Below are 57,671 nucleotides of genomic sequence, written 5' to 3' on the forward strand. Positions count from 1 at the left end.
TGCGTAGCAAAGCATTTAAAGTAATAAGGGTACTGATCAATGTCGAGTTGAATGCTGTCCACCACAACCTGCTGGCTGATGTTGCCCGAAATCAGGTTGTTGTAATAGCTTTTTTCCTTAAGGTCGTTGTATTGATTTCTGGCGCTTTCATCGGCCAGGTACAATGCCTTTCCGATGTTGGCGTTGATCACTTTCTCATCAGGGTCAAGCGTGAAAAAGTAGTGATGAAACATTTTGATGTGATCCCGTGCTTCTACGGGGATATTATCTTTGCGGTCTGCCGCAAAGGCCTCTAAAGCTTTACCATTCGCTAATATGTAGATGTGCCTGCTGGCGAGGTCTGCTGCCTGGTAACTTTTATAAAGGGCAAAGCAGGATATGATCGTGCAGGCGGCTATCAGGAGATAACTGAACAGCTTCACATGCCTGAAGGCCGTTTCAATATTTTTGAGGTGTGTAAACATGGCTACGAATTTTATGGTGAACTACTTAATTTCCGTTGATGCGAGCCGCCTGATGGTTAGCGGGCTGTGACTTAGTTTCCTGACCCGCATTGTTCCAGCCGTTCATAAAGTCGCCTGGTGCATTGCTTAAATTAATTGCGCCGTTGACCATTCGTTCTCCCACTTGAGAACCAGCCGCCACGGTGGTATTGGAACTGGTGATGACCAGTGCATTTACTTTTTGTAAAAGCCCATGGCCGCTGCCTGCATTGACAATGTAATTGGCTACGCTCGGAACCGTGAAGTAGCCTATGATCCCAATGATCAGGAAAATGAGGTAAGCCGTATCAGTCGAACTAAAAAAGGTATCACCCGCTGATTGTACTTGTGAAATATCCAGTTTGAGCATATTTTCCTGCACTTTACCGATAATGGCACCGAATATATTCGCGACTGGTAACCATAGGAATACATTGATGTATTTAGCCAGCCACACCGTTAATGTGCTTTGAAAACCGTCAAATACCGCAAGCCCAAAAACGATCGGCCCGAGGATAGCCAGAATGATCAGGTAAAACGTACGAATAGTGTTGATACATAGTGCTGCGGCTTCATACAATACCTGTAGTACCTCTGACATCCATTGCTTCACGGTATTACGAAAGTTATAGGACGCTTTAGCCATAGCGAATTTCATATCATTTCCGACGCTTGCTAATACACCTTCACCACTGCCATCTTTGTCTTCAGGATGGGTATACTTGTACCATTTATCCCGGTCACCATCACCGTCAGGCCCAACGTACATTTGCCACGTATCTGTCTTCTCAACGGCTTCCTGTTTGGCTTTTAATAAGGCGGCAATCGCTGCATCTGAGTTTTGCACCATTCCGCCCGTCGCATTTACGGTCGGCTGCATGATGCCGTTGATAATTGCGATGACCGTGGGAAATAACAGGATCGCCAGGCCGAGAGCGAAGGGACGCATCAGCGGGTAAAAGTCTATAGGTTCTGCCGCCGCAATTTGCCGCCATACGCGGCTGCCGATGTACCACAGTGCGCCGAATCCTGCGATGGCCCTGCCTACGCCGATCAAGCCGCTGCACATCGGCAGCATATCATTGTAAACACTATTGAGCGTTCCCTGCAATCCCTGGATGTTATCTGCAAGCCCTGCTGCATTTGAAAATAAAGGGAAAAGAATCCCCGTTACCGCAATGATTGCGGTTAAAAAAGCTGTCTTTTTCATAATGTCTGAATTAGTGGTTTATACCGTAGAGCTTCTTTAATGAGAGGGCATCGCCGGTTTCCTTCGTTCGCTGCAAACTGACCATCACACCGTTGCGGTTGAAGTATCGCAAAAACTGAAGTTTATCAGTAGAGTTCACATAAATCCGATCTATCGCCCTGATCCTTTCATCATCAGTCATCCTCAATTTAGAAGCTGTCAATACATTGGTTAGCTCATTGATATTGTCAAGGCTTTGCTTTACCAGCCCGCTATATACCTTACCCATATAGTCAAGTTCGCCTGCCGAAAACGATCCGCTTTGTTTAAAGCGGGAAAAAGCCTTTTTGTACTCACTTAGCAAACTGGCCTGCTGGGAGATGATCTCGGCAACCCTGCCGTAGTTTTTGACAGCCGGACTGATCTGAAGCAAGCTGTTTACGTACACGTCATGCAAATTGAAGTTTCCTTGGGATAGCGACGAGATCGTACTATAGCCCCTTTGATAGATCTGGTAACCTGTCTTCATATCGGAAAGGATGCTCTTCAACTGAGTTAGCTTTTCTATATTCAATAACAACTGCTGTAGTTCCTGGCTCTGAGCCTTACATACCTGAGTATGCGAGAGAGTCGCTACTGTAAATCCTGTCAGCAAAAATGCTTTGATGTGCTTTTTCATAATCCTTGATATTATCGAATACCGAATATGTATTTGCTGGTTTCGAGGTTGGTATTTTCTTGCTGTTTGTGAAGGCCATAAACCTTTATCTTGCCCGCGAAGTCTGCGATAAACCGGTAATTGCTCTGCATCGCCAGGTGAATGCTGTTCAACCGCTTTAAACGTTCATCGTCAGTCATGGTCAGTTTGCCGTTTGTAAGGAGAATTTGCAGCGCTGTGATCTGTTCATCGCAGTTTGAAAACAGTGCTTGTTTGACTTTTCCAACGTAAAGTTTTTCCTTCGTTGATAGGTAAGTTGCCTGATCAAGACCTTTAACTGCTCCCAAAATATCCCTTTGCCATGTCAGGATATTACCCACCTGCGGGTTATTCTTGACTACCATATTGATGGATCTCAACTTATCATAGTAGGTCGTATGCAAACTGAACTCGTCCTTTAATGAGCCGGTGATATAACCCAAGCCGCCGTTGGCGATTTGGTAACCTTGCTTCAGATAACTGGAGTAAACCTGTAAAGCTGCTATTTGCTGAAGCAGGTATTTCTTTTGGGTTTTCTTTTGAGAGAACCATTCGGCAAAAGTCTGCGCATGTGCTTGCGACAACCATAACGAAGCAGCGGCGGTCACCAGCGCATAGGTTAATAGTGCCTTGCTTTTCCGGCCGATATCATCAGCGCGGCGCTTTAACTGGCTAATTGATTCCATACAATTCCTTAATTGATTTCGTATCTGCAAGGTCACGGCTTCGTTGTAAGCAGATCCGAATGTTTTGATTGTTAAACTGCTGCAAGTCGTTGTAATTGATGTCCAACTGGTCACTTGCATGATTAATCAGTTCGAGTCGATTAGCATCGGACATTTGCGTTTTGAAGCTATTGATGACCATTAATATCTGATCGAGGTTCTGAACGCTGGCATCTAAGATGCCGCTGTAAACCTTCTGCATGTAATTGATCTCTTCCGGACGAAAGTGGTTGTCTTTTTGAAACAGCCCCCAGGCCCGCTTGTACTGACCAACCAAAGCAGCCTGTTTCAAGGTGACATCTTTGATCCGCTGGTAATAAGCAATGGTGGATTTGATCTTCCATAGCTCTGTATAGTAGCCGCTGTACAATTGTTTTTGTTCTTCTGTCCAGCCGGATATCTCCGTAAGTTTAACTTTAGATAGCTCGTTTTCTAACACTTTCTGTGCATTCTGTAACCAGATGGTCTTGTTCTGCATCCGCTGCACTTTAAGGTCAATGGCCTTGATGACTTTCTTGACGGTGAGTTTAATTACTTCTGCTACTACGAACTGCGCATTAGCTTTCGGCACTGTGAACAATAACATTATCAAGGCGATTAATATCGCTGGTCGTACCTTAAATTTTTTCATAAGAAGTCCCTTTCCGATTATTTATCAGATTAAAAAAGGCAAGAAATGAATTGCTATTTTATTTTCTTGTATTCGGAATCGCCGAGTTTAACGCCGTTATGGTCTGTAATATAAACCTGATTTCCAAGGTCAGTTTGCTGTAGTACCTTTGAATCTTTGTTGTAAGTGGCATCCCATTTGGCAGACTTAAATTCCTTGCTCTTTAAAACGCCATTTCTGATTTTTTGAAAACCAGATTTTCGTTCAATGTTATATGCCTGGTTAGAAGAATTGATATTTCTGATAATAAGAGTATCGTCTGTAAGCGAATATTCATTCTTGAAATGGGTTACATAAGTCCCGGATGGGTCTGACTCTTTAGCGGTCTCTGAGCATCCGTAGATGATAAATAATATAAATGATAGAATGATTAATGCTTTCATAATGATATAATTTAATTAAGCTGCTTTTTCTAATTCTTCCTGAACAATAGCCGCAATGCCTCGCTGAATACTTCCATATTTCTTAGCGTATTCTTGAACACGAGCTTTTTCCGCTGATTCCGTTGTATAAGTCCAGTATTCCTCACGGCTCACCTCTGTCCGGTAAACTTTTGACAACTGACCATTGAGGCTGATAAACACCTCTTTGTATTTTAGCTTTTCATCATTGTTCCGGTTCATGCTCATGATCAGTGCCGTTTCTTTATCCGTGATGCCCAATAACTGCTGAATTTTCGGAAAGTCATTCTGGTACTTGCGTTGGTCAAGCAGAATTTTGCAGTCGCTGTTATTGATAATAGCTTGCTTGACCACCGGCGAACTTATGATATCTTCAATATCCTGAGTAACTACCAAAGCTTCACCAAAATATTTTCGAACCGTTTTAAATAAGTATTTGATGTATTCGGCCATGCCTTCACGCGCAATAGCTTTCCATGCTTCCTCGATTAAGATCATTTTGCGGGTGGCCTTACTGAGTTTGCGCATTTTGGATACAAAGGTCTCCATAATGATCAGTGTCACTACCGGGAAAAGAATGGGGTGATCTTTGATGTTATCCAACTCAAAGACAATAAAGCGGCGATGCAATAAGTCGAGGTTTTCTCTTGCATTCAACAGGTAAGCGTACTCACCACCTTTGTAATATGGTTTTAATACGAACAGCATGTTATCAATATCAAAACGCTCATCCTTTACTTTTGATTGTTTCATGGTCTCATAAAACTCTCCTGCAAGGAAATCATAGAAGCTATTAAAGCAAGGAAAAATATCAGGATTCACTTTAAGCTTTTCATAATAGTGGTACAAAGCATCGGAAATCGCAATGTATTCTGAACGTTGTACGCCTTCATCTTCCTTCTTCCACAATGCAAGGATCATGGCTTTAATGCTTTCCTTCTTTTCCGTATCCAAGTAATCGCCATGAGCGATATAAAAGGGATTGAAGCTGATGGGGTTGTCTTCTGAATAAGTGAAATAATAGCCGCCAACGAACTCACATAGCCCCTGATAACTGTGCCCTACATCGACCAATACAATGTGAGCGCCCTGTTCAAAATAGCTTCGCAAAAGGTGGTTGGTAAAAAAAGACTTTCCACTGCCCGACGGACCCAAAATAAACTTATTCCGGTTAGTCGTTATGCCTTTCTCCATCGGTTCATCACTGATGTCTACATGGACTGGTTTGCCTGACAAGCGATCGCCTAGCCTAAGCCCGCAGGCACTGATACTGGATTGGTAGTTTGTTTCAAGATTTAAAAAGCAGGTTGCCTGTTCAACAAATGTATCAAAGGTATCATTCATTGGAAAGGTAGCTTCGTTGCCAGGCAATCCCGACCACCATATCTGCGGAGCTCCGTCCGTTTCCTGTTTAGGTTGCGCATCCATTTGAGCTAAAGCTGAACTTACTTTATTTTTGAGGTCTTTAAGTTCGGCTCGGTCGTTTGTCCAGGCCATCACATTAAAGTGTGCTTTAACCGGCAGCTGCTGCTGACTGATTGCTTCATTTAAAAATTCGTGAGTCGCATCCCGGCTGATCGCATTTTCACGGGAATAAGCGGATAACGATTGTAAGCGCAGCTTCTTTGCCTCTAGCTTCTTTAAGGTTTGCTGGCTGTCTTCGATAAATATGTACTGGTTATACACATGGTTGCATCTCAACAAAGTGCCGATCGGTGAGGCAAATCCAGTACTAAACTTTGTTTTGTCCGTGCTGTACTTGTCAAAGGTTATTCTCGGGCCACAAAGCGGCGGCAAGTCTTCCGCATCGCTTAAAGTAAAAAGCTGACAATGATCATTGCCAATGCGGATCTCGTCCTGAATATGAATATCCTTTAAAACCGTATTGCTGTTCTTGTTGAGCAGAAAGCAGTACTGTTCCAGTATTCCGGGTGTCTTAGGCGTACCGGACAGTCCGTCGTCATTGATGCCCCGCAATGCAATTAGGCCGCTATCTTCCAGCACCTTTACAAACTGTCCGGCATTATCTAAAAAGTCACGAAACAGCTCTTCTGATGTGGTTTGAGATGGGACTATGCGTTTTCGCATCAATGTGCTTACCGCGCTCGTATAGTGTTTGAATTTTTCCGGCTTCTTAGTCAGGAAAATATGGCAATGATGATGCAGGTATGGACGCTCATGGAAATGCTTTTCGCTGGAATGGGACAGAAACGTTTTTACCTGCGTTTCGCCGTTATCCTGAAATTTGGCCTTATATTGCTCGCTTATAAACCAGTCCTGTTTATGGAAGATGGTATTTTTGGGTAAAAGCTTTATTGCTTTGATCCAGGCCTCGTGAAAGCTGTGGTACTCGTCATTTGACATGGTAAAAATTTCCGGAAGGTTAACTTCATAACCAATGGTCAGGTCGCCTTGCGCTGAAAGCATACAATCGTGCTCCACCTTATAAACAGGAAATACCTGTTCCGCTTTGCTGTGTGATTTCATGATCTTCTTTTTAATTGCAGAAATACGTTTCGTGTTGTGAATTGCAGGTAACGCGGCAGGTATCGCTTAGCTGATCTCTTCATCAGCCCATATTGCCCGTACTTGTGACTGAGCTTAAAAACTTGATAAAAAAGCAGGCTTCCCAATGCACCTGTGATGAGCAGGCACATGGTCACCGGTACGCTAAACAGGTACATAACCGCAAAGCCGATGAGCAAAATAACAAGACCGGCTGCCAAGTAGCCTATGTACTGGGCCTTTAGCCCTTTAAATTCAATGGGTTTATTGATGCCCTTATTGATCTGATACAATGCCATATTGATGCAGTTAAACGCCAAAAAAAGATTTGAGTACCGTAGCGACAACTACCAGAAAAATGCAGCTACCAAACCAGCTGGATGCAACTTTTCCAGTATCATGCTCGCCGTCGTTCCACTTTTTGTAAACCTTAATAGCACCTACCAGTCCTACCAAAGCACCAATAGCATACATCAAGGTTGTACCGGTAGTAAAATAGCTTTTGACCTGCGTGGTTGCCTCCTGAATGCCGGCATTACCGTCCTGTGCATACAAGGTGAAGGCGAAAAGGATAAATGTCAATGTGCCGAAGCCTTTCTTCAACAGATGCCTCAGATCGTTATTTCTTTTTACTTGCTGTGTTTTCATGTTTATTTATTTTAAAGGGTTTAAAAAATGTTACTCATTCAAGGCAGGCAGGTCATTGCTTGTCAAGTCGAAAGGCAACTTTCCGTGCGATTCGTTCAAGATATGCTCAGTTACCTGTAGATAGTTTATTTGCGACTCGTATGGTTTATAAGAGGTAAGCAGAATGTTCAGCAATGAAATAAATTCTGATTTACTGTCAACGTCTGCAAAAGCATCAATGAGTTTGTCCGTCTCATTAAGCAGTTGTGTTTGTGGCAAAAACTCAACGGGCTTTGCTGCTGTTGATTCAGCAACTGGTCCGTTTAAGTCTTCGTCGATGTCGGCTTCCGCGAATTGTAACTCTTCGTCGGCTACGACGGTGATGCTTTGATCTTGCTTAGCTTGACCCATCACCGCAAAAGATGAAAGGGTGCTGCTTGGGGCAAGTAGCTGACCTGATTGCTTAGCTATAAAAAGATTGGTAACCTCGCGTTGATAGTAGCGAAGGATCACATACAGGTAGTAAGATGCGCTTATGATAGCGATGGCTGCAAAATACTGCTGCCAGGAGATGGATGACAACATAACGCTTTGATTTAAAGACCATCTGCACCATGCAGCGATCTCGAAAGCAAAGGTTGGCCTATCCAAAAAACTTTTATCACACCTCATGTACAAGGTAGGATAAATTTTTTATAACATATTGAAAAACAAATAGTTAAAAATGACTATAATTTTAGCTTTTGCTGAATAGCGCCATCTTCATCCAGTTTTTGGTCCATTTTACGGAGTAAGGCAAGCTTTAACTTATCAAGTAATATCGTACGATCCTTTTTTCGCCGCGTCATATCAGTGTACTTGTGATAGTACTGGCCAAGTTCGATATGAAAAACCGTTTGAAAAAAGCTAACAACAGTTTTGATCTCCGCATTGCCATTATTAAATACGCCAGCAGCAACCAGCGCGTAAATCAGTTCGATCAGATCGGTCTTTGAAAATGTCCAGGTGAGCGGAAGTTCGAGGCTCATCTCTGGCGGGCGCTCATCATGATTATTGAGCTTTTGAAGTTCTATATTCAGAAAGTCCTGATATTTTTCGTTCGCGATAATATTGGAAAGCTTGTAGTCGTGACTGGTTGAATACACCTCGTCCTCTTCAAATTTTTCCAGTTCCACATGTACGTCAAACCCACCACGCGTAAAATACACTTCATCCATCTGGGTGGAACCGGAACGGTAGTACTGATAAAAAGCGGCGTTATGATCGAAATAACGTTTAAGATCGGCCAGCTCAGAGTTGATATATTCTTTTAAATGATCTTCGGCTCCTGTCGGCCTTTTCATTAAGTAATTATAAACGCTAATGAAGTAAATGTATTTACTGTAGAATTGGGGTTTTACTTCTTTGAAGAAATGGATCTCGTCTTCGACACTTTCAAAAGAATAGCTGGAGATGTAGCTTTTCAGCTTGGCCATTGCTTTTTTGCAAAGGATGATAGAAGCTTTGTATTGTTCGGCTAAAGGTTCGCCGTTCGTAGAAATTTCGTTTAATTGATTTTCTAAAGCGCTGTAGTAACGCTCGGTGATGGTGCGCATATGTATGTGGATTAGGCAATTAGGATTATTGCTTAATACGCAAATTAAGAATAACGTGTTACGACACGTTATTCGTTTGACTTCACCTTAAATCAATATTACGTTAATATGACGATTGGCATTATTACTTAAGAGTTAATTCACGACGTCTTGCACGATAGCCTTTATGTCATCTTTGATTTGTTGGTAATTACGCAGGACCTCCGCCTGATCGATATCTCGAACGGTGGGGATAGGTTGATAATTCAACTCTTCATTGCGAATACTGTCATGGTCATTTTGAATTTCGTTATGAAACACTTTTAAGCTGATCTTATTGGTCGGGTCATCGGCTACCATGCCAACAAATTCACCGGAGGACAGCCCAGCAATTTTAGAGGCAGGTATCGCGAAGTCCAGCTGAGTAGAACGGCTCACCGAGGTATCCTGACTGTTGATGGATACACTTTCTTTTTGTTGGTTAATTTTTCCGAAGCGTTCTGACAACTGTTTGGCTGTATCGCCTGTTACCTGCCCGCAAATAATATTACCTACGATATTCATAATAACCTCTGCCTGATCACGACCATAATCCTTTTTAAGCTGGCTGTAATCCTGAACCGCCAGTGTCACCGCTACCTTATTAGACCTTGCCGTAGCAATGAGGTTGTCAATGCCGTTGAAGTAGATGGTTGGGAACTCATCGAAGATCATACTGCATTTCTGGCGGTTCTTTTGGTTGACCAGCTTGTTAATGCGGTTGATATACAAGGACAGCACAGCACCGTTCACCTGTGATTTTTGCGGATTATTGGCGAGGCAGACAATCTTCGGTTCATCAGGATTATTGATGTCTAAAGAGAAATCATTGCCACTTAGTACATAATAAAGTTGAGGTGAAGACAGACGCGCCAAACTGATCTTAGCGCTTGCCACCTGACCTTCCAACTGCTCATAGGCCTCATTCTGCCAGGCAGAAATAAAAGGATTGATCAATACTTCAATTTCAGGTTCCTGTAATAGTACCTCAAACAGATCTTTGTAATCTACCTGTGCCAATTCAATAACATGCGGCAACGTACAAAAGCGACCGTCTTGATACTTTCGCAGAAACCACATGATGGCCGTGATGAAATTGATCGGTGATTCTACAAAGAAGTCGCCTTGCTTTTTGATCCACTCACGGTTTAAGCCAAGCATGATCGTTCGACTGGCGTCAATTGCATCTGTTATGTCCAGCATGGTTTCCGGCTCCAGTGGATTGGCGCGGTGCATGATATGTTCGAGGTTGATCACATACTGAGTTGGTTTGACCTTGTACAAGTGACCGTGTTGAAGCAAAGCGTTATAGGCAATCCTGGTTAGGTCGTCATATTTAAAATCATAGATCAGCATGGAAAATCCTTTTTGAATATGTTGGGTAATAATGTGGCGGATAACGAAGTAGGACTTACCAGAGCCGGGACTGCCACCGATCAATGTGCCACGAAAAGGGTTGATGATATTGATCCAGCTTTTACGCGCTTTGCCTTTCAGGTGGTAGATAGCAGGCAAATTGATTGAATACTCATTGTTGAGATATCGCTCTTCCTGTGGAAATGATTCGTTTGCTCTGTTAAAGATGTCATCAGTTAGCTTCAATTTGAGCATTCTAAAAAGGGCACTTAGTCCTGACAAAATCAGTAAATATCCTAAAGAGGTCATTCCGATATAGAGAAATGCCCTCGCTGACATAGAATAGTGGACGTTAAGGAATGCTGCACTGACAAAGTATAACAGCAAGCCAATCAAAGCATAAATAGTAATTGTTTTAAGTTTGATCTTCTCATCTTTCTTCCCCTTGCTGCCTAACAAGGAAATCATTAAAGCGAATAGTGCTGCAAGTTTTGCATAAAGTACACTTTTGAAGACTGTCATTTTCGAGACAGGCAGTAGGATACTGTTAATGACCGGCTTGGTCAAACCCCAATGCTGAAATGCGGCATAGCAGGAAATATAAAAATGAAGGATAAGAATGGCCAGGCTGATAAACCGGGTAAAATCAATGATCCTTCTTAATGCTTGTTCGTTTTCACCTGTTTGCATAACTGTAAAATTTAAAGTGAATGTCCTCTGCGTTTTTTCTTGCGCTTTCTTTGCTGTAGCCTGCCCATGGCTGCCATATCTTGTTTTTCCTCCTGGTATAAGGCTTCTAGCAATGCACTGCCACCGTTGAAGTTGTTATTACCGTTTATTCCTGTGTTATCAGGCAAATGTTTATTGCCGGATAGTTCAACGTTATGGCTTGGTTTAATGCTTCCATCTGATCGTGCAAAGAATTGTGAAAGGCTGTTTGCGCTATAGTTTTTGCCTAAATCACTGCCGTTGAACACAGCTTTAGTTTTATGATCGACAAACGTCACCCCATACAACCGGCCATCCTCACTGTGCCTGAAAATGGCTTCAATATTCTGTTCCTTAAGCTTTAACTGAAACTCGGTTTTACCAATCGGTTTGCTCAGCAGATCATCAATCGTATACTTTACCTGCTCTCTTAATGATTTGCGTAGCACCTCATTTAAAGCAAAGCGTCCTTCCAACGTTTTTAACGTTGGTTTACCGTAGATACTGCTGGCCTTGATGGGAACGCCGATCTTGCCGCCTTTACCATCCAGTGCCCAGTATACCAACCCGTTTTTCTCATACATCCTGGATTCTTTTGAACCCCGGTCAGCCGTCACGTTAAAGCCGTTCAGCACCGCGTTAAATTCCGGGATACTGGTAAACTTGTATGTTCGCAATACCTCACTTACGACATTAGTGATGGCCCGCTTGGTTTCTGATTTCCCGTAAGCTACTTGTTCCACGGATAGAGATTTTATGTTATGTTGTGCTTTGCCCTGATCTTCTGCCTTGACTAATCCATAATTCAGCTCCACCTGCTTCCGCGACTGCTCGGAGGCTTTATTTGCCAGCAAGTGAAAACTGATCCGTTCACCATCCGGCTTGATGTTGGTAGAAACCAGATGCAGGTGCGGATGTCCGGCATCGTAATGCTGGTAGACAAGGTAGGGTTGCTTACCAAACCCAAGGCCTTCCATATACTCATCGGCAATTTGCTGAAGTGTCCATTTATCCAAATTTTCGCCAACCGCAAAATTCAGTGACACGTGCAAAGTATTGACCTGCGTGCGCTCATTCCGTTTGGTCAGATCAGTCAATCGGTTAAGCTTGTCGCTGAACGAAAGGTTAGACGGCTCTTTTAAATAACCCTGTGCAAGGATCAATTCAGCCTTGCCTGAACGCACCTTATGCTCATTGTAATTTATTGCCCCGAGGATGCTTCGTCCGGTTTTAATTTTTGCGACCATAGTTCTGAAAAGTTTTGCATGCGGTCCTTGATCTGCGCGATAGCCGGGTCGACTTTGGTGCCGATGATAGACATGAGCGATAACCATAAACGGTTATCTGCGGAGCCGTGTGCAGCGTTGATCTGACGGACTGCCTGATTCAAATTGTTACCAATGGCATTGAGTTCCCGGCGCAGCAAAGACAACTCTTCAAGCATCTCATCCATGGACTTGTCCCGGTAATTTACGGTGATTGGTTTTTCCAGTAAAACGCACCGGATGTACTCGCTCATCTTGCGGAAGCGTGTCTTTTTAAACCGCTTATCGATCAATAAAAACTCACACGGTTTAAACCTCGTGGTGATTTTTCGCAACCTGTTCCCTTCATCATTTTCCATAACTCACATCATCTAAAAATCCGACTTCGGAGGATTTTTATTGCACCCCCGGACTGACTTCGGAAGGGAGGGTAAGATTCCGTTGTCCGACAACGGTTTATCTTGCTGATTGCTCAAAAATGCAATCTCGTCCTTTGCAAAGTCCTCGATTTGGATTTGTTCAACGTTATCAACTTAAAACGATTCACTGTTAAATGGAGACTGCCTAAACCTGCGTTTTACTTCCTGCCGATGGTTGTAAATCCACTCGGCTGCACATACCTTCCAATTGTAGATCGTGCCGCCGGTTGGCGTCTTCCATCCGCGGGCATCATGCTCGTTGAAGAAGTCATCAGCTAATCCGCCTTCGCCTTTTTGGTCAAAGTAGATCAGCAAAACTTCCTTGTCGGGTGGCATGGTAGTTCCCAAGCCGTCGTGAATATGCATGGTATTTTTGCTGCTCTTTCTAATCTCATACGGCAGTCTCTGTACGATGCGTTTGGCCTTGCGTTTCATGCCATCTTCATCTGATCGTTCAACTTTCCGGAAGCCATCAGCTTTTCAATTTCCTCCGAATTGTAGTAGGTGATACCACCTAATTTTTTGAAGGGGATCAAGCCTTTGTCCCGAAGGTATTGCAGTTTGCTTTCGGACAGCCGGAGCATTTTTTTGATTTCGAAGGCTTTCAGCCATTGGTGGCCGGGCTGGCCAGATTGTTCTTTCAGTAGCTTTTTAATGTCGACAATAAGCTGCTGCTTAAAGTCGAGCAAGTCCTGAACTGTAATGAGCTGATCACGGTTTACTTTAGGAAAGTCATGTTGGATTTCATTATAATTTGCCATAGCTTAAAATTTAGCAACAGCAAAAGTGGAGAAGAGCAAAATAAATTTATCACACCTCATGTACGAGGTAGGGTATTTTATAGCTAAAATTGGGGATGGATTGTCAATTGTGAAAGGTAGATAATGTTCAGTTATTCTTTATTGTCACAAAATTCTTAATGGCTTTTAATGCTTCTCTTATCGTGAAATTGAAGAAATGTTTATGCCACCATTAAATCGATTGATGAGGTCTCTGTTCGGACAATCTACAACTACAGATCTCTGGTGCAGATTGAAGTAGCCGGGGACACTGTAAAACAACACCAAATATCATTGGAAACCTGTAGAATCGATGCCAAATTTCGACTACAGATAAGTTCAAATATGCGAAACTCTTAAGCATAAAATACAATTTCAGGAATGAAATTGAGCTATTACACGCTTATGTGGTTTTTTCTTTCAATTTAGTATGCTGTCTGGTAGCAAGATCTTAATCATTGCTTTTCATGTGGACTCCAGTTATGAATAAAATCGCAATGGGAAGTAATTGATTTAGTCATGACGTCTGTAATCAAACCTAATATGATTTTTCCCAATTGTAAGAGCTAAACTAATCTGTATGGACGCTTGAAAAGAGTAAAATACGTTCAAGTTGATAACTATTATCGATTAATATTTTTTTATTTTATAATTTTGAAGGTAGGGCCTATATTATTAAACCTTATCATATCGTAAGCCAATGATCAAAAAAAGTAACCGATTCTCTTTTTCGGGGCATGATTCATTTCAATGCCGGCTCATGTGGTTGAAAAAAGGTTATGATTTCTTACAAGAAAATAATGATTTCAACACAGAGGCGGCCGGCATCGTTCTTGGCGTCGGCAATAATATGGTTCGCTCGATCCGGTTTTGGCTTCGGGCGTTCGGTGTGACCAATGAACAAGACCAGCTAACCGATTTTGCACATCTAATGTTCGGCAAAGAAGAAGGCCAGGGATTGGACCCTTTTCTGGAGGATGAAGCAACGCTTTGGATATTACATTTCAGGCTCGTTGCCATCGGTTATGCCTCAAGCTACAACCTGATCTTCAATGAATTCCGGAAAAACAAGATCGAATTCACAAGGGCTGACTACCTCAACTTTGTAAAGTTAAGATTGGAAGAACGCTCGTTAAGCATAAGCGAAAATAGCATTAATGAAGACTTTGTCGTATTCATTAAAATGTATCTGAACCAAGATGGTCAGCGAGATAAAGAAGATAGCTTTTCAGGGATACTTACTGAACTCGGCCTACTTGACTTTTTTGTTAAGCAAAGGGAAGATTCAAAAAAGGAATCTGAAAACGTGTTTTTTATCGCACCCGACGAACGGGAGGATATTCCCGAGGTAGCTATTTTGTATGCTATTCTTGAAAATGAAACCTACCAGGACTCCGTTAGCCTTAGCCAATTGGAAACGGATGAAAACTCGCCGGGGAGCGTATTTGCGTTGACACGTTCCGGCCTTAGTCAAAAGCTTCGGTCGATCGCTAAAAATTATCCTGCTGTTGTATTGAGTGAACAAGCAGGCATCCGTGAGCTGCAATTTAAAGACAAACCCCAGTCAGACCTTATATTAAAAAATTATTATGCGAATCAAGCCAGATACGAGTCAGTTTAACCCTTCAACAAATATTGTCAGGGATGCCGAACGTGATATGGTCTACTATCCGACAGAAAATTCGAGACGGATATTTTATCAACTGATCAACGAGTTCAAGCTGGGTACTCACGTATTTAATATTATCGGCTCCTATGGCACCGGTAAAAGTTCGTTCCTTTGGGCTCTGGAACAAAATCTGTGCAAAGGCAAACCTTATTTCAGCGCGGGTTCGGTTACTACCGGGCCGGTAGAGGTTCTTCGTCTGATAGGTCAATACAACTCCCTTATGCAAACCTTCGCCGACTTTTTTCAGGTCGAGGTTTCCGCGTCTGCCAATGAATTATTCGCGCGGTTATTTTATCAGTATCAAAAGCCGATAAAAGAAGGCTTGTTGATTCTGGTTATTGATGAATTCGGCAAGTTCCTGGAATACGCCTCTGCCCACTCCCCTGAAAAAGAATTATATTTCTTGCAACAACTGGCCGAATTTGCAAATGATCCGAAACATAACATTATGTTTATTTCGACCGTGCATCAAAACTTTGATGCCTACGCGTTCGAACTGAAAACCAGCCAGCGTCAGGAATGGGCTAAAGTCAAAGGGCGCTTCAAAGAAATCACCTTTAACGAACCTGTTTGGCAATTGCTACGCCTGGCGGCAGATCACCTGCAAGTCATTACCGGCCCCAAAAATGCCGATGAGGAAATGCTTGCTTTACAGGTAGCAGACCTATTTAGAAAATCCAAAGCGTTTGAACTATCCGATGATTTGCTGTCGGAACTTACACTCGATCTGTTGCCGCTTGACCTGTTCGCCGCGAATGTCCTGACAATGACCTTGCAGCGTTATGGACAGAATGAGCGCAGTTTGTTTTCTTTTTTAAGATCGTCTGACCACACTAGTGTTCAGAAAGTAGCCCGGGGAAACCGGCTCTTCCAATTGGCTAATGTATATGACTATTTGCTGTTCAATTTTTACAGCTTCATACAGTCCAAATACAACCCTGATTTTGCGGCCTGGAAAGCAATAAGGAACGGATTGGATGAAGTTGAAAGAACCTTTTTGGCAGACTTAGAAGACTTAAGCAAACTAGTTAAAACGATCGGCTTGCTGGATCTCACTGCTCCGCAAGGCAGTAAACTCGATAAAGCTTTTCTGCTACAATATGCGTGCATCTGTCTGGGTATTTCGCAGGCTGAAGTACTGATCGATAAATTAAAAGCCAGGAACATTATTATTTTCAGGGACCATCTGCAGCGCTACACCCTTAATGAGGGTACATTACTTGATGTACAGGCTGCGCTGATCGAGGCTGCGGCAAAAGTTGACCAGGTGAATGACGTGGCGACCTTATTGAAAAGATACTATTCCTTACCGCCAGTATTAGCCAAAAGCTATTCCTATGAAAGCGGGACACCACGTATATTTGAATTTGTGATCACCGACAAACTCAGGAACGACCAAGCCAGCGGTGAGCTTGACGGTTATATCTACCTGTTATTCAATGAGAACATACAGGCTGAAGAAGTGCGCGCATTTTCGCAGCAATTGAATAATGAACCCGCCATCTATGTATTCTACGAAAACTCGCGCTCAATCAAGGACCTGCTGTTCGAGTTGGAAAAGCTGCGTAAGGTCATGGAAGATAACAGCGAAGATAAAGTTGCGGTCCGTTTGCTGAAGGAAAACTTTGAAGCAGCCCGCAGGGCGCTGAATTATTTTATCCTCGGTATGTTAAATACCAATACACCGGACCTTAGGTGGATCTGGAACGGCCGTATATTACCGATCATCAATAAACGGAGTTTTAACCAGCTTTTGTCTGCAGCTTGCAAAGTGGCTTATCCTGCGACTCCTGTCTTTAATAATGAGCTGGTCAATAAGCATAAAATATCCCCTTCCATCAACACTGCGCGCAAGAGCTATTTCAAAATGCTCGTACAAAATTGGAATAAGGCAGATCTTGGATTTCCTAAAGAAAAATTCCCGCCGGAAAAGACCATTTATCTTTCGTTGCTTAAAGAAAATCGAATTTCTGTTGAGACCGGTACCATTAACCTCGATAAAGAGCGGAACAATATCGCACCGTTGTGGGAAGCTTCCTGCCAGTTTTTGGAAGGTTCCAAGGAACGGCGCCGGTATATTTCAGAATTCGTTGAGTTGCTGGCCACCAAACCGTTTAAATTAAAACAAGGATTGATCTCGTTTTGGGTTCCTAGCTTTCTGTTTATCAAAAGAGACGAGTTCGCACTTTTTGGCGAAAACGGTTATGTTCCGTTTATCAGCGAAGAAATATTAGACCTGATCATAAGATATCCTGAAAAATACGAGGTCAAAACATTCGATGTTGAAGGCCCTAAACTAGGTCTCTTTAATCAATACCGTTCATTTTTACAACAGAGTGAAACCGCATCATTTGACAACCAGGCATTTATCGAGACGATCCGGCCTTTCCTTTCTTTTTACAGGCAGCTGCCCGATTTCACGAAATTCACTAAAAATAATCTTAGCCCAACGGCCCAGAACCTAAGGGCAGTGATTGCCAATACGGAGGACCTTGAAAAAACTTTTTTTGAGGACTTTCCGGCCGCCCTTGGTTACTCAACGAAACAATTAACGGAAGATCCTGCTAAAATTGAATTTTACGTTTCGGCACTTGAACGTGCGGTCGACGAGATCCGGGACTGTTTTCCGGCACTTATCAATCGGTTTGAGGGCACCATATATGATAGGATCATTGGCCAAAAAGCGGAGTTCAAAGAATATAAAGAGCGCTTAGTCAGCCGGTACGCAGAACTTCAGCTGCACGTAGCCGGGGCTGAACAAAAAGCATTTGTCCAGCGTGTGTTATCTAAAATTGATGACCGCAAGGCATGGCTTAATTCACTGGCCCAGACGTTGGTCGGCAAGCCGCTGGAAACTTTTAGAGACCAGGACGAACAAGTGCTACGGGAAAAATTTATTACTATGGTTGCCGGGCTGGACAAGCTCACCGATCTCGCCAAAAGTAACTTTGACCTCAACGTCGAAGACGTTCTGGGGTTTGAGATCAATACTTTTTTGGATGGTGTTAACAAGACTGTGATCAGAATGCCAAAAAGCAAACGTGATGAAATCGCAAAAATTGAGGATGATTTAAGGCATACGATTATGGCTGCGGGTATGAACCAGCAGCTGAGCATTGTTGCGCTGGCCAATTTATTAAAAGAAATGATAAAGTTATGAAGGTAAGACACGTTTTAGGAATTTCGGGGGGAAAGGATAGTGCCGCGCTGGCCATCTATTTAAAAATGCAATACCCTGAACTGAATATTGAATATTATACGACAGATACTGGCAAAGAGCTGGACGAAACCTATGAGCTGATCAGGAATCTGGAAATATTTTTAGGCAAGAAGATTACGCGGCTTACCGCAAGCACTGACGGTGACAACCATGGCTATGATTCGTTTGATTACCTGTTGAACCTTAAATTCCAGTTCCTCCCATCCTCACAAGCACGGTGGTGTACACAGACCCTCAAACTCGCTCCTTTCGAAAAATTTGTGGGGAACGACCCAGTCATTTCCTACGTCGGCATTCGGGGTGACGAAAACCGGGATGGCTACATCTCGAAAAAACCCAATATCCAGTCGATTTTTCCCTTTCGTAAAAATATATGGAGCGAAGACGTCATTAATAAGGCGTTTACAAATAAACAGATCGGCTTTATGCTCGACAGTTTATTGACGATCCCCCGTGAACCCGCGCCCGATTATGTTGAACTGCTTAGTCAGCCGGTAACTATTAAATTCCCGGTCAAAAAAAAGGCGGATTTACTTTTTGAACGCGATACGACCATAACGAATGCGCTTATATATGCTTTTATCAAAACAACGGACTATCCGCTTGCTCAAAGCGAAAGTTTTCCATTGCTTGACAACGAAGATGTATTGGTAAAGGAAGACATTTTCAGGATTCTTAGAGATAGTGGTGTAGGGGTTCCGAAATATTACGAGAAAGTAAGCTTCGAAGTTAATGGCAAGACCGGGGAATATGCGCGAAGCCGCTCTGGGTGCTATTTCTGCTTTTTCCAGCAAAAAATCGAGTGGGTGTGGCTTTACGAACAGCACCCGGACCTTTTTCAAAAAGCGCTGGACTATGAAAAAAAAGGTTATTCCTGGAATGACAACGAAACGCTCGCAGAACTAATTATGCCAGCCCGAATCATGCAGATCAAAGAAGATTATATCAAAAAAGAACAGGATAAAAAAAATCAGGGCAGAGTATCGAGCAAACTGATTGACATACTTACAGACTACGAAGATGGTGAGATCGGTTGCGCCGCTTGCTTTATATAGATTATGCAATACCTCAAGGAATACCAAGGATTTTCTATTGACCTCAGAGATTTGGCAAAGGTTATAAACCTGATTGGCAGCGGCGCTATTGCTACTAAATCAGAGCTCTTGGAAGAATCAGGTTTTGGTGCCAACAAGGTTAGGGGCTACAAAGAATACCTCTCTGATTTCGAACTTTTAGCAGCAAAAAATCAATTAACTGTATTAGGTCAAATCATTTATAAAAATGATCCACGATTTCGCGACCCTTTTACAAAATGGCTACTGCTTTATCACTGGTCATTTAAAGCTAATAATCCGTTTTTATATTTTTTAGTAAATGACTTTTCATCATCTGATGACTCCTCCTTATTAAGAAAATTCAAACAATGGGCAGATCGTAATCAGGTAAAAACTGATTATGAGAGCTCTAAATTGAATGGTTTGATTAATCGAACAAAATCGGCCTTACTGGAACCCGAAGGATTTCAATCATTGAACCTATTCAGTGTCTTCGATAATGTCCTTCAACGTTCAGAACCTTATAATGTGCACAAGTATTTGACAGCTTACATTTTGTATCACATGCGTAAAGGCAGGGTATCAATCAGTTTTGCCGAACTACTAGATGAAAGAAATAACGTTGCAAAGTTTTTTGACTGGAATTCAAAAAACTTGGAAAGTAAAATGGCGGAATTGATGGATTTAAAACTCGTTAAACTAGTGCATTTTGCAGATTTGCACATGGTGGAATTTTCCTATAATGGAACGCCGGAAAGCTTAATAGAAAGATATTATGAGGAATATTAAGCAATTTATTCAGGAGGTCGCCCATTCCAGAAAACGAACAGGAGTCGTTTGGTTAAACCGGGCGGAACTATTACAGGAAATTCAGGAATGCGGAGTAAAAGTGATAAATATAGCAGATAGCGCCGTTGAAAATGTAATTATCTCCGATGATCAATTAATCGAAATACTTACAAAAAATGAACCTGCTACCAGCGTTGCTTTTTTAAACTTGGAGATATTTCTTGCGCCTCGCTTTAAAGATTTAAAGTATCTTTCTTATTTACTGTCAAAAGTGACCGTTCAAGAACCGTATCAACCTGTTTTTCTACTTTTTTATTCTAAGATATTATTTAAAAAATTCCGGGATCATTATATCAACCAAAAGCAAACGGAAAATCACTTTTACGAAGAAACTTAAACTTATCTCACTATAATTTAACAAATGAAGATTAACGAAATCATTGAGCTCTCTCCGGCTTTTTCAGCTGAAGTAAACGTGCAAAGGGACTTCAGATATCAGTTATCAGAATCCAACAAGTACGTTGATGGATATCTGCCTAATTCGAGTTCGCGTTATATCATGAGTCAAATTATCGATTCCCTATCTATTCGTGACTCAAAAAAGATTCATTTGATCACAGCTTCTTATGGAACCGGTAAATCTTATTTACTACTTATACTGGCGTATCTGCTAGCCAACAACGAGGTTACTTATTTCACGGAGCTAAAACGAAAGATTGAGGACAAAGAAGATAGTTATGGTGATGGGCTTAGCAAAATCTTAGCTAATTATTGGAGTGCGGGTTCAAAGTATCTGGTGGTCATTCCCGGCTATGGAACGGACAATTTCGATCAGGCACTATTATCCGCGTTAAATGATGCCCTGAAAAAAAGTGATTTAAATTATCTGCCAAAAACCTATTATCTCCGAGCGGCAGAGACGCTGGAAAATTGGGAAAAAGATGGAAATATTTTATTCGCTCAATTTGAGGAAAGAATAATCGGCAAATCGGGGCTTGATTGCATACGTTTGTTAAAAGCGTGTGACAGTTCTACTTACGAATCATTTAAATCTATCTTCAAAGAGATTGTAAGTTCCGATTTTTCAGAAACTCATGGAGATATCTATCAAGCTTTTTCTGATACAGCGCAGCATATTACACAGTTTGGCTATCAAGGTATTGTGATCCTGCATGACGAGTTTGGCGGTGTACTTGATAAAATCATCAATAAGACATCTCAGTCGTCGTCTTTGATGATCCAGGAATTTCTGGAAAATATCAAACGGAAAACGGGCAATACAAATATCATATTTATTGCAGCAAGTCACCAAGACCCAGCCACCATCCAGATTGACAAGAAGCAGGATATCGAGAAAATCATCGGGCGATTCGAAAAACATCCATTGGAAATAGGTGACGCTGAAAGCGAAGAATTAATGGGTAAAGTATTTTGGAGTCGCGACCAAGCTGCAAAGTCAGCACTTCTCCAGGAAGAAGTGCTGGAAGAATTGCTCGATGAGATTTTAGAATTAGAACTCTATCCGGCTAAACCGGACAAGTGGGTGCAGGAAGTGATTATAAAAGCACTCTATCCGCTTCACCCGCTTACTTCTTTTGTCTTACCCAGACTTTCAAATCAATTTGCGCAAAATACCAGGTCAATGTTCAATTTCTTAAGTCCTAAAGAAATCAGAACTGGCAGTTTGAAGCATTTCCTTGAAAACACAGACGATCTCGATAGCAACGGAAAGCTAAACTTTTTTACGCCTGATATGCTTTTAGGTTTTTTTGAACAGAATCTTATTGATGCCCGTTCAGAAAATGTATCCTCTTTAGTAGATGCTTTTCAAACTTCGTTGGGAAAAGTAGCTGACCCGGTAGTCAAAAAATTAATGGAAAACATTCTTGTTCTGACCGCGACAAGAAAAAAACAAGTACGCCCTACTATCGATGTGTTAGCCTGGGCGATGAGCGATCTTCATTTGAACGATCTTCGTGAATTGTTAAATCATCTGGTGCAAACAGAAATACTTGAACTCAACCCCAATGATCAAACCTATGAATTTCCAGCCTTCGGGTCAAAGAGCTTGAGCAAAATCATTCAGGATGAAAAAAATAACATCGGTGTTATCAGTTTATCACAATACCGGACTATGTGGACTGAGATCCGCGGTCCGGAAGCCTATTTATTTGATGAGCACAATGACACCTTTGGCTCCAATAGATCTTTTAGAATCCTATGGACTGTGAGTCCTAATGAATTGGAAGAGCAACTGGAGACACTATCAAAGAGTTATTCATGGGAGTCGAAAGATGGGCAGATTCAAGGTTACATCGTTTATTTGTTAACCAATGATGAGAACGATCTGGAGGCTTATCAATCTAAAATCAGCAAATTTAGCGCTGTTTCGAAATATTTGGTATTCGCGCAGGCGAGCGAGACCACTATTTTTGACGGGATAAAAAAAGTCAGCTTTGATTACACAGCATTTTTAAGAGCCTCTAAAAACATAGAAGTTACTGCCAATGCGAATCACATGCAGCGAGTTAGAGGTGAATTAATCAAACTACATTCTGAACTTACCTCACAGATTAAAAATTTATTTGAACCCATTAATTGGCTTTGGAGCTTTAGTAAACTTGACGAAGGTGTGGAAATTAAAAGTCCAAGGGCGTTTGACAACAGAATGGACAGCTACATCAATGAAATTTTCACCATTGTTCCAAAGGTAAAAGATTACGTGCTTTGGTTTTCGAATAAATCAAAAACAGATATTAAAAGCGCTTTGTCAGAAATACTGACAGCAAAAAAAGACAGTATCCCACTAGTTAATCATAATACATCAGGCCCTGTCCCGCGAATTATAAACAATTTCTTTGTAAGCCTTAAGCTCACCAAGGAAACCAGCACCTCCAATAAAATTCATTATGGGGAAATCAAGATTCCTGAAATTGGTTCACCGGCCGAAGCTATTTTTAAGCTTTTAGATCGAACACTTAAAGTGGGTGAACTCGTTCCTCCTTCCGCTTTTGTGAAGCCTTTATTGCAAGCACCGTATGGACTTTCAGAAACGCTCATCAAGTTAATATTCACTTGTTATCTACGGGCAAATAGAGAAAATTTACTGATAGTTGATCCGAAACGTCCAGCTTATTCTTTTGAAAAAGATCCGAGAACCATCGAAGATATGTTCAAAGGGGGGGCAAATTATGCGATCCGAAAAATTGAGATGTCTACCTTTGAAATAAAGTATCTCCGGCAACTCAACTCGCTTTTTAATAAAGACACCTATGCAAACGACTTTGGTGAGTTATCCAAGCGATTTGAAGGCATTATCAGTTTTTTAAGCCCCTTACAATGGGAATTGATCAAGCAAAAGGAAGAATATAATAAATTCTATGGCGATTTGCTTAAGCCGTTTTTAGAAAATGCCGCCGAAGCCAGCGTAGACCGTGAAAAAGTATCCAGGGAATTTTTCATGGTCACACTCCCTGGATTCTTTTTGCAAAAATCGACAAAAGAAGAATTTGAAAATGATCCTGATCACATACCTACGATAATTAGCCGTTTGCGAGTTATTAAAGATTATCCATCAATTAGAGAACTGGCTTTCAAACAAGAAGTTATCCTCAACTTGTCCAATAATGTATTCAAGAGTTCCATCAGCACTATTGATGATTTTAGGAATGTTGTTAAAGAGTGGTTTAATTCTTTGAGTTATGCAGCCAAAAATCTATCCGTTTTTGAAGACCCTCAGATCACCGCTTGGATAAGGAAAATGAGGAGTTCGGAATCAATTGATGTTGCAAAATTTTATCTAGACGAACTAGCAGCACCAGCTATAAAAGACTGGACCAATCTTCCGTATCAACAGGTTGCTTTCCTTAATACGATTGATAAATTTAAAACAGAAATTGAATCGTATACTGGTAGTCCGTTAATCGTGTACAAACGAATCGCATTAACTTGTTTTTCGATGTCTGCGAACGAATGTGCAACGGAACTAATCTTTACGGATACTTTTAAAAGTTGGTGGGAGAATTTGCCAGAGTTGAGTAAGGCCCCACACTACGAAGATCAACTCACCAACATTTTTGTTGAGGAATTCAATAGAAGTTTTTCTGTAAAAGACAAGTTTCTCAACTATATCCCCGCAAGATGGCTTGAAGCTGGTTATAGCGGAATAATCAATCCGAATTGGGAACACTGGAGTGAAATGGAGATTCGGAGTATTGCCGATACTTATGGCACTTGCACTAAGGAAATTATGGCCTGGCAGCCACCGATTGCTGAAGATACTTTTGCGGTCGAAATTAGTTCCTTATTTGATCTTGTCAGCGTAAATACGTTTGATGATTTACACCAAAAGTTATTAAAAGACTGGTTCGATAAGCTGCCAGCCAATACACGTATCGCACATTGGACCCCTGATGGCATTAACGAAAAATTTGTTTTAGCCGTGAAGTCATCGCAATGCCGTGACTTTTTCATTAACGTTTTTCCTGCGTTATGCGGATTGAAAGAGTTTAAATATTGGAATAAAGACATACTTGGAAACTCAATAATTACCTTAACGCAAGTCAAATCCGAAATTGAAGGTTATAAACGGCCACTGATGGATTTAGTGCGCGAATTGGAAAATCGAATTAAGAAAAAATCTTCTTCTGTTACTGAATTTCGTGTGCAATTCAAGGAAAATTTACAGTCTACTGAAGCATACCGTGCTTCTGCAGAACTTGAACCGGATTTACTTTCAGATAGCAGGGCGATTCCGTTGTTGAAACAGGTAAGGAAACTCACTTCTGATGAAGAGTTACTTAAATTTGTTGAAATCATGGCCAAGGAATTTGGCATAATTGAGGACTATTATCTTTGGTCTGCTGATGATCAAAAAAAGTTCTGTAAAGACTTACAAGAGGTTTATGCCTATGTTCAGAAGTGGAAATACCCGCAGGATACTGGCATGCACGATGCTAAATCAAAAATTTCGGATGCAGTAGTAGAAATTCAGAAATCTTTTGATTTGTCAACCAGTCAACTATTAAAAATTTTGCGGGACCTTATCGAAGAAAAATCCGAGACTAGCATATGAAAGTGATTATTGATCGTCACCATTTATATAAAACGACCCGGACTGATTTCGTGGTAGCGGATCAACAGACTTATCAGAAAGCACGCGGATTACTGCTTGAATTTTTATTGAGCGGCAATGCGGGATATGATGATATTCACGTTTTTAAAGAGCCTTTCGTTGACTGGTTTGATGATATACCGGAATTAGTTGCTCCAGTTACACCAAGCAGCTTGATAACTACAAAATATCCAGGGCAATCAATTGCTAATCGGTTAAGTGATAATGATATCTACAGCTTAGGATTATTAGAGCTTCCATTCGTTCCGACAGAAAAGAATATATTCAGACATTTCTTAGGTATTGAATTACCGCAGGATAATATCACGTTCCATCAGATTTATGCCTTATCACAATGCATGCTGAGTAACAAGGAACTTTGGGATCAAAATTATCTGAAAACGCTTTGGCAATTTACGCTCACTTCCTTGTTTAATCCTGAAACTCCATTTCTTAATGAATTATTAGCACCCCTGGTAAACTTTAATACCGAGCATGCCGAGATCCTTTCCGAGGGAATTTATTGCAGTAAAAACTCTCTTTATCTTGAACGCTGGCTGCACGAACACAACAGGTATTTTCATGATCTTGGAATATCTCTTACTACCCTTGAACAAAACCTAAAAACAAACTATTCAATCGAACAACCAAATACCCGATTAGAGAAAAACATATACCGGTTCGTTGTTCAGGAAGCCACAGACCATGATTTTAATACTGTGCTCACTTCAGGTTATTACTCCGCAGAAGCAGATGCTTTAATTTTCTTAAAACAGCCTCTTTTATTGGAAGATTATCAGCTCTTAATTGAAAAATTCGCGGGCCGTTTAACTTATGCACAGCAACAAGGTCTTTTTCAACTTTGCAGACCGTTCTATGTGGCCCCTCCTGTGAATGATACTCAAAACGTTCGGGAACAAACAGAAGCATGGCAAAAATGGGCGATAGAAAGTTTTATTCCCTATAAATTTTATTACGACGAGATTAATGATCCGGCTGATAACATATTAGAAAATATCCAAAGAGGTTCCCTTGCCTATTCAGATTGGTTATTTACGAACTACCGATCAGTTATCACAAACAATCAGATCTTAACCAACTTTGATGTGCCCACAATGATCCGTGCGCAACTTGAAGATGCAAATACAAGGGTTGTATGGCTGATTTTAGATGGTTTTCCAGCTTACTATACACCTGCTTTGCGAGGCATTTTACAAAAAACTGGTTTAAACAAGATCGATTTGGAATGGAGTATGGCAACCTTGCCTACTGTCACATCTTTAGGCATTCCGCTTATGTTAAGCGGGGGATATGAAACCGGCTTATCTGCTGAACTTTTGCAAAATAGACAAGCCATACTTCAAAATATATTCAGTGGAAAAACATCGAGCTATACAAGTAAGCTAAGCGACTTTAAAAGGGTATTATCACTTGAAAATGATCTTTGTTGTCTTCATACCCACGAAGTAGATGATTTATTGCATCAACACGATTCTATGTTCGATATTTCAAGGGCTGCTAAAGTTGAGGAAATATTAGAGAGAAGAATCAGCATGATCAGTGACATGATTAAAGAAACCGCCGATAAAAAAGTCAAACTAATTATCTCAACTGATCATGGGGCTACCAAATGTCTTAAGAAAGGCCAAAATATTATCAATAAGCGTTTGGAAGACGTAATGAAAGACACTCTTCGGGAACGTTGCGTTCCACTAACAGGGTCGCTAAAAACTGAACAATTCGATGCCGAAGATATGTATCTTCTGAAAAAAGAAGTTTCGCAAAATCGCGAGGATTGGGCTATTGCTAAGGGTTATAAATATTTCGGACGCTATGACAGCGGTTACCGCCATGGTGGGCTTAGTCCAGAAGAAACTATAGTTCCTATTCTATGTTGCGAAATCCAACCAGTTGCTCAGGCTCAATTACAGATTAGATATACCGGTATCAGAGATTTGAAATTCGGAAAAACGGAAAGGGAGTTTAAATTAAAAGTGCGGAACGTGGGAACGACGGCTGTGGAATTACAGGAATTTACCATTCTTGAAGACAAAAATTGCATCTTTACAATGCCGGTAACGATCGGCCCGGGAGCCGATAAACCTCTTCATAGTGCGATCAAACTACCACAGAAATTGCAGAGCAACGCTAAAGGTGGTAAATTAGATTTGAATTTGGAAGTAACTTGCCTGATACTAGGTGTTCGGGTTGTGCAAAGTTTAAAATGTACCGTGACGACCGAAAAGGATGATTTTGAAGACGATTTTGACTTTTAAAAATGGATAAGGACTTAAGAAACAAGATTATTGATATATACGAATCCTCAGCGATTGATAAAAGCTTGTACAGCAGCTCGGGACTGAATGAACAGAGTATTCCTGTATTTGTGGGTGAATGGCTTATTGACAGGCAATTAAAAGGCGGTGACTGGACCGAAGACGTTAAACAGCAGGTAATTGGCTTCATTCACAAGTTCATGCCTTCTAAAGATGAGATTGAGGACTTAAAGCAAAAACTTCGCAATGGAGACAGTGTTTCGGTTTTAGAATATATATCCCCAAAAGTAAATCTCAATCGGGACCAAACGTACATGGAATCTGGAAGTCTCGGAAATCAAAAAGTATTTGTAGAAGAGTTCCTGCTCAATAAATTTCCGAGGTTATTGAAAGGTGGGATGTGGGGTCTGGCAATATATGGATACAGGCGAAACAACGATGGTGGTGAAGTTTGGCTTAATGATTTTAAACCGCTTCAAGCATCAGCCATCGATTTTGAGGAGTATGTTGAAAATCGCAGCCAATTTTCACTTGAGGAATGGCAACAGCTGCTGATCAATTCTCTTGGCTACAGCGCAGAAGATAAAGGTTATGGTACTAGGCAAAGGCGACAGGCCTTGCTGACGAGGCTGTTACCCTTCGTGCAGCGCCGTGTAAATCTATTTGAACTGGCCCCAAAAGGTACGGGTAAATCTTTTCTATTCGGGCAGTTTTCGCGTTACTCTAGGCTTATCGAAGGCGGCGCAGTTACACCAGCCGTATTATTTTATAATGAAAACACCAAGGTACCAGGCCTGTTTACTCAGTTCGATGTGGTTGTTTTTGACGAAGCGCAAACATTGTCCTTTTCTAATCCGGGAGAAACGGTTGCAAAATTGAAGGGCTATCTCGAGCAAGGCAAATATTCCAAAGGTAAATATACTGTCGCAGCAGATGCAGGTGCCGTGTTTATCGCCAATGTTCAAATTGATGCCAAAGGCTTGCCTACTAATCGAAATAATTTATTTGGGGAACTTCCCGAAATCTTACAGGAGTCCGCTTTGCTTGATCGTATACATGGGATTTTGCCGGGGTGGAATCTTCCGCGAATGACCACGGGAGCCTTGTCTGATGGCGTGGGTTTTAAGGCAGATTTTTTAGGCGAGATATTTCACTTCATGCGTTCACGATTAGAATTCGATCGTTTTGTTGAGGAAAGAAGTTATATGATCGGCTCAAAGGATTTTAGGGACGTTCGGGCAATTATGCGTATGGCCGCTGGTTATCTCAAATTATTATTCCCTAATCTGACGGATGTTACGGATGATATTTATATAGAAAACTGTTTGAAGCCAGCGATTGAATTGCGACAGCGCTTACGTGAGCAGCTTTATTATATTGATCCCGAATTTAAAAACTATGAAATTACAATAGAACATACTAAATCAGGAATCGTAATACCCATGGAGGAACCGGAATCAGAGCAAGCGGATCTTAAAGATTTTAAGTAATACGGCTGAGGTAATGTGTAAGTAAGCTCAGCACAGCCTCAACTTCTTCCACGGTATTGAATTTGCTCAATGAAAACCTGATCGAAGCGTAGGCTTCTTCTTTTGAAATCCCCATCGCGGTCAAAACGTGAGATGGTTCAAAAACAGCTGCCGTACATGCCGAGCCGTTGGAAACGGCTAACTCTGGCAGAGCGGCGATCAGGACATTAGCATCTATGCCGGTAAAACTGATATTAACCACGTTATTGCTGCGTAATAAGGGATGCCCGTTCAACCTGGTGCCGGGAATGCGCAAGAGTTCACGCTCCAGGAGATCGCGCAGATTTCTGACATAGGTAGAATTGGCATCCAATTCACTTACCGCCAACTCACAAGCGCGGGCCATGCCGATGATCTGCGGGACATTTAATGTTCCGCTCCTCAGGCCGCTTTCTTGTCCGCCACCATGAGAAGTTGGCGACAACACTACTCCATTTTTTAAATATAAAACGCCGGCACCCTTTGGGCCATGAAATTTATGTGCTGACAAAACCAGCATATCTACGTCCAGCTCTTTTACATCGACCGGCAATTTTCCAAAGGCCTGTGAGGCATCACAAATAATCAATGCCCCTTTCGCCCTGCTTTGCCTTACAATTTCTGCAAGCGGCTGGACCGTTCCGGTCTCGTTGTTGACCAACATCACGCAAACCGCGATGGTTTGTTCATCAAGGGCCTTTTGCAATTCCCGGATGGATACCACGCCGTATTGGTCGACTGGCAGATAAACTATTTCAAAACCTACCTGCTCAAGATAGGCGCAAGTATCCAATACCGCCTTATGCTCGGTCGCGACCGTAATGATTTTGTTTCGACCATCCACTGCACCGAAAGCCGCACCCTTTATGGCTATATTTAAAGCCTCTGTAGCTCCGGAACAAAAGACCAGTTCACCGGGCCGGCAAGCGATCGACCTTGCGATCGTTTCCCGCGCATCTGTTATAGCTGCAGAAACCGACCGTCCCAAAGCATGAGTGCTGGCAGCATTCGCATAGTTATCCGATAGGAAAGGCCACATATCTTTCAAAACCCGCTCGTCTATCTTAGTGGTCGCGTTATTATCAAAGTAGATCATTGCAGTAAAACTAACAAAAACGTCACGTTAAAAAGATTGTGTACAAAAAGGAAGATTAAACCGCATCCTGCATTGGAATGTATCTTTCCTTGCAGTATTTTTCGATCTCGGTGTCATTTGAAAAATACCCATCACAAAATTCGGCGAGCTCCTTTTCTGTAGATATGAGATACCTGTCCTCCGCCGTCATTAATTTTTCCACTTGTTCAATGAATTTCTCGAATTCCTTATTGATCTTACAGAGCTTATCAATAGTAGTAAAATCCAGTTCCCTAAGCTCCGCCTGAAATAGTATCTTACTTTGATAAGGATTCGCGCCCAATTTCATAATGCCAATCCCGAACGACTGATTTAAGCGGGCCATTTCTTCTTCGAGTGCGCTGTTAAATTCAAAGGCTACCAGATAACCGTAATTTGCCCAGGTTGAGTTGGATACTGCCTGAAAAAAAGCTTTTTTCAGCTCGGTATCACTAGTAATCTCCCGTTTGATTTCATAAGATGTTAATTCGAACGTGTCCATCCGGCTGACGGTTTTTAAAAAATTCCGGCTAACCTTGTTTTTCAAATTAAGGAACTTGATCCCTACCATGTCCGGATGTGTCCAGATTTGATTCGTCTCTTTGTTACTGGACTGCTCGTGGAAGATGGTCTTTGAATATATTTCTGTGTTCTTCAAATAACTACTAAGTAATTTATGCAAGGAGCGCTCGTCATAGGTTTTTGTTTTTGGAGCTAACGAACTTTTGTTGATGACCTTAGCCTGCTTAACATCCGCCGCGCCGGTTAAGACTTCAATCCCTATGCTCGACTCGTTTTTGGTTAAGTAATACAAGTAGGTTTCTCCAGGCTCCCGTATTCGTTTTATTCTGGTATCGCCGTCCCGAATCATCTCGGCAAGTATGGCCGAAACTGTTGATACAGGTGTTTTAGAGCCGAAATCGTAATATTTTTTTTCTATAATGTGATTATAAATCTCAAGATAATTGGCCAATGCTTGACGGTCGTCCAGGCTTTTTAAGATAGCTTCTTTTATAGTCATGATAATTGCGATTGTCGGTTTAACGTATTGGTATTTACCAGGTAAAATCGAAATTACAATTTCCTTAACAAACTAAGCTTTTACTATTTGATAATATTTCTTTCATAGTTATTTTTATAAAAACTACTTGTCCTTAGACTATCGTAATCAATTAAAAATAAAAGGCGAACCTACTTCGGTTTGGTCTCCACGTTTCGTGTGTTATGCGGTTCCGCACGATGGCGCTCTTCGGAATAACTTGAGCAGTAGATTCCATAAATCTATTCTCGATTCGCATTGAGCTTTCATCTAATTATTTAATGAGTATTTGGCGTGCCGCCATTGGGTTCGTTTACTCTATCTCCATTGTACAGGAACTATCCTCAAATGTTTCCTAGTAATAGCCGCATGTTCGCCATTAGTATTTGAAGAGTTCAGGATACGGGCAAGGTCTATTTGCAAAAACCGGGATGCCAATCGCGCAATTCTCCAAATTCTCCACAAATAAAAATAGATGTATTCTAGCCTTCACAATAGCTTCTTTTCTCATGTTGTTAAGTATTTAGCATTTCCTATATTAGCATTCCTGAACGTTAAACATGATTAATACCCGAGACCATTACGGTTGGCTCAATCACCGAGTAGAACGATATTTAAAAGTCCATCACGCAGACCTGATTGCCGATACGTCAACCGGACAATTTCGCAGTAAAATGGAAAAGATCTGTGCGCGAAAAGGCTGGTGGAAAATTATGCTGATAGTATTGATTGCCTTTAGCTTTTGTATGTTATTCCCACTAGAGGAAATCCTGCATCTTGTATTCAAGTCTGAAAATAAGTCTATCGCGACACTTATTGATCAACGCACTTCCAACCTCGCAACTATTGTTGGAATGATCTTAACTGTAACAGGTCTGGTTATCAGCAATATGGCTGTGAAAGAATCGTATGCTTATGAGGTTTTGTTTGCAAAATCACGATTATATGGCATCATTTATTTCGTATTATCAACTATCGGGCTACTAATTGTTATATCCTGTCTTCGTGATACGGTTGGCGAAAAACTATTTAATCGTATGGTACTTGTCGGAACTTTATTTGTGCTGTTTATACTTGTGCTTATTGCCTTACTTTTCAGGTCGATAATAAACTTTACCAACGTTAAGGCAATTGACAAAATCTACCGTGATTACCTCTTGATACAGGAGAAAAAAAATCTGCTAGCCGCTTTAAGAGTTAAATATAGTGCCGAGCAATTCAAAAATCTATTAGCGAAATATAAGGCCATAGAATATACTTTTTCACATGCTTTCGAAGATTCGCCACATTCATTTTCCATGTCGGTTATTGATGACGGTACTGAACCATCTGAGGAACCACATTTGCAAGTTATTGATATCAACATGACCCAACTAGCTCATTTCATGGATCAGAAAAAGAAGGAAGGGCAAATATATTTTCAGCGTCTTCAACTTGATGCACTAACAAATCAAAGTGACAATTACATTTGGGTAAAGGGACGATCCAATGCTAAAGAAGATAAAAAAGTACTAAAAAGCAGCCTTGTGCTCAAACAAGTAAAAGAAACGCCGACAGAGATACAACTTAATGCCCGCAAATATTTTGATGAAAAATTGGAGGAACGGACAGAAGATGGTAAGATGAGAGGAATTGAACAGATTTTAGATTCCTACCTTGATATGTATATGCTAGAAATGAAAAATTCAGACAAATGAGTAAAGAATTAAAGATTACCGATGGCATTGATGCCAATGTCTGGAGCGCATTTGTGAAGGTCTGTGAATCATCAAATGTCAAAGGCTACACCGCGCTAAACGAATTCATGTTAAAGGTCATCTATGCTAGTATTGACCACCTCCATCTGGATCACTTCAAAACATATATAGATTTTATACCCAATCTTTATTTTCAAACTTTCAATAATGAAGTTGGAAAAAGCACCTACACCAAGATTCAGCAACACTCAGTCGCTATCAGTTCGCTGTATTTAAAAGAGATCATCCAATTAGTTACTTTTCGAGCCAGAAGTAAAAAAAACAAGCCTGACATCAACCGGATCAACCAATTTTATTATTCTGGCTTCGGGGCCTATGGTAGATTATTATTTTACATGATCCATCACGGCGATGCCAAACACTTTCTAGAAGCAATCGACCACCTGGAATCACTGGACGACCGAAACACGGGAAAGCTCTTTGCTCTAAAAGATGACATCCGAGAATATAAACGGAAGCCTGTAGCCGATCAGGATAAAGGGATACTTGTTAAACTTCAGAAAGATTATTCGGCTTTATACCAGTTTCAAACTTATAAACGGCACGTTATAAGCGGGACGAAATATTGGCTTTACTATTCTTATCGGTTGGGTAAGATCAACAGCCCGACGCTAATTACACTGCTCGATAGGATTAGTATACCATTTAGAGATTGGACAGAGTTATTACGAGACCTCCTGTTCTTTAGGGAATACCGAATGCAGGGATACCTAAATTGGAACAGTTGGACAATGTTCCAGGATAAATCCGGCGAAACCCACATGATCAGTTCATCGGAGTGGTTGACTTTTGGTTTCCTGGCTGAAATGATCCGAGAAAATAATTCGTTTATCAATACCGCTGGATTAACAACTGAACAATTACAACAATTGGCCGCAGCATATCAGTCCTTAACAGATGAAGGCGTATATTTTCGAAATTATTGGGAGAAATGGACAGATGTTTTGAACACAGACTCTCAAAATAATTTAGTAGAGCGCGTCAATAACATCATTGCAATTTTTAAAGAGGGTAAACGAAAAAATTCGATCAACACCTATCAGGAAATCGCTAATGCGGATTTAGATGATTTGCGCTTGACAACATTTAAAACCCACGTTGGCAATTCCTGGAAAAATGCTGCACACATTACCAAATTGTTCAAGAGCCGCAACAATACGGTTGATCGTACCGGAGATGACGATGATCTTTACAAGATCGGAAGTAAAATAATCCTGGAGGGTGGTAAATCGGCCTTTATTCAGGGTGCGCATCACAGGGAAATATTTAATATGTCGGATATGGGTGGAAAACTTGGCCGTTGGGAAGACGATTATTTCTTCAGAGAAATAATAAAATCCGATCCTGAGCAAATTAAAGGGAGATCACTCGTCAAAGTACTGGTGCGTGCCATTGAAACGTTGAAGTCGGTAGATGTGCAACCAGATCTAATTTTGCTCTCCCCGCAATATTCCTACAAGGATGAAGTTTTTTTGAAAGACGAGCGGTTCATTTCGAAATTGAAAGAACTGGGAGTTCCCGAAGATGAATCAAACTTTTACTTAGGCAAGTTTGATAATATTCCTATTTATACCTCTTTTAGCGAGCAATTGCGCGGCAAGGTCGTGGTTTGTGATTTTTCGCAGGCGTTCAATATGGAGTTTAAAACCAATCAAAATTGGTATGAAGGTCTGTTAGAAATTTCCGTTGCGCCAATTACTTTGGCTGACGCACAATTAAGGCTGGATGTCGAACCTGTCAGATGGAAAAAGACCGCCGATGGGAGTACATTAACCGATGAGGAAGCCTTAGCCTACATTAGAACATCAATTCTTATCGATATTTGGACGATTCTTAAGTTCAACGTATTAAATGAGAACGCCTATATAGTGGGAGAGATCAATTTAAATGCAGGAGAAGATTTAAGGTGAAACGCTTTCTAAGGAATTGGAAGCAGCAGGTAATAACTAAATTAGTAAGCTTCGCAATTGCAGTTAGCGGGACTATCTAAAATTCTACTAAATTGGTATTAGATTTAACCTAAATAGAAGATATGTACCCCTAGTAGCATTCGGATCAGTGATCATGATTTTGAATATAGTATAGGACAATTAGCTGTTTGGATGGTCAGAAGGTAAATCGCAAAGCGGACTCAATCCGTTTTTCCACTTTTATACGAGACATTTTCAATAACAAATAACTATTTATTATCTACATAATTTAACTTGTATTAAAAAAGGCTTTGCAAACGCAAAGCCTTTTTAGAGCTGACTGACAGATGGAATTGTTGTAGCTCTAGTTATTGTGATAATTTGCTTTGAAGCATTTTCATGTCTTCTTTCAACTTTCGTTCAACCACCTTAGCGTAAATCTGCGTAGTTGTAATCTTAGTATGGCCTAAGATTTTGCTTACAGTTTCTATAGGTACGCCATTAGATAAAGTAACTGTTGTAGCAAAGGTGTGCCTTGCGATGTGAAAAGTAACGTTTTTGATTATATCGCATCGATCAGCAATCTCCTTCAAATAGCTGTTAACTTTCTGATTCGATATCTTTGGAAAGACCCGACCATCATATAAAGCACGCTGGTTGTGTTTATATTTATCAAGTATAGCTAAAGCTTTTGGCAGTAATGGTACTATCACAGGTATAAGTGTCTTTTCCCTGCAAGTCCTAATCCAGCGGTCGCCATCCGCACCAGTGACAACATGTTCCGGCTCAAGATTACTTACGTCAACATAAGATAGGCCAGTATAACAGCAGAAGACGAACATATCCCTAACCATTTCGAGGCGCTCAATTCCAAACTTCTTTTCTTCAATAGCTTTCAATTCAACTTCTGAAAGCTGCTCTCTATTAACTTTTTGGATTTTAAGTTTATAAGTAGCGAACGGGTCTAAATCTATCCAGTGAAGATTTAATGCCAGATTAGTCATTTTCTTCAACCTGATGATGTGTTTCATCACGCCGTTGTTGTTAAGCGGCTTTTGATGGTCCTTCGGCTTGTGATTCCGCAAGAAAACTTCAAAATCTTTGACGAACTTGTAATTTAGCTCACGCAGATAAATGTCAGTAGTCTTATAATGCTCATCTAAAAACTTTTTTAAGTAACGCTGGGTAACATAGTAATGCTTTAGCGTACTCCACTTTAAATCTGAGGTAGCTGTTTCATTATGGTAGTTCATTAGGCTGCTGAGTGTAAAGGCTTCTTCCTTCTCACCAAGGAAAAGGCTCTTGATTGATCTCGTGTCAATGAATTTTCCTTTCAATTGCAATTCCTTATAACAATTTCCCAACTTCAAGCGTACCTCTTCAAGGAATGTTGTAAGCTTCTTAACTTGGTCCCGGGTTCCCTTTGGGTATCCTTTGTCAACATCCCACATCTCTATAGGAACGCTTTCTTTTAATCCAATGAGGCATTTTTCCTTATTTACTGTTACTGCCGCGTAGAGCGGAGCTTTACCATTTTTCGCTTTATAGGCTCTAACTACAAAGTGTACTCTAAATGATTGTGATGTTTTCATTGTTTATCTCCTTTTTAAATGTTCAAATTGATGTAGCAGGCTACATATTCTGTGCATGTAAAGTGGCCGATGAAACCTAATACAATACTGTAATCAATTGCATTTCAGTATGTTGAATCAAAACTGAGCACCTAAGTTAAAAACTTAAAAGAGGTGCTCAGTTAGGTGCTCAGAAGTTTGGCTTTCTTTGGGGTTGGTAGGGGGATAATTAATGAAAAAACCCCCTAAATAAGCTATTTAGAGGGTTCTGGTAGCTGTTGCTACTTCAATTTGTGCGCCCACCTGGGCTACACTCACATCTCTATTTCGTACTGAATTTCAATAACTTACAGTGAATACAACCGACCTCGGTGGCCGTTTTGGTGTATCACCTTTTCGACATCACAAAAATACCGATATAGTCGCGAAAATACTAAAAAATCCGGTATGTTTTTAATTGGGTCTCTGGTTCGAGCCCGACCACGCGCACTATCTTCGACCGAAGCTATTGCTTTATCAACCATGGCGTTACCCTTTTAGGCCCATACCATTCGAATGTACTTAAAGTCGTAGTTATCCGGGCTCCTGCAAAGTCGTACGCGTCAACATATAATATCTTCCCATCGCTGGAGAGAACGCCATAGTAAGGAATAATGGTGACTAAGGGCGCGGCAACATCCGGGTTTATCCCAGCGAACCTAAGGCGTGAGCCATCCTGCTTATAGTTCTCTCTCCAAAGGATCTTATCATCATAAACGTAATATACAGGTTTGCCACCCTGGGTATAATTGGTTTGCCCGTTTTTGTCAAATGCGATCACATTCACATCCGGAAACCAGTCTGGATGCTGTGGTTGTGACCATACGCCGACAATACTTGGGGCATCTTTCGGGAATAATTTCATGTCTACCATAGAAATGATGGGTGAAGAGCCACCGGTGATGGTTTTCTTATCAGCAGAAATTGTATATACCTGCGGCGAGTTGAATTGCTCATCACCGGGCAGATCAAACAGGATCGTAACGGTGGTTTCGCCCTGAGCACCCTCTTCTACTTTAGTAATTTTTCCGCGAACGTCGCCCCGGCGCCATACGGAAAGCGTTAAATGCGACCATGCGGTGACGCTATCTTTAGCCCCGAACCGTAAAGACAGCGGCCTGGGAAAATAATGATTGCCAACATTCGCAAGACCGGTATATTCAGTGTTGGAAAAGCTGTAAAGAGATTTTGTGTCTTTGTCCGGATCTTTTTGTGTTTTATCTTTTTTACAGGCTACGACGAGTAACAATGTACTGACTAAGACAAACGCGAGAATGGACCTGTTTACTCTTTTCATGGTGATATGGTTAAGGTTAATGGTTTGTATTTACCGGAAAAAGGTTTTCATCCACTTGCGTGCCCTGGCCAGCTACCCGGCACCAGTTACCGGAGGTCTTGTGGTAGACTTCCAACCGGCGGACCTTAATACTCAGATCACGGCCATCAACAAGAATGTTAACATTGATCAGCAAATTGACAACGGCGGTCGTGCCATCATAGATCCTGATGAACTCATTGCCAGGTATAGGCCTAACAGACTTGAATACCAGTTTTTCCTTTTTCTGCGCTTCTATCCATTGCTGACGGGTGAACGAAATATCGCCTTTAGGACCGACCGCGATCATATCCGCGCAATCTATATTTGTGCCTGGTCCCTGGCTCCGCAGGAGTTGCCGGATCTCTTGTCGTTCCTTTTGGTAGCTCGTTGTATCGATCTGCGCGAACGCACCAAGCGATAAAGAGGTCAAAATAATTAAGGTGAATAATGATTTCATAGTGATCGTTTTTATTCAAATGTATCGGCGTTGGTCATATGAGATCCGGAAAGTAGCCTGACGCAGCCATTTCGAAAACATACACCTGATCTTCGTCTATCAGATCATTTCGTCGTCGACGAAATGATCTGATAGACTGCTTAGTTACGTTTGTCGAATATGTCGCCGGAAATAGTTTGCTTTGATAGCCTATATGTATCTTAGTATGATAATTAAGTTCGATGCAGCAAATACCATTTATTTATTCAAACAGTATCAAATGGCGGTTGTCGCGGCATCTCAGCTTTTGGCTGCTCTGGTTCCTGTTTCAACTTTTGCTGTACTCGTTCTCGCCGTCGCCTGCGTTGCAGCGACAATCATTTCTCCATCGCTTGATCATCACCTCGCCGGAAACCCTGATGTACTTGATCCCAAGTATATTTTTGGCTTATACACTAATGTACCTGGTCATTCCTAAACTGGTGTTGCCAGGCAAATATGGATGGGCTACTACAAGCGCGGTCGTATTAGTTTTTTTAACGGCAGCATTATCTGCAACCTTGTCAATGACTGTTATCGACTACATACGTCATCTGAATGCGGATAAGATATCTCCGCTCGTTGCCCGTGAGCCTCATCCTGCATTTTACGTACAGTTCGGTGTAGCCATGCTGGCTGGTCTGCGGGGTAGTATTACGGTAGGCGGTGTAGCCGCTGCGATCAAGTTGATGAAGTGCTTCTATGAAAGGCAGCAAGCTGCCTTGTTGCTGGAAAAGGAAAAAGCGAATGCTGAACTGCAAATGCTGAAAGCACAGCTGCACCCTCATTTCCTGTTCAATACGCTTAATAATATTTACTCGTTCACACAGGAAGTATCCGAGAAAGCATCGGGCATGATCATGGGCCTGTCTCAAATACTCCGTTATATCCTTTACGATTGTAGCAGGCCGTTAGTGCCGCTTGATAAAGAGCTGAAAATGATCAAAGATTATTTTCAGCTGGAGTCGACCCGCTATGATGAGGGTTTAGACTTATCTATTCAAATGCCAAAATTTACCGATCATTTGATCGCCCCGCTATTGCTGTTACCCTTTGTTGAAAATGCCTTCAAACACGGTGCAAGCCAGGTAACCGAGCACCCCTGGATCAGTCTTGCTGTTTATATAAATAACAATGAACTGTCGATGAAACTGATCAATGGCAAGCCTGCCACCGTTAACAATTCGAACCCTGGGATCGGGATCGCCAATGTCCGCAAACGTCTGGAGCTTTTGTATCCGGGTCAACATGAGTTGGCGGTCAATAACGAAGAAGAAATGTACATTGTCAATCTGACGATCACACTGACAACCGCACGTGCTCAAGTGGTCAATAATGTTTATTATGCAACCGATCAAGAAATACAATTGCCTCATCATTGATGACGAGCCACCCGCAAGGGAGGTACTGCGGCGTTATATCAGCCAGGTACCGATGCTTAGCCTCATCGGGGAATGCGGTAATGCCGTGCAGGCAATTAGCATGCTAAAACAACACCACATCGATCTGCTATTTCTTGATATTCAGATGCCACAGGTCACGGGGTTGGATCTGATCGGCACATTGGTCAATCCGCCAAAGATAGTCCTGACGACCGCTTTTGAACAATATGCGGTCAGGGCCTTTGAGCTTGATGTTACAGATTACCTGGTCAAGCCCATCCGTTTTGATCGGTTCCTGAAAGCGGTCATGAAGGCATTGCCCGAGCAGGACGCAAGCTATGATGACCAAACTCCTTTTAATGCCCAGGATTCCACTGATCATGCTTTCCTTTATTTCCGGGCCGACCGAAAGATGGTAAAGGTCATGCTTAATGATATTCTATACATCGAGAGCTTAAAAGATTACGTCAAAATAAACACCACTAAAGGCCCGGTCATAACCAAGTATGCGATCACATCGCTTGAAGCTATGCTGCCTGCATCATTCATCCGGGTTCATCGTTCTTATCTGATAGCGCTTGATAAGATCGATTCTTATACGCAGGATGAAATTAACATAGGAATCGATGTGATCCCCATCGGCAAGCTTTACCGGATGCAGGTTTTGAATATTTTAGCTCAGGGCAACGGTTAGACCGGCCTAAACGCCAACCAATAAACCTTTACTCTTTGCAGCGATTTTTGTATTAGCCATCATTCAATGATTTAATAAACATCGGTAATACCTATTGCAACCTTTAGCGCAATCAAAAGGTTTCCTCCGCGTTTAATGGCAAATATCTCCCTTACCTTAAATTTTTCATTTTTTAAGGTGAATGGTTCTTTTGGGAAGTGCTTTAATGCCCAAAATTGGTTTCACCTTAAAAGTTCCACATTTTGAGGTGAATAAAGTTTATTTGTTTATGCCATACAAAGTCAATCCTGACCGGAACGTTCCATGGAATACTTTGCCAGAACTACCAATTGACAAACACCTTTATGAAGATGTAGAAATTTACAGTCAATTGGGTAACGCGAAAGCCGCATTAGGCCGCTTACAGGGCCGGAGTGTAGTCATTCCAAACCAGGGACTACTTATAAATTCTATCAGTTTACAGGAGCGAAGGCATCAAGTGCGATAGAAAATATTTTCACCACTGATGATGAATTATACCAGGCTTACAGTGAAAAACAGATCAGTCAATTGAATGGGCCTTCCAAAGAAGTACTGTATTATCTTGAAGCTTTATGGGAAGGATATACTTATTTGAATGAAGAACAGGCATTTGATGAGAATTACTTTATGAATATGTACCGTATCGTCAGCCAGTTCAATGATGGCATAAGAACTCCAATTGCTCAAATCGTGATCAAGGAAGGCGGACCAACCGCATGATACATCATCAAATCGACTTTAACACAAACTCTTTTAAAAAAATATTTATTACTTAATTACTGTTTTTGGTTCTAAAAATTTCTCCATTCCTATAAGGCCGTTCTCCCGGCCGATACCCGAGCTTTTGAAACCTCCAATGGAGCTAGTGGGTCATGTTTTAAAGTGTTAACTAATACCCTGCCTGCTTTAAGTTCAAGTGCAACTTTTCGCGCACGATCATCATCGGCCGAACTTACGTAAGCCATTAAACCATATTCAGAGTCGTTGGCTATCTTAATCGCTTCATCTTCATCACGATATGTAAGTACAGAAAGTACGGGGCCAAAAATCTCCTCGCGGGCAATGGTCATTTCATTTTGGACACCCGTAAAAATCGTTGGCTTGACGTAATACCCTTTTTCCAGACCATCAGGCTGTCCCAAACCATCCACAAGCAGTTCAGCGCCTTCATTAATGCCGATCTGGATGTATTTTTGAATCCGGTCATACCGTCTCTGACTTGCTACGGGGCCAATCTTGACCTCAGCGGCAGAAGGATCGCCGACAGCAAATTGAGCGGCTCCCTGGATCAATAGTTGTTTCACTTCGTCGATCTTTGCTTCGGGTACCAATAGCCTGGTGCCCGCAATACACGCCTGCCCGTTGTTCATAAAAGCCGCTTGCAGGGCCATCGGAATCGCTTTGTTCAGATCTGCATCCTCCAGGATAATGTTTGCTGATTTTCCGCCTAGTTCCAGTGTTACGCGTTTCATGGTATCAACCGCTTGCCTAGATAATAATTTACCTATCACTGTAGAACTCTGAAAGAAATTTTAGTGACCTCGCGGCTTTCCATGATCGGTTTGGTGATCACTGCTCCGTCGCCGTTTACCATATTGATAACACCCGCAGGGAGGCCAGCAGCAGCTATACATTCCATAATTATTTGTGCCTGCCACGCTCCAAACTCACTTGGTTTGCGTATCACTGTACAGCCTGCTGCTATGGCAGCTGCAACTTTTATAGCGATGGATCCTGCGACAGCGTTCCACGGTGTGAATAAAGCGGAGACTCCAACAGGTTCCATAACTACTGTCGATTCATTTACCTGCTTGGTAAAAGCATAGTTCTCCAGTAGTTTTGCCTGGTTGTCAAAAGTGGAAGCAGCGATCAGGTTGGCCCATTTTGCGCGCTCGTTTGGTGCGCCATATTCTAAAATCGTAGCGTTGATCAGGTCGTCTATTCGCGCTTCAATTTCAATGCTGATCCTTTTTAAGTAAGCAATTCGTTCGCCTTTCGTACTAGCTGCGAATGCGGGAAGAGCAGCCTTGGCTGCTTCGATGGCAAATAAAGTATCTTGCTCGTCAGCACAAGTGATCTCAGCGATATCCTCCTCATCCAAAGGAGATGTTATCTTCACTACTTGTGTGCCATGTGGTTTGATGAACTGTCCGTTCACAAAAACGCTTTCTATAGTTTTCATATTAAATATGTTAAAGGATCAATGATGATGTGTTTTATCACGATGCATTTGCGGCTTTAATAATTACATCTGCCACTTCTTCAGGCTGAGAAATGAAAATGACGTGGCTGCCTTTAATTTCAGTGATCTTGGCCTTGGCCCGTTCATACATCGCACGCTCGGTTGATGGGCTCAAAGCTTTATCGTGGGTAGCGATAATGCCATAACTTGGCTTATTTTTCCAGGCAACCTGTTCAACCGGTTCCTCAAAGCATTTACCCATAATGGGCACTTGCGAAGCACTCATAAGATCGCTTTGTGCCTGGCTCAGGTCGGCAGCGAAACCACCGTAAAATTTAGCGGGATCGAAGTAAACAAATCCGAATTGGTCCGGCACAGTAAATCCGGCTTCTGGCGCTGCCGGCGCGGCGGCAACCCATTTGCCCGTAGTTTCGCCTTTATCGGGCATAAAAGCAGCAACGTATACTAATGCAGCTACCTTTTCATTTACTCCTGCTTCTGTGATTACGGTTCCACCCCAGGAATGGCCCACTAAAATCACCTTTCCGTCTTGACGGTCAATTACGCTGTTGGTAGCATCTACATCTGCTTTTAATGAGGTTAAAGGGTTTTGTACGATACTTACGTGATATCCTTTATTTACCAAAATATCATAAACTGGTTTCCAGCCTGAGCCGTCAGCAAAGGCACCATGCACTAATACAATGTTTTTTATCCTCTTGGGTTGTGCATTCGCTACATGGGTTCCTAAGCCCACAAGTGCTGCAATAAACAGAATAGTAAAAACTAAAAAGCGGAGATTGTCTGAAAATTTAATTGATGTTTTCATGATTTTATAAATGTTTTAATTGTTGAACAAGAGTTAGAGAATAGCAGAAGGTGAAGAAACAGATGCTTTGGCAGCGGCTAATATTTCGCCTGTATCCGCGTTCTGTATAAAGCCGATAAGCTCCCAATTTTGTGAATCAAATTCCTTCGGCAAAGCAATTGTCTCGTCGCCTTGTCCTTGGGGGCCTAAAGAAAATGCATGTAACTGCCGTACTAGCTGAGCATGACTAAGAGTTCGACCTTCGTTTTCACCGGCTCTAACTTTGTTTACCGCATGTTTTTGTACTAAGGCAACAACCAGTTGACCTTGTGTCGGCTGACCGGCTAACTGATAGTGAATGTTAATGCCTTGAGGTTTTTGTAGCGCCTTTAAGTTTAACGCAGTACTTGCTTTTTGATTTAATGCTGTAGATAACGAATTTCTAATTGCTCCTTCATCTGAACCTACAAACTCCTGCGAGCCATTCACTATTAATTGGGGTGTATACACCTGACTGGTGAACTTGTTATGGTACCAGTATTGCCTTTTTGAAAAATCAGGTTTGCTGAATATATCTTTCCAGCCCAACCGGTTCCAATAATCTACATGGTAGGCCAAAATATAAACAGGTTTATCGCCTGCTTCTCTTTGAACGCGTTCCAAAAGCTCTTCAGCCGGCGGGCAACTTGAACAGCCCTCGGAAGTAAACAACTCTAACACGGCAAAACCCTCGCTCGAATCAGAATTCAAAGCTTTGCTATTGGTAGAATTCTGGCGGCTTACATACACAGCTGAAGTAAGCGTCAGCACAATGGCGGCGCACATGGCTGAAATTTTTATCATCTTCATAGTTCTCATCTTTTTGATTTGATTCAAAAATATGGGCAGAAAGAGGCTGGGAAGAGTGAAACAAGGCTGAACCGGACACAACTGATCCTCAACCCCGAAAAATAGAAGGTGAAAGTTACTATATACCAGTTTTGGTAGGGTGAATTTAAACAACCTGATCCAGTGATATAACATACGAGTTGAATGGCTTCATCAATATGTTATTTTGGATACTTACAAACTCAGTACGGATACATGTATGGCGTTTCTGCTGCTGAACTTTGTCTTATCAAATTAGAAAAAAAATGAGCAAAACAATTTTTATCACAGGCGCCTCAACAGGATTAGGTAAAGTAACCGCCAAACTTTTTCAAAGTGAGGGCTGGAATGTTATCGCAACCATGCGCAATCCGGACAACGATACAGAACTGCGACAACTGGAAAATGTCACGCTGCTTCCGCTGGACGTAACCAATACCGGGCAGATCAACGATATCGTGAGCAAAGCGATTGCCATGCAAGACATCGATGTTGTGTTTAATAATGCCGGTTACGGGCTTGTCGGCCCGCTGGAAGCGGTAAGCGATGAACAACTGGCTCGTCAGCTAAATACCAATCTTTTGGGTGTCATACAGGTGACGAGGGCTTTCATTCCTTACTTCAGGGAAAAGCAAAGTGGCCTTTTTATCACAACCACTTCTATGGGCGGCTTTTTAACTTTTCCCTTAAACTCAATTTATCACGCCACAAAATGGGCATTGGAAGGCTGGAGTGAAAGTTTGTCATTCGAGTTAGGCCTGTTCAATATCGGGGTTAAAACCGTAGCCCCGGGTGGCATCAAAACGGACTTTATAGGCCGTTCCCTTGATCCGGTAACTCATCCGGCTTATGAAGCAGCTATGCAAAAAGTGTTTGGTTTATTCGTAGAGGATAATCTTTCTCCGGCAGAGCAAATCGCTGGCGTGGTTTATGAAGCGGCAACAGACGGTAAAGACCAAATACGCTACGTGGCTGGCGAAGACGCTAAACGGTTGTATGAAAGAAGGAATGCAATTGGCGCAGAAGCATTCCGCAAGGAACTTGGCAGTATGGTGTTTGGCGACGGAAAGTTTTAAATTAGCAACATGAAAAAGTCCAATCAGCCTCCTGTAACGATCCATAGCATCACGGAACTACACCGGCTGGTTGGCCTGCCTGGTCCGGCCCATCCGCTGATCAGTTTGGTAGATAATACCAAGTTGAATATTGAGCGGGAACGTTTCCCGGAAACCTTGATCCTGGACTTCTACAAGATATCTTACAAGCACACGCTGAACGGCAGGATTGGTTATGGGCAGGGCTATTACGACTTTGATGAGGGCGGTATGATCTTTACCGCACCTCATCAGCTTTTAGCCATTGACAAGGATACGGAATACTACGGGCTTTCCCTGTTAATTCATCCTGACTTTTTGCGCGGATATCAGTTGGGTACCGGTATCAGTAAATACGGTTTCTTCTCTTACGATACTAATGAAGCGCTGCACTTATCGGAAAAAGAGAAGGAGACTATTGTATCGGTGCTGGAAAACATCGGACAGGAACTCACCAATAACATCGACGATTTTAGCCAGGACCTACTCGTTTCTTATTTAGAGGTATTGCTGAATTACGGCAACCGGTTTTACAAACGGCAATTTGTTACCCGCAAAGCTGTTAATCATGATCTGCTTACCAAACTGGAAACGATGCTTACTCATTATCTGGACACCCGTCAGGGTTTGAAAAGTGGTTTGCCTACCGTAGAATATCTGGCAGATCAGCTTAACCTATCACCACGTTACTTAAGCGATATGCTGCGGTCTTTAACAGGGCAAAGCGCGCAGCAACACATTCATCAAAAAGTGATCAACAAGTCGAAAGAATATTTGACGAACACCAACCTTTCCGTCGCAGAAATCGCTTACGAGTTGGGCTTCGAATATCCGCAATCCTTTAATAAGCTATTTAAAAACAAAACTGCGCTTACGCCAGTGGCCTTTAAAGCGCAATTTTTCACCAATTAGTTCAATAAAAAACCCGGCTCGAAGGCCGGGAAGTGTAAGAATAAAAAGTGTTCGGTATTAAATTACCGTCAGACCCCTTTAAGTAATCACAGCACCGAAGAAACTGTTGAATTAGAAAGTTCCTGATATTTAAAGACTCATCCCGCCATCCATCACAATTTCTGCGCCGGTAATGAACTTAGCAGCATCGCTTGAAAAGTACGCAACCATTTTAGCTACGTCATCCGCTTCACCAAACTGCTTTAAAGGAACACGTTCCAGCATCCAGGCATCCAGGTTTTTTCTTGATTCTTCATCCAAACCTAATTTATTCAAGATCTCGGTCTGAGTTGGGCCCGGACTTACGGAGTTGACCCTGATCTTCCTAGGAGCCAATTCAATAGCAGCAGCTTTCATTACGGAGTTCAATGCTGCCTTGCTTGACGAATATACCGATGCATTAGCACCATGCATACTGGCTGTGTTAGATGACAAGAATACCACCGATGCGCCATCATTCAGTAATGGAATGAATTTGCTTAGGGTGAAGTAAGCGCCCTTATAGTTAATATTAATGACCTGATCAAATACTTCTTCGGCAGCTGTTTCAATAGAAGCACCGCCAACTATCCCTGCATTGATGAACAGGATATCTACCTTACCGTATTGCTCACCGACTGTCGCAGCTAACTGCCCGATCGCGTGAACGTTGCCTTGATCAGCTACTAAGCCCGTGACGCCTAAATGTTGGGCAGCGGTTTCAACAGCTTCCTGTCTGCGTCCTGTGATGATCACTTGAGCGCCTTGTGCTTTAAATTCTTTTGCGGCAGCGTAGCCAATACCGCTATTGCCTCCGGTTACTACAGCAACCTTTCCTTCTAAACTTTTCATGATTTTCTATTTTTTCTGCAAACGTATACTATATTTGGTATAATATTGATACCAGTATCACAGAGTATACCAACATGGATGAGCAGTTAGTAAAAGAGGTTCTATCGGAACCCCGTAATCAGAAAGAAGAAATTCAGGCTTTGCAGGACACTATTTATGTAATAGGCGGCAAGTGGAAACTCCCTATCATCAATTCGATCTGTAATGGCAACAGGCGCTTCAGAGAGATCGAAAGAAGCATACCAGGGATTACTACCCGCATGTTATCGCGCGAACTGAAAGATATGGAAGCTAATAAATTGTTGAAACGTACGGTGACACCTACCAGCCCGGTAACGGTAGAATATTCGCCCAGCGACTATTGCCATTCTTTTGCTGATATTATTTTACATATGATCAAATGGGGTAAGGAACATAGGCAACGTTTAAAGGAAGATTAATATGCAGGTACACCTGGTAGCCTTCCCAAATAGAAAGGTTCTTTGCGCCGATGCTTTTAGCTCGGAACGCTAAATGTCTAACTGGCCTTTCAGTATGTCCGCTTGAACCATTATCTGCTCATGGCGGGGTTTGGTTTGCCACAACTTTGTGTCAACAATCAAAAACAAAACGTCATGAACTTAAAAACATCAAAAACAATTTACTGGTCAGGTGCCATCTTTATCTCACTTTGGTTTGGCGCAAGTGGCTTCTTCGAACTAACTAAAAACCCTGTCGTATGGGACATAACCGTAAAACTAGGTTATCCGCCACATTTCATTTACATTTTAGGCGTAGCCAAACTTTTAGGCGTGGCCGTATTGTTAACTCCTAATCGCCTTCTTAGACTAAAGGAGTGGGTATTTGCCGGTATCTTTTTCGATATCACCTTTGCTTTCTTCTCCAAACTTGCAGTATTAGGATTTGCCCCTACCATTGACGCCATCATTGCATTTACAGCCATTTCCATCACTTACATCATGTTCAGAAACCTTTACCCGGCGATCTATACAAAAGCCGGTTTAGAACAAGTGGTTAACAATTTAGAAAGAGTTTAAAAGAATGATCGTCGATTACAATATTATAAATGTCAATTGTTATGAAAGAGATTAAACCTACGAGCCGTCGCATTTTTATAATTGCGGCTGCCATAATGATCGCTATTATGTTGCTAAGCAGTTCAGATCTGTTACACGCACAACCTGTTTCTAATCAAAGCACTGCTCTGCAAACAAGCCCTTCCGATACCGCTTTTGCAAAAATCAAGCAAATAACGGCTGGGGTGCTTAATATAGGTTACGCTGAAGTTGGACCTGTAAATGGCAAACCGGTTATTTTACTGCACGGCTGGCCATACGATATTAACAGCTATACACAAGTTGCGCCAATACTTGCAGCACAGGGGTATCATGTTATTGTACCCTACTTAAGAGGTTACGGTAGCACTACCTTTCTTTCAGCAAAGTCAGTACGAAATGGGCAACAGGCAGCATTAGCTGAAGATGTAATTGCATTAATGGATGCCTTGCATATACAAAAGGCGACGCTTGGCGGCTTTGACTGGGGGGCGCGAACTGCTGATATTGTTGCAGCGTTATATCCTCAACGGGTTAATGCGCTGGTGTCAGTAAGTGGTTATCTTATCGGTAGCCAGCAAGGTAATAAAGCTCCCCTGCCGCCAAAAGCAGAACAAGCCTGGTGGTACCAGTATTACTTCTCTACTGAACGTGGAAAAGCGGGTTATGCAGCCAACACCAAAGCCTTCAACAAGTTGATATGGCAGACCGCTTCTCCAGATTGGAAATTTACTGATACCGATTACAGCCGCTCGGCCGTAGCTTTCAATAATCCGGACCATGTGGCCATTGTCATTCATAATTACAGATGGAGGCTTGGGCTTGCTAAAGGCGAAGCAAGATATGATGCCGTCGAAAGAAAACTGGCTCTGGCGCCTGCTATTACCGTGCCCACGGTGACATTGGAAGGAGATGCGAACGGCGCGCCTCACCCGGCTCCGGCAGATTATGCAAAGCGCTTTACCGGCAAGTACATTCATCATACCCTAACTGGCGGCATCGGCCATAACCTGCCGCAGGAGGCACCGGAAGCATTTGCCAATGCAATTATTGAAGCAGATAGCCTTGCCAAATAACATTCAACAGAAACTCACGAATAAACTTTAAATAAAATGGAAAATCAAAATGTAGTGAGCAGTGAAAACACTGCCAAAACAGCCATCACCAAAGTGCTGTATACCGCCAAAGTGCATATTACAGGTGGCAGGGAAGGTAATGCTACCAGCAATGATAACCGCTTAAACGTGAGCCTTTCCACACCCGGCGGGCCGGGCAATGGTACTAATCCCGAACAGTTGTTTGCCGCCGGCTGGTCAGCCTGTTTTATCGGGGCGATGCGACATAATGCCTCAAGCCTGCAAATACCGCTGCCCAAAGACCTTGCTGTTGATGCAGAAGTTGACCTGGGAACCGGCGAAGGTGGTTTTTATCTGCAAGCACGCTTGAATGTGAAGCTACCCGGCTTATTAGCAGAGCAAGCGAAAACCGTGGTAGAGGCTGCACACCAAACCTGTCCATACTCTAAAGCTACCAATGGGAATATCAACGTGGAGATCAATGTAGCTCTATAAGCATACGATCAAGAAAAATGCGGCGCATCAATGGAATGCTCCGCATTTTTTATTTGAACATCGTTCGCGTGATCAATTCCCTGCGTTCAGCGATCAGCTCATCGAATTGATGTTCATTCATCCCAAAGAATTGCCGGTATATGGGGGACATCATAATTGGGTAGGATAGTAATGAGAAAAGGTTGATCAGAAAATGTTTAGGATCTGTTTTTTCGATCGTCCCCAAATGCATTTCTTTTTCAATTTCATTCAAAAAGGACGATACCGGACCCTCATCAATTTTCGTCACCAGGTCGTGCCCGGCAGTATTGATCTCGGTAACCAGGAACACTTCCTGAAAAGGGTATTCCATCATTTCGTTTGTAAATACTTCGATCAATCCCTGTATTTTTTCCCTGAAAGGTAGCTCAGCCGACATTACCTTTCCCAATCGCAGGCTCAAGGCTTGCATAGATTCAGCGAAGACCAAAGCGATCAACTGATCCCTTGTTCTGAAATAATAATGGACAGCCGACCTGTTCATGCCAGCAGCATCAGCGATGTCCTGCGTGGTAGCGTGTAATTTTCCTTCTTTAAAGAATAGCTTTTTTGCGGTCGATCTAATAAGTTCTTCGGTCCCTGTATCTTTTGCTGGCATTATAATTTATTGTACTTTTTAAGTTCTGTTATTTTATCTACGGCAACTTCCTTTACAAAGTACTCGTCGTGTGAGATCACTAACAAAGTTCCTTCGAAATCCTTAACGGCGGCTGTCAGTACTTCCAGGCTTTTAATATCCAGGTTATTGGTCGGCTCATCCAAGATCAGCATATCAGGCGCATGATCCGATACGGATAAGCAGCAGAATGCCAACTTCATCTTTTCACCACCACTTAAAACACCGCTCTTTTTGTTCCAGGCATTATTATCGAACTGGGCATATATCAGCAGCGACCTGAGCTCATGCTCCTGCAATTGCCGGCTGTTGAAGTGCTGTACCTGTTCAAAAACGCTCTTCTCGGAATCGAGCAGGGTGTAATCCTGGTCGAGGTACAAATAATCGAAATTCGCCCGTTCTAGTCGCCCGTCCGTTGGTTGCAGTACCCCGGCAATGATCTTGATTAAAGTTGTCTTTCCTGCGCCATTGGCACCTTTGATGTGCATGCGGTCGCCCGAACGTATTTGAAACGTCAGCGCGTCCCATAAAGGATGCTTGTCAAATCCATACGTGATCTCCCGTGCGTCAACCAACACCTTGCCTTCATGCATTCCTGATGAGGTAATATCTATTTTGAGAACCTGATATTGCTGAATTTGGCTGCGTATTTGCCTGATGTTGTCGCTGATATGATCCAGTTTTTCGTTTTGGGCGTTCAAGGCCTTTGCTGTACTGCCTTGAGCCTGGCTTTTCAGGCCACCCGCAATAATGCGGGGCAGCGAGCCGGATCTGCCTTCTGCCTTGCCGCGGCTCTCCATCCGCTGTCTTTTTTCTGTAACCTCTCTTGCTTTTGCCTGGCTTTGCTTCATTGTTTTGGTCTGCTCGTGCAGGTCACCTTCCAGGGCGTTTAACTTTAAGACTTTCTGTGCCCGGTAAAAATCAAAGTTGCCGCCGTAAATTTCTACGCCTCCTGCACTCAGCTCAAGCGTTACCGGTAATAGGTTAAGCAGGGCTCGGTCATGGCTTACAACCAGAATTGTTGCGCGACTATTACTGATCAACCGGTAAAGTTGATCGCGGCTGACTGTATCTAAATGGTTAGAAGGTTCGTCAAGTAAGATGATTTCCGGGTCATGAAGCGTGATCCCTGCTAAAAAAACCTTTGTCTTTTCGCCGCCGCTTAATTCATGCAGTCTTTGTGAAGGCGATAGATGCTCCAAATGCCATTCCGCCAGAGCTGAATGTAATTTACCTTCGATCTCCCAGTCATCGTTCAGCTCGTTAAAGTGTTGAATGTCGACGCTGCCCTCAGTTATAGCTTTCAGAGCCGCTAATATCAGGTCGACACCTAAAGCCTGGGCAATGGTCATCTCATCATATTGTCCCAAATGCTGCGGCACATACCATGGCTTAGCCGGGCTGATCACCTGGCCTGTTGTCGGAGCAAGAACACCTGCTGCAATTTGCAATAAAGTAGACTTACCTACGCCATTATTACCTACCAATGCAACTTTATCACCCTTGTTGATGGAGAATGCAATATCATGAAAGAGTAGCGTTCGGTCAGTATGACTATAACTTACTGAGTTGACAATGATGCTCATAAGACGCAAAAATATATCATCTTTTTTGTTCAACAAAATTGTTTAAATAAATTAGTAGAAAAAGTTAAATGGTTAGCTGTCTAATTCAGGATCCGATATGTCCACTTCGCGCTGATATTGGTGGCCTGAAATGATGCTGGGCTATAGCTTAGCTAAAAATCACTCAACATGGTAAGTTCAAAAAAAATTAAAAGGCTTTGGCCGATAGCCGGAATACTGTTAGTGGGATTCATTTCCATGCAGTTTATACAGGTTCCGGTGCAAAACGATAAGGTAACGCACCCGATCAATGCACCGGAAGAAGTGACCAAAATTTTCAGGAAAGCCTGCTATGACTGTCATTCCAACGAAACGAAATTCAATTGGTTTGATAAGGTAGCTCCGGTATCATGGCAGGTCGATCATGAAGTTAAAAAGGCCCGGTCGCGCTTCAACTTTTCCACCTTTGACACGCTTAGCGCAACAGATCAGCAGGTGCGTTTATGGGAAATGGTGAACATGGTACTTGCAGGTAAAATGCCGCTGAACAGTTATGCCACACTGCATCCAGAGGCTAAGCTTACCCCGCACGATGTAGAAGTACTTAAAAACTATGTAGTGAGCATCAGCCCGACAAAATACCATGATAGGTCGCAGATCAAAAGCGCTGAAGAAGAGCAAAAAGTTTTGGTAGACAGATCAACTGCTTCTAAAAATATACCGGTGGCGCCCAATGGCGTCCGGTTTATTCCGGATTACAAAAACTGGGAAGTGATCAGTACGACCAGTCGCTTTGATAATCATACGATGCGCGTCATCTACGGGAACAAAGTAACCGTTAACGCCATCCGAAGCGGGCGTATCAAACCCTTTCCGGATGGTGCAGCAATTGTCAAAGTAGTTTACAACATCATTGAGGAAAAGAATGGTGAAGTTTACCCGGGAGCATTTAACAACATCCAGATCATGATCAAGGATGAAAAGCGTTTCCCTGAGAGTAAAGGTTGGGGATTTGGCAAATTTAATGGTACCGATCTTAAACCTTATGGTAAAACAGCGGCATTCAACGCCACCTGCTACAATTGCCACAAGATAGCTGATGAAACGGGCTATGTATTCAGCATTCCCTTAGAAAATAAAGATCTAAAATAAAATGATACGCATGAAGATATTTGCAATGTTACTATTCGTAATTGCCGGATCATACGGATGCGCTAATGATACATCCAATGATGTCCACAAAAGAATCATTTACAACGCTCATGGCCTGAAAGTGATCACCTCTTTTTCTAACCGTAAACAGCAAACTATATCCATTTTGTATGGTAATGCCCTTGCCTTACAAAGCGCCAAAACAGGCATACACGATCAAGGTGAGGTATTTGAATTGGTAACGTTTAAGCAGGCTGATAATAAATTCTGGTATGGCAGTTATATCAATGGTGCGGTTCAAAGTATCGAACTAGTCACTTCATATGCTAAAGATAAAAAAGTCATCGACTTTAACTATAAGATAGTCCAAGGCCAAGTTTCGGGAGGTGCCGATGCCAGAATAAATAGCATTACCTCGCACCGGGCCCTGCTGTTTCCATAGCAGTTCTGTAAATAAAGCTAAATAAATAGCTTTGTTCATCTTCAGCCCGATGGCTGATCAATATGATTTTAATGAAAAGATCACCACTGCATATATCACATACCACTATCTGGGTTAGCGCTGTTACCCTGGGTTTGCTTTCATCAGTACCGCAACTGGCCTCTCATAAGTTTAACGTTGCTGAGGCGGCGGTCAACGCCGGGATTACCGCTGCCTTTGCCGTGCTGATGTGGTATTTCAATATCTACATGCTGTCTCGCAAAAAAGACACCAGACGCATGCAAAGTATATCATACACCAAATTGCTGAGTTCGCTGTCTTTTGGGTTGGTGATCATGTTTGGGTTGGCATGGGTGCAGCAGCTGATACTGTCGCATATCAATTTCGGACCCACTATGCTGATGGTCGAGGTACGCGGCATACTTATCAACCTTGTATTCTATATGTTTTTAAATCTTCTACAGCAGAACTACGAAAACCAGCATGTCAGTATGGAGTTAGACAAGATCAAAAGCGATAACCTGGCGGCTCAGTATGAATTGTTAAAACAGCAGATCAACCCACATTTTCTATTTAATAGCCTGAATACCTTAAAGGCCATGGTAGAAACGGGAGACAAAGAAGCGGTCGACTTTATCCTTAAGCTTTCCAACTTCTACCGTTTTACACTGGAAAGCCGTAAGCTTGACCTGATACATGTGCATGAAGAAATGGAAATTATAAATGCCTACCTCTTTTTGCAAAAGGCCCGCTTTGAGGAAGGATTAAAATTCACTTCAACGCTTACCGAACGAACGCTGAAGACCCTGATACCACCATTTACTCTACAATTACTGATAGAAAATTGCATCAAGCATAATGTTGTTTCCTTAAGCCGCCCTTTATACATCACCATTTACGAAGACGGAGAGTACATCATTGTAGAAAATGTATTGCAGGTAAAAAAAGGAGATGTGAGCTCAACAAGTGTCGGGCTGAAAAATATAGGTTTACGTTACAGTCACCTGCTTGATAAGAATATTGAGATCACAAACGATGATAAAACTTTTAAAGTAAAACTGCCACTTATTTATGAACATCATAATCATTGAAGACGAGCTGCGGACAGCCCGCTCTCTAGAAACTATCATTAAAGAAATAAAGCCAAATGCCCGCATTACCGGCCAATACCAGAGCGTCGAAGATTCGGTTGCAGCGCTTTCGGAGACTGCACAACCCGATCTCATTTTTATGGATATTCAGCTGGCAGACGGTTTGTCTTTCGAAATCTTTAAATCAGTAAAGATCACCTGCCCGGTAGTATTTTGTACGGCATTTGATGAATATTCAATGGAAGCTTTTAAAAGTAATGGCGTTGACTACGTGTTAAAGCCTTTTTCTAAAGAGAATATTAAAGAAGCCTTACGAAAGGTGGATGATCTGAAGAATTTTTTTCAACAGAAGACAACGCCTGACATCGAAAGTTTGCTTCAGCGGCTTAGCCCGCAAAGCGGCAAAACGAGCTTTTTGGTTTTTAAGAATCAAAAGTACGCCACGGTCCAAACAGATAATATTGCTTTTTTCTACATACGTAATGATTCCACTTCTTTAATGTGTTTTGATGGGCAGGAATATACGCTGAGCCAGTCGCTTGATAATATTGCCGCTTCTGTTTCAGCAAAGCAATTTTTTCGGGTGAACCGCCAGTATCTGGTCAACTTCAAAGCAATTAAAGAGGTCGAGCATTATTTTTTGCGCAAACTTTATGTAAAACTCGTAATTGATATGCCTGAAAAGCTGCTGATCAATAAAGAAAAATCACACAGTTTTTTAAATTGGATGGAAGATCGGTAGTCGTATCACAGCTTAACTGAAAGATATTTCATTCTTTTTCAGTGAACCCTCTGGTGTCATTTCCCGGGATCGTGAAATTCTACGCTAACGAGGCAAACGCCCGGGATGCCTCCATAGTTTGTTAGAAATAAGTGCTTTAATTAATTTAACACTTGAAACCTAACACCGAAACGGCCACTTTAAAATAAGATAAATTATAAATGACTTAGAACCATGGCTGAACTTTGGGGCATTATGTTCAAGTGTAATTTTGCTCCGTGAATGCAAGATCCGCTTAGCTGAACATATAGTTCCTGTTCCGGAGGAAAAGGTATTCCAATCATGATGTATAATACAACTTTCAGTTCATTGAGCAGTATTGACTTTCCTATCAAGTAGCAATAGGCGGATACCTATCAGGTAAGGCATAACGAATGGAATAGCAGGGATAGCTGCTAAATAGCCTAGCGTTGAAAACGGTTCAGGCGAAGACGTTGGTAATGCGACCAAAATCATTCCTAGTAACGCAACTACTATGTAAACACAACAAGCCCAATAACTCAATGCTTGCACCTTTCGTAACGCAATTCCAAAAAGTCCTGTTGCAAAGTATATCAGAACGACTTCGATCACAGAGATAAGATAAAAAAGTGTTTTTACAGGCGGATACCAATCTGGCCGTTTGCCTTGTGGTAATGTGACAAAAATTTTGAAAGCATCAGTGAGGTAATAGCCCCAAAATATCATATTCAAAATGAATAAAGGCATAGCGATACCTATCGCTGTTAGACCTAAAGTGGAGAATATAGTTTCGCCTTGTTTCTGTAATTTCACTCTAAGCAAAGCGAAAGCCATAAAAGCAATGATACCTCCTGCGATGAGGACGGTATACCTGACCTGTTGCTCAGTTGCCGTAGTCAACCATTCCGCCAATCTTAGTGGCGGTGGGCCCATGCCTGCAAATAGCGGGAACAGCATCCAGGGGACAATTAAAAGCAAGGCAGCACTTGTCCAGCCCGGGTCAATACCTATTGATCGAGTTGTTTTAAGCTGCCAAATGGCTATTGACATTAGGCAGAAATTCAAAGCCCATATCGTTGTGTAAAGCGGTACTTCTGCATGTCCGATCCCGAATCCAATGACCGCTGTAGCCGGGGGAACTGAGTACAAATAAGCTAATCCGATTTTTTGTAAAAGATTCATAACAAACGTTCTAATAAATATAGTGATTCCAAATGGTTTGAAACACAGGCTTAAGATACTTTAGTAACATTTGATGATCGATGGCTTTAAATATTCTATCGATCTGAGCGGTAATTGATAACTACTATTGACACTTTTAACACGCTTAGATGGAACTTCCCTTATGCGTATATTCAAATTTCCTGATCAACTGAGATTATGTAAGAACAATACCAGACAGCACCAATGCCCGATCAAAAGATCTTAAAGTAGGCTGATCATGGAGTTATCTTTTTGGAGAATACAGCATAGAAGTAAGGATATCGAGGAGATAAGGTCAACATGAGACCTCTTGTAATCGTTCATACAGACAGTATCAAAGAACTTATGCGAGTTAAAAATATTTCTTTTGATCAGGTTCATCGGAGACCCGGCTTGTTAATATGGTAATATCCATGATCACCTTATCGAGTTCCTCCGCCGATCTTTTCAGCATTGGATGATCTCAGCATTCTGGGAATCTTCCAACTTGCACAGTTGGGCAAGGCCGAGAATACTAGCGACCGGTGCGCGTACGCGATGTGACTGGATCCAGGCGATCTGGCGCAGGCGTTCGTTTTGTTCTTCGATCTTATGCAAATACTTCTGTGCCTCTGTAATATCTCTCAGAAAACAATTGACGCCGATGACCTTGTCGTTCAGGTCACGGATCGGATTAAAGCTTACTTCGTAATACATTTCCTCGCCATCAGACTCCCGTTGTCTGACAATACTGAATGCCTCACCGTCGAACGCCCGCTCGTAACTTTCAAAAAAGATCTTTAAATTTTCCTGCATGAAGTCAGTTTTGGTCACCTCGCCTTCGCTCTTACCGGTCAATTCCTTAACCCTGTTCCAAAAAGCCTGGTTACCAGTGATGATGTTGGATTGACGGTCCACTGACCAGATCAGGTCGCGTGTTATTGTTAATGATCGCGCGAAGATTCTGTCCGTCATTGTAGATCTGCTCCTGGATTTTTTTTCGATCCGTAATGTCTACAAAATATACTGCGATACCGTCTTTGGTCGGATAAACATTGAGCGCCCCCCAGACACCCAGCGGCGCGTATAGTTCTTCG

At 42.0% G+C, this 57,671-nt stretch carries 52 protein-coding genes and 2 pseudogenes (2 of these 54 cut by a window edge); 24 read left to right on the forward strand and 30 right to left on the reverse strand.

What is annotated here, in order from left to right:
• The 16 genes from traK to IRJ16_RS14085 all read right to left on the reverse strand — a co-directional run.
• Positions 1-464, reverse strand: partial view of a conjugative transposon protein TraK gene (gene traK / locus IRJ16_RS14010; RefSeq protein WP_194112234.1) — the 5' portion only. Its footprint begins 154 nt before the window's first position; only the first 464 of its 618 coding nucleotides appear in the window; the start codon lies at positions 462-464; its stop codon lies beyond the left edge, outside the window.
• 25 nt (positions 465-489) lie between these two features.
• Positions 490-1,692, reverse strand: a complete 1,203-nt coding sequence (traJ, locus tag IRJ16_RS14015; RefSeq protein ID WP_194112235.1) for a conjugative transposon protein TraJ — start codon at positions 1,690-1,692, stop codon at positions 490-492.
• Between the two features lie 10 nt (positions 1,693-1,702).
• On the reverse strand, positions 1,703-2,350 hold the full coding sequence (locus tag IRJ16_RS14020; RefSeq protein WP_228080149.1) for a TerB family tellurite resistance protein: 648 nt from the start codon (positions 2,348-2,350) through the stop codon (positions 1,703-1,705).
• Between the two features lie 11 nt (positions 2,351-2,361).
• The gene (locus IRJ16_RS14025; protein WP_194112236.1) at positions 2,362-3,090 is read right to left on the reverse strand and encodes a hypothetical protein; all 729 of its coding nucleotides are present in this window, start codon (positions 3,088-3,090) and stop codon (positions 2,362-2,364) included.
• The gene (locus IRJ16_RS14030; RefSeq protein ID WP_194112237.1) at positions 3,041-3,724 is read right to left on the reverse strand and encodes a conjugal transfer protein TraI; all 684 of its coding nucleotides are present in this window, start codon (positions 3,722-3,724) and stop codon (positions 3,041-3,043) included. The genes IRJ16_RS14025 and IRJ16_RS14030 overlap by 50 nt, the downstream gene beginning before the upstream one ends.
• Before the next feature lie 53 nt (positions 3,725-3,777).
• On the reverse strand, positions 3,778-4,146 hold the full coding sequence (locus IRJ16_RS14035) for a hypothetical protein (protein ID WP_194112238.1): 369 nt from the start codon (positions 4,144-4,146) through the stop codon (positions 3,778-3,780).
• A 15-nt stretch (positions 4,147-4,161) separates the two neighbouring features.
• On the reverse strand, positions 4,162-6,651 hold the full coding sequence (locus tag IRJ16_RS14040; protein ID WP_194112239.1) for a TraG family conjugative transposon ATPase: 2,490 nt from the start codon (positions 6,649-6,651) through the stop codon (positions 4,162-4,164).
• Positions 6,648-6,968: a DUF4133 domain-containing protein gene (locus tag IRJ16_RS14045; protein WP_194112240.1), complete on the reverse strand. Its 321-nt coding sequence runs from the start codon at positions 6,966-6,968 to the stop codon at positions 6,648-6,650. Before IRJ16_RS14045 ends, IRJ16_RS14040 begins: the two co-directional genes overlap by 4 nt.
• Positions 6,969-6,978: 10 nt before the next feature.
• The gene (locus tag IRJ16_RS14050; protein ID WP_117381996.1) at positions 6,979-7,317 is read right to left on the reverse strand and encodes a DUF4134 domain-containing protein; all 339 of its coding nucleotides are present in this window, start codon (positions 7,315-7,317) and stop codon (positions 6,979-6,981) included.
• Between the two features lie 30 nt (positions 7,318-7,347).
• Complete coding sequence (locus IRJ16_RS14055) at positions 7,348-7,881, reverse strand: hypothetical protein (RefSeq protein WP_194112241.1); 534 nt, start codon at positions 7,879-7,881, stop codon at positions 7,348-7,350.
• 143 nt (positions 7,882-8,024) lie between these two features.
• The gene (locus IRJ16_RS14060) at positions 8,025-8,891 is read right to left on the reverse strand and encodes an RteC domain-containing protein (RefSeq protein ID WP_194112242.1); all 867 of its coding nucleotides are present in this window, start codon (positions 8,889-8,891) and stop codon (positions 8,025-8,027) included.
• 135 nt (positions 8,892-9,026) lie between these two features.
• The gene (gene mobC, locus IRJ16_RS14065; RefSeq protein ID WP_194112243.1) at positions 9,027-10,955 is read right to left on the reverse strand and encodes a conjugal transfer protein MobC; all 1,929 of its coding nucleotides are present in this window, start codon (positions 10,953-10,955) and stop codon (positions 9,027-9,029) included.
• 11 nt (positions 10,956-10,966) lie between these two features.
• The gene (locus tag IRJ16_RS14070) at positions 10,967-12,220 is read right to left on the reverse strand and encodes a relaxase/mobilization nuclease domain-containing protein (RefSeq protein ID WP_194112244.1); all 1,254 of its coding nucleotides are present in this window, start codon (positions 12,218-12,220) and stop codon (positions 10,967-10,969) included.
• A complete protein-coding gene (locus tag IRJ16_RS14075) occupies positions 12,175-12,597 on the reverse strand; it encodes a plasmid mobilization protein (protein WP_194112245.1) in 423 nt (140 codons plus the stop codon). Before IRJ16_RS14075 ends, IRJ16_RS14070 begins: the two co-directional genes overlap by 46 nt.
• 174 nt (positions 12,598-12,771) lie before the next feature.
• Positions 12,772-13,023 (reverse strand): hypothetical protein, encoded by a 252-nt coding sequence (locus IRJ16_RS14080; protein WP_194112246.1) that lies wholly within the window; start codon positions 13,021-13,023, stop codon positions 12,772-12,774.
• Between the two features lie 65 nt (positions 13,024-13,088).
• On the reverse strand, positions 13,089-13,418 hold the full coding sequence (locus IRJ16_RS14085) for a helix-turn-helix domain-containing protein (RefSeq protein WP_194112247.1): 330 nt from the start codon (positions 13,416-13,418) through the stop codon (positions 13,089-13,091).
• Positions 13,419-14,136: 718 nt separating this feature from the next.
• Between IRJ16_RS14085 and IRJ16_RS14090 the strand changes: the two genes are divergently transcribed.
• The 8 genes from IRJ16_RS14090 to brxL are packed head-to-tail and all read left to right on the forward strand — an operon-like array spanning position 14,137 to position 29,048.
• A complete protein-coding gene (locus tag IRJ16_RS14090; protein WP_194112248.1) occupies positions 14,137-15,057 on the forward strand; it encodes a DUF4007 family protein in 921 nt (306 codons plus the stop codon).
• Positions 15,026-18,265 carry a hypothetical protein gene (locus tag IRJ16_RS14095; protein ID WP_194112249.1) on the forward strand — a complete coding sequence of 1,080 codons (3,240 nt, stop codon included), beginning with the start codon at positions 15,026-15,028 and terminating at the stop codon, positions 18,263-18,265. The genes IRJ16_RS14090 and IRJ16_RS14095 overlap by 32 nt, the downstream gene beginning before the upstream one ends.
• Entirely contained in the window at positions 18,262-19,380 is a 1,119-nt protein-coding gene (locus tag IRJ16_RS14100) for an adenine nucleotide alpha hydrolase family protein (protein ID WP_194112250.1), read from the forward strand. The genes IRJ16_RS14095 and IRJ16_RS14100 overlap by 4 nt, the downstream gene beginning before the upstream one ends.
• A gap of 3 nt (positions 19,381-19,383) precedes the next feature.
• Positions 19,384-20,169, forward strand: coding sequence for a hypothetical protein (locus IRJ16_RS14105; protein ID WP_194112251.1), 786 nt, complete (start codon positions 19,384-19,386; stop codon positions 20,167-20,169).
• On the forward strand, positions 20,156-20,566 hold the full coding sequence (locus tag IRJ16_RS14110; protein ID WP_194112252.1) for a hypothetical protein: 411 nt from the start codon (positions 20,156-20,158) through the stop codon (positions 20,564-20,566). The genes IRJ16_RS14105 and IRJ16_RS14110 overlap by 14 nt, the downstream gene beginning before the upstream one ends.
• 24 nt (positions 20,567-20,590) lie before the next feature.
• Positions 20,591-25,243, forward strand: coding sequence for a hypothetical protein (locus IRJ16_RS14115; RefSeq protein WP_194112253.1), 4,653 nt, complete (start codon positions 20,591-20,593; stop codon positions 25,241-25,243).
• The gene (locus tag IRJ16_RS14120; protein ID WP_194112254.1) at positions 25,240-27,558 is read left to right on the forward strand and encodes a PglZ domain-containing protein; all 2,319 of its coding nucleotides are present in this window, start codon (positions 25,240-25,242) and stop codon (positions 27,556-27,558) included. The genes IRJ16_RS14115 and IRJ16_RS14120 overlap by 4 nt, the downstream gene beginning before the upstream one ends.
• Positions 27,559-27,560: 2 nt before the next feature.
• Positions 27,561-29,048 (forward strand): BREX system Lon protease-like protein BrxL, encoded by a 1,488-nt coding sequence (brxL, locus tag IRJ16_RS14125; protein WP_194112255.1) that lies wholly within the window; start codon positions 27,561-27,563, stop codon positions 29,046-29,048.
• On the opposite strand, the gene IRJ16_RS14130 is transcribed toward brxL, so the two are convergent.
• Together IRJ16_RS14130 and IRJ16_RS14135 are read right to left on the reverse strand one after the other, a co-directional pair.
• Complete coding sequence (locus IRJ16_RS14130) at positions 29,041-30,162, reverse strand: cysteine desulfurase family protein (RefSeq protein ID WP_194112256.1); 1,122 nt, start codon at positions 30,160-30,162, stop codon at positions 29,041-29,043. The genes brxL and IRJ16_RS14130 overlap by 8 nt on opposite strands.
• 55 nt (positions 30,163-30,217) lie before the next feature.
• Positions 30,218-31,201 (reverse strand): hypothetical protein, encoded by a 984-nt coding sequence (locus tag IRJ16_RS14135; protein WP_194112257.1) that lies wholly within the window; start codon positions 31,199-31,201, stop codon positions 30,218-30,220.
• A 692-nt stretch (positions 31,202-31,893) separates the two neighbouring features.
• On the opposite strand from IRJ16_RS14135, the gene IRJ16_RS14140 reads away from it, so the two are divergent.
• Positions 31,894-32,916, forward strand: coding sequence for a hypothetical protein (locus tag IRJ16_RS14140; RefSeq protein ID WP_194112258.1), 1,023 nt, complete (start codon positions 31,894-31,896; stop codon positions 32,914-32,916).
• Complete coding sequence (locus IRJ16_RS14145; RefSeq protein ID WP_194112259.1) at positions 32,913-34,886, forward strand: hypothetical protein; 1,974 nt, start codon at positions 32,913-32,915, stop codon at positions 34,884-34,886. Before IRJ16_RS14140 ends, IRJ16_RS14145 begins: the two co-directional genes overlap by 4 nt.
• Before the next feature lie 368 nt (positions 34,887-35,254).
• Here the strand turns inward: IRJ16_RS14145 and IRJ16_RS14150 are convergent, their stop codons facing one another.
• The 3 genes from IRJ16_RS14150 to IRJ16_RS14160 all read right to left on the reverse strand — a co-directional run bounded on the left by IRJ16_RS14150 (position 35,255) and on the right by IRJ16_RS14160 (position 38,271).
• The gene (locus IRJ16_RS14150) at positions 35,255-36,478 is read right to left on the reverse strand and encodes a site-specific integrase (RefSeq protein ID WP_194112260.1); all 1,224 of its coding nucleotides are present in this window, start codon (positions 36,476-36,478) and stop codon (positions 35,255-35,257) included.
• A gap of 484 nt (positions 36,479-36,962) precedes the next feature.
• A complete protein-coding gene (locus IRJ16_RS14155) occupies positions 36,963-37,793 on the reverse strand; it encodes a hypothetical protein (RefSeq protein ID WP_194112261.1) in 831 nt (276 codons plus the stop codon).
• 16 nt (positions 37,794-37,809) lie between these two features.
• Positions 37,810-38,271, reverse strand: coding sequence for a nuclear transport factor 2 family protein (locus tag IRJ16_RS14160; protein ID WP_194112262.1), 462 nt, complete (start codon positions 38,269-38,271; stop codon positions 37,810-37,812).
• A gap of 398 nt (positions 38,272-38,669) precedes the next feature.
• On the opposite strand from IRJ16_RS14160, the gene IRJ16_RS14165 reads away from it, so the two are divergent.
• The 4 genes and pseudogenes from IRJ16_RS14165 to IRJ16_RS22915 all read left to right on the forward strand — a co-directional run bounded on the left by IRJ16_RS14165 (position 38,670) and on the right by IRJ16_RS22915 (position 41,106).
• Positions 38,670-39,671 (forward strand): sensor histidine kinase, encoded by a 1,002-nt coding sequence (locus tag IRJ16_RS14165; RefSeq protein WP_228080152.1) that lies wholly within the window; start codon positions 38,670-38,672, stop codon positions 39,669-39,671.
• On the forward strand, positions 39,634-40,365 hold the full coding sequence (locus IRJ16_RS14170) for a LytR/AlgR family response regulator transcription factor (RefSeq protein ID WP_194112263.1): 732 nt from the start codon (positions 39,634-39,636) through the stop codon (positions 40,363-40,365). Before IRJ16_RS14165 ends, IRJ16_RS14170 begins: the two co-directional genes overlap by 38 nt.
• Positions 40,366-40,633: 268 nt before the next feature.
• Positions 40,634-40,911, forward strand: a pseudogene (locus IRJ16_RS23195) (Fic/DOC family N-terminal domain-containing protein); the annotation flags it as partial.
• 3 nt (positions 40,912-40,914) lie between these two features.
• Positions 40,915-41,106, forward strand: coding sequence for a hypothetical protein (locus IRJ16_RS22915; RefSeq protein WP_262893665.1), 192 nt, complete (start codon positions 40,915-40,917; stop codon positions 41,104-41,106).
• An 89-nt stretch (positions 41,107-41,195) separates the two neighbouring features.
• Here the strand turns inward: IRJ16_RS22915 and IRJ16_RS23200 are convergent.
• The 3 genes and pseudogenes from IRJ16_RS23200 to IRJ16_RS14190 all read right to left on the reverse strand — a co-directional run bounded on the left by IRJ16_RS23200 (position 41,196) and on the right by IRJ16_RS14190 (position 44,225).
• A pseudogene (locus IRJ16_RS23200) lies at positions 41,196-42,568 on the reverse strand (aldehyde dehydrogenase family protein).
• Between the two features lie 37 nt (positions 42,569-42,605).
• Positions 42,606-43,397, reverse strand: coding sequence for an alpha/beta fold hydrolase (locus IRJ16_RS14185; RefSeq protein ID WP_194112264.1), 792 nt, complete (start codon positions 43,395-43,397; stop codon positions 42,606-42,608).
• Positions 43,398-43,430: 33 nt separating this feature from the next.
• Entirely contained in the window at positions 43,431-44,225 is a 795-nt protein-coding gene (locus IRJ16_RS14190; protein WP_194112265.1) for a DUF1223 domain-containing protein, read from the reverse strand.
• A 284-nt stretch (positions 44,226-44,509) separates the two neighbouring features.
• Here IRJ16_RS14190 and IRJ16_RS14195 point away from each other — a divergent pair, with 284 nt between their 5' ends.
• Together IRJ16_RS14195 and IRJ16_RS14200 are read left to right on the forward strand one after the other, a co-directional pair.
• On the forward strand, positions 44,510-45,319 hold the full coding sequence (locus IRJ16_RS14195; RefSeq protein ID WP_194112266.1) for an SDR family oxidoreductase: 810 nt from the start codon (positions 44,510-44,512) through the stop codon (positions 45,317-45,319).
• A 9-nt stretch (positions 45,320-45,328) separates the two neighbouring features.
• Positions 45,329-46,249, forward strand: a complete 921-nt coding sequence (locus IRJ16_RS14200; RefSeq protein ID WP_194112267.1) for a helix-turn-helix domain-containing protein — start codon at positions 45,329-45,331, stop codon at positions 46,247-46,249.
• Positions 46,250-46,378: 129 nt separating this feature from the next.
• Here the strand turns inward: IRJ16_RS14200 and IRJ16_RS14205 are convergent, their stop codons facing one another.
• A complete protein-coding gene (locus IRJ16_RS14205) occupies positions 46,379-47,119 on the reverse strand; it encodes an SDR family oxidoreductase (protein WP_194112268.1) in 741 nt (246 codons plus the stop codon).
• Between the two features lie 74 nt (positions 47,120-47,193).
• Between IRJ16_RS14205 and IRJ16_RS14210 the strand changes: the two genes are divergently transcribed.
• The 4 genes from IRJ16_RS14210 to IRJ16_RS14225 all read left to right on the forward strand — a co-directional run bounded on the left by IRJ16_RS14210 (position 47,194) and on the right by IRJ16_RS14225 (position 49,745).
• Positions 47,194-47,559, forward strand: a complete 366-nt coding sequence (locus IRJ16_RS14210; protein WP_194112269.1) for a winged helix-turn-helix transcriptional regulator — start codon at positions 47,194-47,196, stop codon at positions 47,557-47,559.
• Positions 47,560-47,733: 174 nt separating this feature from the next.
• Positions 47,734-48,156: a DoxX family protein gene (locus IRJ16_RS14215; RefSeq protein WP_194112270.1), complete on the forward strand. Its 423-nt coding sequence runs from the start codon at positions 47,734-47,736 to the stop codon at positions 48,154-48,156.
• Between the two features lie 41 nt (positions 48,157-48,197).
• Complete coding sequence (locus IRJ16_RS14220) at positions 48,198-49,250, forward strand: alpha/beta fold hydrolase (RefSeq protein WP_228080153.1); 1,053 nt, start codon at positions 48,198-48,200, stop codon at positions 49,248-49,250.
• 36 nt (positions 49,251-49,286) lie between these two features.
• A complete protein-coding gene (locus IRJ16_RS14225) occupies positions 49,287-49,745 on the forward strand; it encodes an organic hydroperoxide resistance protein (protein ID WP_194112271.1) in 459 nt (152 codons plus the stop codon).
• A gap of 49 nt (positions 49,746-49,794) precedes the next feature.
• On the opposite strand, the gene IRJ16_RS14230 is transcribed toward IRJ16_RS14225, so the two are convergent.
• On the reverse strand, positions 49,795-50,382 hold the full coding sequence (locus IRJ16_RS14230) for a TetR/AcrR family transcriptional regulator (protein WP_194112272.1): 588 nt from the start codon (positions 50,380-50,382) through the stop codon (positions 49,795-49,797).
• On the reverse strand, positions 50,382-52,019 hold the full coding sequence (locus IRJ16_RS14235) for an ABC-F family ATP-binding cassette domain-containing protein (protein WP_228080156.1): 1,638 nt from the start codon (positions 52,017-52,019) through the stop codon (positions 50,382-50,384). Before IRJ16_RS14235 ends, IRJ16_RS14230 begins: the two co-directional genes overlap by 1 nt.
• 204 nt (positions 52,020-52,223) lie before the next feature.
• On the opposite strand from IRJ16_RS14235, the gene IRJ16_RS14240 reads away from it, so the two are divergent.
• The 4 genes from IRJ16_RS14240 to IRJ16_RS14255 all read left to right on the forward strand — a co-directional run bounded on the left by IRJ16_RS14240 (position 52,224) and on the right by IRJ16_RS14255 (position 55,392).
• Positions 52,224-53,117, forward strand: a complete 894-nt coding sequence (locus IRJ16_RS14240) for a heme-binding domain-containing protein (protein ID WP_194112273.1) — start codon at positions 52,224-52,226, stop codon at positions 53,115-53,117.
• Positions 53,118-53,127: 10 nt separating this feature from the next.
• Positions 53,128-53,559, forward strand: coding sequence for a hypothetical protein (locus IRJ16_RS14245; RefSeq protein WP_194112274.1), 432 nt, complete (start codon positions 53,128-53,130; stop codon positions 53,557-53,559).
• A gap of 71 nt (positions 53,560-53,630) precedes the next feature.
• Entirely contained in the window at positions 53,631-54,650 is a 1,020-nt protein-coding gene (locus IRJ16_RS14250) for a sensor histidine kinase (protein WP_194112276.1), read from the forward strand.
• Positions 54,631-55,392, forward strand: a complete 762-nt coding sequence (locus IRJ16_RS14255; RefSeq protein WP_194112277.1) for a LytR/AlgR family response regulator transcription factor — start codon at positions 54,631-54,633, stop codon at positions 55,390-55,392. The genes IRJ16_RS14250 and IRJ16_RS14255 overlap by 20 nt, the downstream gene beginning before the upstream one ends.
• Positions 55,393-55,737: 345 nt before the next feature.
• Here IRJ16_RS14255 and IRJ16_RS14260 read toward each other — a convergent pair whose 3' ends face one another.
• The 3 genes from IRJ16_RS14260 to IRJ16_RS14270 all read right to left on the reverse strand — a co-directional run.
• Positions 55,738-56,574 (reverse strand): hypothetical protein, encoded by an 837-nt coding sequence (locus IRJ16_RS14260; protein ID WP_194112278.1) that lies wholly within the window; start codon positions 56,572-56,574, stop codon positions 55,738-55,740.
• A gap of 468 nt (positions 56,575-57,042) precedes the next feature.
• Positions 57,043-57,492 carry a PAS domain S-box protein gene (locus IRJ16_RS14265; protein WP_194112279.1) on the reverse strand — a complete coding sequence of 150 codons (450 nt, stop codon included), beginning with the start codon at positions 57,490-57,492 and terminating at the stop codon, positions 57,043-57,045.
• Positions 57,461-57,671: the 3' portion of a PAS domain-containing protein gene (locus tag IRJ16_RS14270; protein WP_194112280.1), read on the reverse strand. The gene runs 689 nt beyond the window's last position; 211 of the gene's 900 nt are visible here — the last part of the coding sequence; its start codon lies beyond the right edge, outside the window — the gene reads right to left on this strand; it ends in the stop codon at positions 57,461-57,463. Before IRJ16_RS14270 ends, IRJ16_RS14265 begins: the two co-directional genes overlap by 32 nt.

The sequence above is a fragment of the Mucilaginibacter myungsuensis genome (genome assembly GCF_015222005.1).
GTDB classification, from domain to species: Bacteria; Bacteroidota; Bacteroidia; order Sphingobacteriales; family Sphingobacteriaceae; genus Mucilaginibacter; species Mucilaginibacter myungsuensis.

What these genes read in the sequence shown, in the direction of transcription:
- traJ (WP_194112235.1), bottom strand. Translation starts at nt 1,692, where the DNA reads ATGAAAAAGACAGCTTTTTTAACCGCAATCATTGCGGTAACGGGGATT.
- IRJ16_RS14020 (WP_228080149.1), bottom strand. Translation starts at nt 2,350, where the DNA reads ATGAAAAAGCACATCAAAGCATTTTTGCTGACAGGATTTACAGTAGCG.
- IRJ16_RS14030 (WP_194112237.1), bottom strand. Translation starts at nt 3,724, where the DNA reads ATGAAAAAATTTAAGGTACGACCAGCGATATTAATCGCCTTGATAATG.
- IRJ16_RS14035 (WP_194112238.1), bottom strand. Translation starts at nt 4,146, where the DNA reads ATGAAAGCATTAATCATTCTATCATTTATATTATTTATCATCTACGGA.
- IRJ16_RS14040 (WP_194112239.1), bottom strand. Translation starts at nt 6,651, where the DNA reads ATGAAATCACACAGCAAAGCGGAACAGGTATTTCCTGTTTATAAGGTG.
- IRJ16_RS14045 (WP_194112240.1), bottom strand. Translation starts at nt 6,968, where the DNA reads ATGGCATTGTATCAGATCAATAAGGGCATCAATAAACCCATTGAATTT.
- IRJ16_RS14050 (WP_117381996.1), bottom strand. Translation starts at nt 7,317, where the DNA reads ATGAAAACACAGCAAGTAAAAAGAAATAACGATCTGAGGCATCTGTTG.
- IRJ16_RS14055 (WP_194112241.1), bottom strand. Translation starts at nt 7,881, where the DNA reads ATGTTGTCATCCATCTCCTGGCAGCAGTATTTTGCAGCCATCGCTATC.
- IRJ16_RS14060 (WP_194112242.1), bottom strand. Translation starts at nt 8,891, where the DNA reads ATGCGCACCATCACCGAGCGTTACTACAGCGCTTTAGAAAATCAATTA.
- mobC (WP_194112243.1), bottom strand. Translation starts at nt 10,955, where the DNA reads ATGCAAACAGGTGAAAACGAACAAGCATTAAGAAGGATCATTGATTTT.
- IRJ16_RS14070 (WP_194112244.1), bottom strand. Translation starts at nt 12,220, where the DNA reads ATGGTCGCAAAAATTAAAACCGGACGAAGCATCCTCGGGGCAATAAAT.
- IRJ16_RS14075 (WP_194112245.1), bottom strand. Translation starts at nt 12,597, where the DNA reads ATGGAAAATGATGAAGGGAACAGGTTGCGAAAAATCACCACGAGGTTT.
- IRJ16_RS14080 (WP_194112246.1), bottom strand. Translation starts at nt 13,023, where the DNA reads ATGCATATTCACGACGGCTTGGGAACTACCATGCCACCCGACAAGGAA.
- IRJ16_RS14085 (WP_194112247.1), bottom strand. Translation starts at nt 13,418, where the DNA reads ATGGCAAATTATAATGAAATCCAACATGACTTTCCTAAAGTAAACCGT.
- IRJ16_RS14090 (WP_194112248.1), top strand. Translation starts at nt 14,137, where the DNA reads ATGATCAAAAAAAGTAACCGATTCTCTTTTTCGGGGCATGATTCATTT.
- IRJ16_RS14095 (WP_194112249.1), top strand. Translation starts at nt 15,026, where the DNA reads ATGCGAATCAAGCCAGATACGAGTCAGTTTAACCCTTCAACAAATATT.
- IRJ16_RS14100 (WP_194112250.1), top strand. Translation starts at nt 18,262, where the DNA reads ATGAAGGTAAGACACGTTTTAGGAATTTCGGGGGGAAAGGATAGTGCC.
- IRJ16_RS14105 (WP_194112251.1), top strand. Translation starts at nt 19,384, where the DNA reads ATGCAATACCTCAAGGAATACCAAGGATTTTCTATTGACCTCAGAGAT.
- IRJ16_RS14110 (WP_194112252.1), top strand. Translation starts at nt 20,156, where the DNA reads ATGAGGAATATTAAGCAATTTATTCAGGAGGTCGCCCATTCCAGAAAA.
- IRJ16_RS14115 (WP_194112253.1), top strand. Translation starts at nt 20,591, where the DNA reads ATGAAGATTAACGAAATCATTGAGCTCTCTCCGGCTTTTTCAGCTGAA.
- IRJ16_RS14120 (WP_194112254.1), top strand. Translation starts at nt 25,240, where the DNA reads ATGAAAGTGATTATTGATCGTCACCATTTATATAAAACGACCCGGACT.
- brxL (WP_194112255.1), top strand. Translation starts at nt 27,561, where the DNA reads ATGGATAAGGACTTAAGAAACAAGATTATTGATATATACGAATCCTCA.
- IRJ16_RS14130 (WP_194112256.1), bottom strand. Translation starts at nt 30,162, where the DNA reads ATGATCTACTTTGATAATAACGCGACCACTAAGATAGACGAGCGGGTT.
- IRJ16_RS14135 (WP_194112257.1), bottom strand. Translation starts at nt 31,201, where the DNA reads ATGACTATAAAAGAAGCTATCTTAAAAAGCCTGGACGACCGTCAAGCA.
- IRJ16_RS14140 (WP_194112258.1), top strand. Translation starts at nt 31,894, where the DNA reads ATGGAAAAGATCTGTGCGCGAAAAGGCTGGTGGAAAATTATGCTGATA.
- IRJ16_RS14145 (WP_194112259.1), top strand. Translation starts at nt 32,913, where the DNA reads ATGAGTAAAGAATTAAAGATTACCGATGGCATTGATGCCAATGTCTGG.
- IRJ16_RS14150 (WP_194112260.1), bottom strand. Translation starts at nt 36,478, where the DNA reads ATGAAAACATCACAATCATTTAGAGTACACTTTGTAGTTAGAGCCTAT.
- IRJ16_RS14155 (WP_194112261.1), bottom strand. Translation starts at nt 37,793, where the DNA reads ATGAAAAGAGTAAACAGGTCCATTCTCGCGTTTGTCTTAGTCAGTACA.
- IRJ16_RS14160 (WP_194112262.1), bottom strand. Translation starts at nt 38,271, where the DNA reads ATGAAATCATTATTCACCTTAATTATTTTGACCTCTTTATCGCTTGGT.
- IRJ16_RS14165 (WP_228080152.1), top strand. Translation starts at nt 38,670, where the DNA reads ATGTACTTGATCCCAAGTATATTTTTGGCTTATACACTAATGTACCTG.
- IRJ16_RS14170 (WP_194112263.1), top strand. Translation starts at nt 39,634, where the DNA reads ATGCAACCGATCAAGAAATACAATTGCCTCATCATTGATGACGAGCCA.
- IRJ16_RS14185 (WP_194112264.1), bottom strand. Translation starts at nt 43,397, where the DNA reads ATGAAAACATCAATTAAATTTTCAGACAATCTCCGCTTTTTAGTTTTT.
- IRJ16_RS14190 (WP_194112265.1), bottom strand. Translation starts at nt 44,225, where the DNA reads ATGAAGATGATAAAAATTTCAGCCATGTGCGCCGCCATTGTGCTGACG.
- IRJ16_RS14195 (WP_194112266.1), top strand. Translation starts at nt 44,510, where the DNA reads ATGAGCAAAACAATTTTTATCACAGGCGCCTCAACAGGATTAGGTAAA.
- IRJ16_RS14200 (WP_194112267.1), top strand. Translation starts at nt 45,329, where the DNA reads ATGAAAAAGTCCAATCAGCCTCCTGTAACGATCCATAGCATCACGGAA.
- IRJ16_RS14205 (WP_194112268.1), bottom strand. Translation starts at nt 47,119, where the DNA reads ATGAAAAGTTTAGAAGGAAAGGTTGCTGTAGTAACCGGAGGCAATAGC.
- IRJ16_RS14210 (WP_194112269.1), top strand. Translation starts at nt 47,194, where the DNA reads ATGGATGAGCAGTTAGTAAAAGAGGTTCTATCGGAACCCCGTAATCAG.
- IRJ16_RS14215 (WP_194112270.1), top strand. Translation starts at nt 47,734, where the DNA reads ATGAACTTAAAAACATCAAAAACAATTTACTGGTCAGGTGCCATCTTT.
- IRJ16_RS14220 (WP_228080153.1), top strand. Translation starts at nt 48,198, where the DNA reads ATGAAAGAGATTAAACCTACGAGCCGTCGCATTTTTATAATTGCGGCT.
- IRJ16_RS14225 (WP_194112271.1), top strand. Translation starts at nt 49,287, where the DNA reads ATGGAAAATCAAAATGTAGTGAGCAGTGAAAACACTGCCAAAACAGCC.
- IRJ16_RS14230 (WP_194112272.1), bottom strand. Translation starts at nt 50,382, where the DNA reads ATGCCAGCAAAAGATACAGGGACCGAAGAACTTATTAGATCGACCGCA.
- IRJ16_RS14240 (WP_194112273.1), top strand. Translation starts at nt 52,224, where the DNA reads ATGCAGTTTATACAGGTTCCGGTGCAAAACGATAAGGTAACGCACCCG.
- IRJ16_RS14245 (WP_194112274.1), top strand. Translation starts at nt 53,128, where the DNA reads ATGAAGATATTTGCAATGTTACTATTCGTAATTGCCGGATCATACGGA.
- IRJ16_RS14250 (WP_194112276.1), top strand. Translation starts at nt 53,631, where the DNA reads ATGAAAAGATCACCACTGCATATATCACATACCACTATCTGGGTTAGC.
- IRJ16_RS14255 (WP_194112277.1), top strand. Translation starts at nt 54,631, where the DNA reads ATGAACATCATAATCATTGAAGACGAGCTGCGGACAGCCCGCTCTCTA.
- IRJ16_RS14260 (WP_194112278.1), bottom strand. Translation starts at nt 56,574, where the DNA reads ATGAATCTTTTACAAAAAATCGGATTAGCTTATTTGTACTCAGTTCCC.